We start from the raw sequence: 57,671 nt of genomic DNA, 5'->3' as shown, positions 1-57,671 counted from the left end.
ATAAAGTTGGTATTATGCACGGCTGTGGTCACGATATTCACATGACCAGTTTGATTGGTACTGCAGAGCAATTAGTTAAACATAAAGCCGATTGGCAAGGGACCTTAATGATGGTTGCCCAACCAGCAGAAGAAGTGGGCGGCGGGGCCAAAGCGATGCTTAAACAAGGCTTGTTTAGCAAATTCCCAACACCCGACAGTATTATTGGTTTGCATGTGAGCGCGTCAATTCCTGCGGGTAAAGTGGGCACGGTAAGCGGTTATGCTTTGGCGAACGTTGATTCTGTCGATATTACCATAAAGGGTAAGGGTGGCCACGGGGCTTATCCGCATTCAACTATCGATCCTGTGGTACTTGCTGCACGCACTGTACTTGCACTGCAAACCATAGTTAGCCGTGAAGTGTCACCGTTAGAGCCTAATGTTGTCACTGTGGGGTCTATTCATGGCGGATCGAAACACAATATTATTTCAGATGAAGTGAAGTTGCAGCTGACATTACGCTCGTATAATCCTAAGGTTCGTGAACAACAAATAGCGGCGATTAAACGTATTACTACAGGTATTGCGATCAGTGCTGGTTTGCCAGATGATTTCATGCCTGTGGTGTATGTGCATGACGATGAAACGATCCCTTCAACCTACAACGACCCAACATTAGCCGCTAAAGTGAAAGCCAGTATTGAGGCTGAATTGGGCAGTGATAATGTGTTGGTGGCACCACCGGTAATGGCGGGTGAAGATTTTGGTTTATATGGACTCACACCAGAGAAACGTCCTATTACCTTATTTTGGCTCGGCGCTGTTGATCCTAAACAGTATCAAGCAAGTGTTGCATCTGGCGATACATTGCCGTCTTTACACTCTAGCCAGTTTGCGCCAGATTATCAGTTAACTATCCGTACTGGGGTTAGAGCTATGACAAAATCCGCGATGGATTTATTTAATCAAACAGCGCAATAAACTTGAACGTTTACATTCAAATCAGTTTGCACCCGTTTATCTATGCCGTTAACTATCCTTACTGGGGTTAGGGCAATGACAAAATCCGCGATGGATTTATTTAATCAACCAGCGCAATAAACTTGAACGTTTACATTCAAGTCAGTTTGCACCCGGTTATCTATGCAGTTAACTATCCGTACTGGGGTTAGGGCTATGACAAAATCCGCGATGGATTTATTTAATCAAACAGCGCAATAACAAAAAATGTATAGAAGGGCGTTATTTCGTTATCAATAAGTGTAATAGTCGTATAATGGTGGTTATTGTTACTTTTGGAACTCCTTACTTTTTGGAACATGGGCATTATATGATTATCTTTAGCACTAACCTTGGCGATTTTACTGTAGAGCTTGATATGGAACATGCGCCAGTCACGTCAAAAAACTTTTTAAAATACTGCCAAGATGGTTTTTATGAAGGGACTATTTTTCATCGGGTCATTAAAGGTTTTATGGTGCAGGGTGGTGGCTTAACAGCCAAAATGAAAGAAAAGCCAACTCGCGATCCTATCACTAATGAAGCCAATAAAGGCTTAAAAAATGTAGTGGGTACTTTGTCTATGGCGCGTACTGATGCGCCGCATTCGGCTACAGGGCAGTTTTTTATTAATGTTGCCGACAATGATTTTCTAGATCATACAGCAACGACCAATTCAGGCTGGGGTTATGCGGTGTTTGCAAAAGTCACTGCGGGTATGGATGTTATTCAGCAAATGGAGCGAGTCAAAACCACTACAATAGCCGGACATGATGATGTGCCGCGTGAGCCTATTGTGATTGAGAAAGTGACTATTATTGATGAGCCGACTATTGCATAGAGCTAGCTTAAAACTAGCGCAGATTTGCGGGTTAATGAGTTGCGTTTCGTTACCCTTTGCTACCTTTACTAATCAAGTCAAAGTCAGCGCAATAAAAAAGGTTCGACAGTAATGTCGAACCTTTTTTGATCAGCAATTAAACTGGATTAAAGCGAATAACGAATACCAAAGGCAACGCCGTCATCTTCAGACAGTTCCATTCTGGCTTGTTGGTCTTTGTCGCTGCTAGTGAAGTCACTGTAATCTCGGCGAGCTTCTAAATAAACAACGGTTTCAGGGTTAAACACATAATGTAAACCCATGACCACAAATTGGCGTTTAAACACATCATTTGGATCGGCATTGTAGTTAGGCTGAATAACATAATCACTGCCAGCATCAAGGATGTTATATGACACAAACGTACGGATGTTGTTGTCAAACATATACGAGAACAAGGATTCAACACCGACGGCTTCATCAATTAAACGGCCAATATTGTCGGTGTCATGATTTTCGTTTTTGTTCACGTTGGCGGCGGCATAAAAGCCATTTTGATCAAAGTTACCCCAAGTGATACCCATACCGTAAATGAGATCAATGGCAGTGGATGCGCGACCGTTACCAAAGGTCACATCAAACTCACCACGGTTAATACCCGCCGTTAGGACTAATTCTTCAGTCGCTTGGTAAGTTACTGCACCACCATAGGTATAGTTATATTCAACTTGCTGAGCTTCTGCTGAACCTGTTGTCCATAAATCTTCACAAGCTTCTTGAGTAATGTCTTCAATATCACAGGTATAGAACTCACTGTTTTTTAGCTGAACTTGTACAGCGAAGCTAACATCGCCAAAACTATTACGATACTGGACGGTTTTGTCACCACGACCGACACCGTTTACCGCGCCATCATCTTTGTTGTAAGTGTAAACACCTGCCGTGTTACCGTCCCATACAAAACCATAGTTTGTGCTGTAGACCACGTCATACCAAGCACCCCACTGCTTGCCAATTGTGATACTACCGTAAGTGTCATGTGCAAGACCGACATAACCTAAACGGTTGTAAAAAAACTCATCTTGAATTGACTCAAAGCGGTTGTTATAAACAATGTCTGTGCTGCCCACAGGGTTTACACCCCATTCTAATTTTGCATACGCTTTCCAACCATCTTGTAATTGACGATCAAAACCAAAATTAATGCGTGACGCGCCGTTAACGACTTCAGTTTCACCTTGAGTATTGATCACTCGCGCATCGACAAAACCGCCAATGCTAACTGCGTTCACATCATCTTTAAAAATTTCGGTGGCTAATGCCGAAGGTGTTACCAGAACAGTTGAAATCAACGCTGCAACTAAAGTTTTATTCATTTTAATCTCTTGTCTTGTTGTTTGGATAAGCACAGCTTAGTTCATTTAACATTCTTTCTATTGAGTCGACGGAGAGTAGCAAACCCTCCATCCACTCATAAAGTGAAATATGTTCACAAAAGGCGATATATATCATAAATTTCATCGTTCAATGGTTTAGCAAACTTTTTTGTTAATAATTAGTTTGTATTTTGTTGGTTATTGTAAGGAAATGTTGATTTGTGGTTTCTTATGCACTTAAAGTGATTTTTTATTGTGCCTTAAAAAACAAATCATTTTTAGTGGTTTACTTGATGTAGATCGTTACATTATTTCACCAATGTCCTACGCTTAATTTAGGGCCTGTTATTGATTTTATCGAGGGTGACATTATGAACATGACTTTGCAGTTTCACGGCGCAACTCAAGAGGTTACTGGATCTTGCCATTTACTCACAGTCAATGGGCAGCAAGTGTTGCTTGATTGTGGATTAATTCAAGGGAGTAAAGCTGACTCGTTACGTAATCACGATCCCTTTCCATTCGACGCGTCAAAAATTCATGCAGTGGTGTTAAGCCACGCACATATTGATCATTCCGGTCGTCTGCCTTATTTAATTAATCAGGGGTTTACTGGCCCCATTTATACTCAAAAAGCCACCGCGGAGTTATGTGATGTCATGTTACGTGATGCGGCCATGTTGCAAGAGAGAGATACCGACAGACAAAATAAAAAGCGTGCAAAAAATGATTTAGAGCTGCTTGAACCGTTATTTACTGAGAAAGATGTCGATCTCGTGATGGCGCAATTTGAGGTGGTTGATTACGGCCAACGCGTGCAGGTTGCCGATGGAGTAGAGGTTTGTTTATCCGATGCAGGACATATTTTAGGCTCTGCTGTGGTTGAGTTATGGTTAGGCAATAAACCCGAACAGAAAAAACTGGTTTTTAGTGGTGACTTAGGTCGTGCAGGTATGCCGATTTTGGGGGACCCAACATTTATCGAACAAGCTGATTTGGTGCTAATGGAAAGTACTTATGGTGATAGGTTACACCGAAGCTGGCAAGACACATTGGTTGAACTGAAATCAATTTTTAAAAGCACTATTCATGAAGGCCGCGGTAATATATTGATCCCCGCATTTTCTGTCGGCCGCTCACAAGAGCTACTTTATCTGTTTCATTTGTATGCAAAAGAGTGGGATTTATCGCGTTGGCGTATTTGTTTAGACAGCCCAATGGCGATAAAAGCGACAGAAGTTTATGTTAATAATTACCCATTAATGGATGAAGACTTTAAACGTTTTACCCGTCAATCTCCGGGACAACATCCGTTATTATCTTGTGCTGAATTCATTAACAGTACTGAAGAATCGATTGAGCTAAACGATATTCATGAAGGGCTGATTGTGATTGCCGGTAGTGGTATGTGTAATGGGGGTCGTATTCGTAATCATTTTGTACATAACTTATGGCGCAAAGAAACTGACATTATTATTTGTGGCTTCCAAGCGATGGGCACACCCGGACGATTATTAGTCGACGGTGCAGAAGAGCTGACCATTCATGGTCAAAGTATTAAGGTTGCTGCAAGTATTCATACTGTAGGTGGTTTATCTGCCCATGCAGACCAAGCCGAATTATTGTCTTGGTATCGTCATTTTGAGCAATCACCCGCGGTGATATTGGTACATGGTGAACCAGAAGCACAGCAAGTATTGATTGAAGCACTGAATAAAGACCCCGCGACTAAACCGAAACATAGCGCTATTGCCAAACGAGGAGATTGCTTAGACTTAAATGCTTTACCTCAGTTGGTGTGGCTTACTACGGCAAGTGAATCCAATGAGCCATCAGAACGTTGATTCAAGTGAACGTGGGACTAGTGGAATAATAATTAGCTGCGGGCTAAGCATCAATTTCGTCTTGCAGCTTTTCAATATCATCTAAAATACGCATAAACTTTTGCCCAAATTCAGTTACCTCGTATTCCACTCTAGGGGGGATCTCGGGATAGTTGATTTTATGTAAAATGCCGAATTCAATATTTTTCTTCAAGCATTGATTCAACACTTTGGTGCTGAGACCTTCAACGGATTTGACCATTTCACCAGGACGATTAATCTTGTTCGCCAATAGCTGATACACAGTTAAGGACCATTTACAGCCGTAAATGGTTTCGACCATGCGGGCACTTTTTTCTGGGGCCGATTTTCGCGCAAATAATTTTTCGTTTGTATTCATTAATATGTACCTAAAAGTACCTATGCAACCGATTTGTACTTACTATTCAATCGGATAGTTTGCCAATAAGCTTACCACACTTACTCTTATATTAGGTGTGAACAAATGACGAAGTTAACTCAAGAAACAGCGCTTATTATTGGCGGTACAAGTGGTATTGGTTTTGAAACTGCCAAGCAATTAGTTGCTCAAGGTATTGATACCATTATTGTTGGTAATAAAGCGGATAAGCTCAACGAAGCTGTGATACAACTGTCAGCACTAGGCCGTGTAAGTGGATTTCAAACTAACTTATACGACAGCCAAGATCTTGCGCGTTTGATCAATATGATCGACTCAACCGATAACAAGATTACGTATTTAGTTAATGCTGCTGGGTACTTTAGTCCCAAGCCATTTTTAGACCATCAAGTGAGTGATTACGATATTTACATGGAGCTTAACAAAGCTATTTTTGTTATTTCTCAAGCTGTTGCCAGAAACATGGTTAAACATCAAGGTGGCAGTATTGTGAATATTGGTTCTATGTGGGCTAAACAAGCCATTAAAGCTACGCCATCAAGTGCGTATTCTATGGCTAAGGCCGGTTTGCATGCACTGACACAACACATGGCAATGGAATTGGCTGCACATAATATTCGTGTCAATGCAGTATCGCCAGCCGTGGTCAGTACGCCAATTTATCAAGCCTTTATTGAACCTCAAGATATGGCTAGCGTACTTGAAAGCTTCAATGAATTTCATCCTATCGGACGAATTGGAAATGCTACCGATGTGGCAAACAGCATAGTGTTTTTATTATCAGATAAAGCATCTTGGGTGACGGGTGCAATATGGGATGTTGATGGTGGCGTGATGGCTGGCCGTAATTAATAGAGGCATCTATTTTTTTGAAGTATGAATGTTTGGGGAGCGATCTTCATCGCTCCTTATTATCAGCTAACTTACCCCCAGTAGACTTAATCACACTTAATAAGCGTTAATATTTCATTCTATAAATCGCTATGACGCGTTAAACTATATGCAAATAAGCGATATGAGCTGCGTGATGAAGTTAGTTAAAATAGATAAAACCCGATACCGTTCGAATAATAACCAGATGCAGATAGGCTTGGTCGCTATATTGATTATTTTGTCACTAGTGTTTGGCCAATTGATGATTTATTTTTTGGGCGTAAAACCGATAGCGGGCGCTGAATCGACGGGTAATTTTCATTTGAATTTTGGTGGGGTTATTTTAGCCGTAATGGTGTGTAGTTTATTGGTGCGCAACTTTCGTCACAAACCCAAGTTTTACGAAGTGTATTATGTATGGCAACTCAAGCAATTGCAGAACAAAATCTACCGCAAACTAAAAGCGATTCAACAAGCCGCCAAAAATAATGATCGCGATGCGTTAGTGATATTGAGTTTTTATTATCAAAGCTTGGCGTTAGTATATGACTTAGATAACAACACCTTAACCATGTCGAACGTAAATAATGAGTTAGATAAACTGCAACAGCGCATCGATGCAGCAGGGTTTACGATTGATGTGGATGAGTTTTCTCCCGAGATGCTACAAGCCTTTTAGTACAACCTATTCATACCTTAAATAAGGAGCCATGATGTCAATACTGGCAGATATTCCTTTTTCATTACTCGAACTCGCGCCGATGCGTGAAGATTCAACCGTATCAGAAACCCTACAAGACAGTTTACGTTATGCTCAACATGCCGAAAGCCTTGGAGTAAATCGTTTTTGGTTAGCCGAACACCACAATATGCCGGGCATTATTTGTTCTGCTACATCCATTTTAATTGGTTACATTGCTGGTGGCACAGCGCGAATGCGTGTTGGTGCTGGGGGAATTATGTTACCCAATCATCCACCGCTAGTGGTGGCAGAGCAATTTGGCACGTTAGCCTGCTTGTATCCTAATCGAATTGATTTAGGTTTAGGCCGTGCTCCGGGGAGCGATCCGGTGACCAGCTTAGCACTCAACCGTGATAATAAACGGGCGGAACATTTTCCTGATGAGGTAAGCGAGTTGCAATCGTTACTTGGCCCACGTGAACAGCGCCAAGATACTAACTATAAAGCGGTGCGAGCGATCCCTGGCGAAGATACTAATGTGCCAATTTGGTTATTAGGTTCTAGCTTGTTCAGTGCACAGTTAGCAGCAGAACGTGGCTTGCCATATGTGTTTGCAGGCCATTTTGCACCGCGTTTTCTGTCAGAAGCTATCGCACTTTATCGTCGTGAATTTACCCCTTCTGCAGTGTTAGCTAAACCTTATGTCATGGTCGGCTTACCTTTAGTTGCTGCACCAACAGATGAAGAAGCTGAGCATCTTAGTACTACCTCTAAACAGCGTATTTTAGCGTTAATTCGTGGTCAAGAAATGTGGCTTAAACCGCCAATCGCTAGCATGAATGGTTTGTGGAGCGAGCAAGAAAAGAACTATGTTGATAGCTTTTTAAGTTTGTCTATTTGTGGCGGCCCAACAACCATTAAGCATCGATTAGAGATGTTTGTTGAGGAGCTTGGAGTAGACGAATTGATGTTTACTAATGACTTGTATGACAACGAGCATCGTTTACGCGCCTTGGATATTTTAATGAGCGTGAAGTAATAACGAAGCCAAAGTCAGCTAGTTTATTGAGTAAGTGCTAAGTTGCTAGTTACTCAAAACATAAAAAACCAAGACTGATGTCTTGGTTTTTTTATGTTTACATCAGCAGAATTAACTCAAAAAACTTAAATAGCTTGGCCATTTACAGTCAGTTTAACATCGATGTTGCCACGCACTGCATTTGAGTATGGGCAAACTTGATGAGCTGTTTTAACCAGTTTTTCAGCTTCTGCTTGGTCGAGTTCAAGTTCGACAGCTAGTGCAACTGTGAGTGCAAAACCACCATTATCATTAGCGCCGATACCTACAGTCGCTGTAGTTGGAGCCGATTTGATAGCCATCTTAGTTTGACTTGCTACATGTAGAATTGCGTTAGAAAAACACGCAGCATACCCTGCAGCAAATAACTGTTCTGGATTAGTAAACTCACCGCTGCCACCCATTTCTTTTGGGTAACTTAATTGTAAGTCGACTTTTTTGTCTTCAGTAGAAACTTGGCCATTACGACCTGCTAGTGCTGTAGCTGAAGTGGTGTATAACGCTTTCATAATAGACCTCATAAAGTATGTTAAAGATGTTGGTTGTATCAATTCAGTCGATTGCTATGGCTTATATCTAGATGCAGTAGACTTCATCATCAATCAATTTAAGTTGTGCGCAATCTAATTGTGTTTACTATAACGCTAGATTCTTATTATGGCAACTAAATTGTGTGCAATTTAATTTGTGTGAATTTGTATTTACAGTCACCTGACGGTGTTGAACCTTTATCCGTAGCTCAATATCATTTTGATTAGCTTGTCATTCTTCTGTCACCTTTATGTCATCATTAGCTCTCACAATAGCGTCTCATTAGACCTCTTAGGCTTTGCTAAGCACAGCCATATAAACAATTAATGATAAAAAGGATAGGCTATGAAACGGTTTGTGACTCGTCGTGATTTTCTTGCAATATCAGCCAAAGGTGTAGGTGCTGTAGTCGTGTCGTATGGATTAATGGGCTGCAGTAGTGATGATGACGATTTAGTATCAGGCCAATTTTTACAAGGTGTCGCCAGTGGTGATCCTGCAACTGATGCAGTCATTTTATGGACCCGAGTGACACCCGATGTAGAGGGTGATATTACCGTGTCATGGGAAGTTGCCACCGACAGTGATTTTAGTCAGTTAGTGACTAATGGCGAAACTGTTACGAACCAAAGCCGAGACTATACCGTTAAAGTTGACGCGGTAGGACTTGAAGCTGGTCAACGATATTACTATCGCTTTAAAGCTGGTGACACAGTATCGGAAATGGGCCAGACTCGTACATTACCTGAGGGCAGTGTTGATTCGGTAAAGTTAGCGGTAATGTCATGTGCTAATTTCCCAGCAGGCTATTTTAATGTGTATGAAATGGCTGCGCAGCAAGATGATTTAGATGCTGTGGTGCATTTAGGTGACTATTTATATGAGTATGCTCGTGGTGAATATGCCAGCGAGCATGCCGTTGAGTTAGATCGTGAAGTGTTACCAGAAGGCGAGTTGTTTTTACTTGAAGATTATCGTACTCGTTACAGCCAATATCGTAGCGATTCAAGCTTACAAAAACTGCATGCTAAAGTGCCGTTTATTACCGTATGGGATGACCACGAAGTAGCAAACGATACTTGGAAAGACGGTGCCGAAAATCATAATGACGGCGAAGGCGATTTTGATGAGCGCAAACAAGCTGCACTACAAGCTTACTTTGAATGGCTGCCAATACGCCCTTGGAGTGAAGGTAACCATGAAGAAATTTACAGAAGTTTTAATTACGGTAACTTGGTTGATTTGCACATGCTCGATACTCGAGTATTGGCTCGCGATAAACAGCTAGAGTACGGAAATTATATTGACTCTGCTACAGGATCATTTGACAGCTCGACATTTGCAGCTGATGTGACCGATACCAACCGTACATTACTTGGGCAGACTCAGTTACTGTGGTTACAGCAAACGTTATTGCAGTCTACAGCTAAATGGCAAGTGCTAGGTCAGCAAGTTTTGATGGGTAAAATGTTAATGCCTGCGGCTATTGCTACTCAACAAATGAGTATTCCACAATTTGCTGAGCTTGCCGGGTTAGCTCAACTAGCGGCTCGTGCACAAGCGGGTGACTCAACATTAACGGTTGAAGAGCTTACGTACTTGCAAGCGAATCAAGACAAGTTAACCCCAGAGGTGATAGCGCTATTACAATTGCCTTCAATTCCATACAATCTAGATGCGTGGGACGGCTATGCCTATGAGCGTGAAGTGATTTATGCAACGGCAAAATCGCTAAATCAGAATTTAGTCGTTATTGCTGGTGACACCCATAACGCTTGGGCAAGTGATTTAACCGACATCGATGGTGATGTGGTTGGTGTCGAGTTTGCCACTAGCTCTGTGTCATCACCTGGGCTTGAGTATTACTTAGGCTTAGCTGATGATGAAATGCCAGCAACAGAAGCGGCGATAGTGAGTTTAATTAGCGATCTTAAATACGCAAATTTAAAAGATCGTGGTTATTTATTACTGACATTTACTCAAGATGAAGTGCGCAGTGATTGGCAATATGTCGACACTATTTTAGATAAGACTTTTACTCAGTTAGATGCCCGTGGTTACAGCGCTACGAGTACCGCAGGTAGCCCAAAAGTCACGTCGGTGTCTTAATGCGTTGATGTGAATTCGCCGATACAATTCAGCCACCGTAAAGGTGGCTGAATTGTTTATACACATAATCAAATCATTAACGTTAATCTATAGTCAATACCACGATTTTTAATGGATGATTGTCATCAAATGCGGGAAAGTCTGGATGGCAAGCTAACCATTGAGTTGCGGTCACTTTACGGCCTTGTTTTTCTACGCAGCGTACAAGACTGTCGTACCATGCTTGACGCTCAACTTTAGCGACATTATTACAACAGACAATTTTACCGCCAACTTTTGTTGTTAATACTGCTGGTTTAAACAAGCCTTGGTAATCATTCACTAAGTCGACAATCCCGAATGCACTTTTAGCAAAACGTGGAGGATCTAAAAACACTAAATCGAATTGAGTTGCGCGCAGTTTAGGGTATTTAGGCAGTTTTTGATTACGACGACCACCAATGGGTAAACCCGCTAATTGACGTAATGCCGGAAACGCATCACTTTGCACAAATTCACACACATCGGTGACATTGTTTAGCTCAGCATTTTTTTGCCCAGCAGCTAATGCAAATGATGAAAAGTCGACATTCATGACTCTACGAGCACCGCCCATTGCTGCAGCAGTACCAATACCACAAGTGTATGAAAATAGGTTTAATACCGTCTTGTCTTGGCTATTGTCGCAAACATATTCGCGGCCAATACGCATGTCTAAAAATAGCAGTGGGTCTTGACCTTCATGACGCAGTTTGGAAGTAAAGGCAATGCCATTTTCATGGATAACTTGTTCTGATTGTGAGTAGTCTTGGGCTTCATTTTCGACATTATTTACCACACGAGAATGACTGCCTGAGCGATCGTTGTAAACGATATGGTAGTCTGCGTGGGCGGTAAGTATGCTTGATATGTCTTCAAGTTGTTGCGCCGTTAATGTTTGATGAAAGGTTTGGATTAACCATGCATCACCGTAACGGTCGATATTTAGGCCATTCTCACCTTCAACAGTGCCATGAAATACCCGATAACAATCGGTGTTATTTTGTTTTGCTTGCTCAATAAAACTCGCACGTTTGGCTAGTGCTTCGGTTACAACAGCTTGAATCGACATGGATGCTCGTTAAATGGTGGGGCAATTGGCGCGGATTATAGCAAACATTCTGGCTTAGTGAAGTTGCTACAGAGACTATTAGAGGGGCGCAATTAATCTGGTAGATGCACTTTAAAGGTTTTGTCGGCAATAATTTTGCCATTTAATGTTAGTGTCATGCGCCAATTACCCACTTTATAAATACCAATCCGCATTGAAGTTTGTTCTTTTAGCGAAAATTATTAGCGTGGTATTCGCGGCAGTCTTTTGAAGCCATAGTTGTTCTCGGCAACTGCTCCTGCGTTGCTCTACCTCCTGCATCCATGCAGTCGTACGTTAAGAAAGACTAACAAAGAAGAGCGCACTAATAAATTCGCCCTTCGGGGCGGTGTCACAATACCAATTACTGCCTCAAATGCCCTCGATGGAGATGACTACACCATCAGTCATTTGAATTGTACTTGGCACTGTGACGACGCCTAAAATAGACCATACTTCAATAAGGATTGGTATATTGGTCCCCAAATACAATCGCCCAGATAAAAGCGCCAATCATTTTCTTTGATATAAACTTCGCCATCAAATGGTGGGCGGATATGGCCGTTGTCATCTGGTATATCGGGATGATAAATACAGTAACTGAGTACTTGGTTTTTGGCTTTTTTGATCCGAGTAATAAAGCCAAATTCGGTGTCGATAATCGCGGGCACATGAACGGTTGCCTGTAACAAACGCGGCAAGTCATCACTTTGAGTGTCCCATTGACTGAATATGCCGCTGTAAATAATACTTACATCAGCTTTTAACTTACTCAAATCTTATCCTTTAGCATTCTCTTTTAGGTATTTAATTGCCGCTTGCAGCGCAAAGTCATACCCTTGCGCACCGAGGCCACTGATAACACCTTGGGCTTTATCAGAAAAATACGAATGATGCCTAAATGGCTCACGGGCATGTACGTTAGATAAATGCACTTCAATAAACGGAATAGCTACGCCGAGTATCGCATCACGCAAGGCTACACTCGTGTGGGTAAACGCGGCAGGATTGATAATAATAAACTGTGCATCGGTAGCATGAATCGCATCAATAAGCTGGTGTTCAGCATTTGACTGAATGTGTTCTAAGGTTACGCCAACTTTACTAGCCGTTTCAGTGAGATCGCTCACTATGGTGGCTAGGGTTTGATGGCCATAATGCCCAGGCTCACGGCGGCCAAGCAAATTAAGATTAGGGCCGTTGATAATTAAAATTTTGGCTATGCTGCTCATGATACTTCCTGTGTGGTGGGCAATAAACTAAACACCTTCATTCTTACTGAAGATAACCGTTTGGTAAACCTCAAAATCTTCAGCTACCAAGGAAAATTAATAGTCTGACTTATTTTGACGCATGGCTTTGGTGGCACCACGTTGTTTTTTTGTTTCAATACGTCGCGTTTGGCTGCCTTTTGTTGCTCGAGTAGGTATACGGGTTTTTTGCACAATACCGACACTTTTTACTAACTCGATAAATTGTTCTAACGCGGTTTGGCGATTAAAATCTTGGCTACGAGATTGCTGACATTTAATGATGACTTTGCCACTTTTAGTAATACGGTGGTCAGCTTTGGCTAATAGCTTTTGTTGATAAAACTCAGGCAAAGACGATGAGGCAATATCAAAACTGAGTTGGGCTGCGGTCGACACTTTATTGACATTTTGACCACCAGCACCACTTGAACGAACAAACTGCCATTCAATTTCATTGTCTTGCAATATGACTCGTTGGGTAATTTGTATCATCTGGTTGTGGTGGTTCCCTTAAATTAGCTATTAATTTTTCTATAGCATGAGAATTTATTCTATCTTTCTAATATTTATTTTACCGTAGTCTCAGAAATTTTTCAGCCTTGTCTTGTGTTGGCATTTTGTCGTGATAGATCCGTGATGCTTGATATAAAAAGTCTGACTAGGATCTGAGATATTAGATATTTAATGAAATGAATAGAATAGTTTTGTTATCATACGACCATTGCTGCTTTACACGATAACATCACCGTATAAAGTCTATTCTATGGCCTGATCACAAGGCTGGAGTTGCCGTTATGTTATGTCAAATACCTGATATTACCAAAGGTGTCATTAGTTTATTTGTCAGTGGCCGTTTATCGGCACACGATTATCGTACTCATTTACAACCCGCCATTAAGAGTTACCGAAAAGACTGGGACCAAGTGTGTCTTTATATTGAAGCCGATGTGTTATTGGAAGGCTGGGAGTTTGGTTCGCTCACTGGCAGTGGTGAAGTACAGTTACCCGAGTTTGATGCTTTAGTATTTGTTGGCGGCCCCGATTGGGTCGGCAATGCAGTTAGGCTTATGGGGCCGTTTATGCAAGGCGAAGTTGCATGGTTTTCATTAGAGCATAAACAAGATGCGGTAGCTTGGATTGCCAAACGCTCTCATCGCTAGAAGCAACTTAATGGCTTATTTACTACGTTATTGCTTATTTGGGTAAAAAACTACCTATTATAAGCTCCACTTTGTAGTAAATTGTCACTAACTACTGCAAAATTCATCTCGAAAGGTCAACTAACTCTAATGTTGATTTTATTATTTTAGGAAAATAGCTTATGTCATTATCAAAATTGTTAGCCGCATCAAGTGCGTTATTGTTAACCCTTAGCTTAACGGCATGTGCACCAGAAGTGGGCAGCGATGCTTGGTGTAAGCAAATGAAAGAAAAAGAGAGTGGTGATTGGACTGCCAATGAAGCAGCTGATTACGCCAAATACTGCGTATTTAAATAATATCATTTTCTCTGTGATGGTTAATATCGCTGCACATCTATTACAGGTTGGCCACTGCAACGAAGAACAAAATAACTATCGACATAAAGCCTACTCGCTAGGTGATACTCAATTTTAAGCCTAATCATCCGATTAGGCTTTTTCATTTTAATTAGTAAATTGCTTAAAAATAATACTTGCTTATTTAAGATTACAACTGTAATTTAAATGAATAGATTACATCTGTAATCCATTTTTAGCCTAACAAGTTCTAACAACAAATGAGCGGTATAGCATGAAAGAAATCAGCAATAGTGAATTAGTCGTGTTGCAACAGCTTTGGCAACATTCACCATTAACCTCGAGTGAAGTGGTTGATGCGTTAGAGAAAAGCCATGACATGCATGAAAAAATGGTTAAAACCTTACTTAATCGTTTAGTCAAAAAACAAGCCGTCAGTTTTGAAAAACAAGGTCGAGTTTACCATTACTCACCATTAATTGCTGAGCAAGACTATACCGTTAAAGAATCGCTTTCTTTTGTGGATCGCATGTTTGCTGGCAAGTTAACCCCATTGGTTGCCGGTTTTGCGCAGAAGAACAAGCTGTCGGCAGAAGATGTCGCCGAACTGCAAACCTTACTTGATGATTGGCAAAAGGAACAAAAGTGACGATTAATTGGTTTATGGAACAAACCATCTCATTGAGCGTGGTGTGTTTAACCTTGCTGGCAATGCACAGGTTGTTATTGTCTAGATTTGGAGCGCACTATACCTACTTTATGTGGATATCAGTGCCACTATTAATCATTGCAGATTTACTGCAAATGATATTGCCTCACCACGTTAACTGGTTTGGCACCAATAACGCAGCCTCAATCATCCAGCAGTATTATGTGTTTGCTAGCGATACCGCTGCGTTGTCGGCAAGCTTACTTGACCTGTTATACCTGCCTTATCTCTACGGTGCCGTTATCACGTTATTAGTCGCTAATATCGTGATGGAATACAGCTACTTGCAACGATTAATCCAGCGTGGGCGTCAGCTAGATATTCCCTCTGTAAAGCTTAAGGTATTAGTCCATCCAGACATTGAATCACCTATGCTCGCAGGGTTTATTACTCCCAGTATTTTGGTGCCAACGAGCTTTATACAACTAGATGAAAGTCAGCAGCAAGCCATTATTCAGCACGAGGTTTATCATTATCAACGTGGTGATTTATGGGCAAATGCCTTGGCTTATGGATTAACCGTTTTGTTTTGGTTCAATCCGTTGATGTGGTTGAGCTACCGCCGATTTAGACAAGATCAAGAATTGTCATGCGATGCGCAAGTCACTGCCGACATGAAAGCCCAAGCTAAAATTGCCTATAGCAGAACACTATTGGCCTATTCACAGCATGCGCCGTTGAGCATGTTACACACCCATTATGGGGATAAAACCATCTTAAAAGAGAGGATCTTACAGATGAAAAAGCAACATGGGAAAAGCACCTTAGCATTGATTGGAATGACACTTGCTATTGGTGTTGGTGCCTTTATGTTTAATCAGCAAGTATTTGCAGGCAATAATCTTAGCGTTGAAAACAAAGCCGATGCTATGGCAATGCCTGTGATAAGAATTGAGCCTAGTTATCCAATTGATGCCGCTAAAGAAGGGCTTAATGGTTATGTTCAAATGTCATTTGATATCAGTCAAAATGGAAGTGTGAACAATGTTAGGGTGACTAAGTCGTCGCCGAAACAAGTGTTTGATGCATCGGCTGTTGAGGCGCTTGAACAATGGAAGTATCAACCCTCTGCGAATGGGTTTAAAGACCTACAAGTACAGTTAGACTATGTTATCCATCAGCCTGAGAAATCAGTTGAGAGAATCACTGTAAAATAACGAATATTAAAGATGCTGAAAATGATTCAATGCCTCATTGCTATGGGGCATTGAATCATTTTTATAGATCAGGCTTTTTGGGTTGCAGTTTTAGCCCTAGTTTATTGGCGAGCGGCTCAATTGCGGTACCTTGGATGATGACCGAGAACAACACGATGAAAAATACCATGTGGATCATTTCACGGGATCCCTCTACACCAGCCGCTGCGGGAATAAGCGCAAATACAATTGGGGTTGCACCTTTTAATCCGATCATAGAAACAAACAAACGCTTGCGCCAATTGGCTTGTCTAAATGGCAAGTAGCACAGCTGCACAGCTAATGGGCGTGCGACGACAATAAGTAATATGGCAGGTAGCAGCGATGCTATAAATACAGGCAATAATTGCTGCGGGAATATCTGTAAACCTAAAATGATAAACATTAATGACTGAGCTAACCACGATAAGCCATTAAAGAAATGCTTACTGACTTCGGCGCCCTTCTTTAAATAGTTACCGATTATCACCCCTGCAATATAAACCGCAATAAGTTCGTTACCACCTAATATTTCGGTGCTTGATACTGTGATGGCAAAGCTGGCTAAAATAAAAACGGGGATAAGTCCAAATTCAGGCAGTTTAATGTGATTAAGTGCCCAAACGGCCATTTTACCCATTAATAATCCAATAATTGTACCTACACCAATTTGTTGTCCTAGAGTAGAAAGTACCGACAGAACCGTGGGTGTGGTATTGGCACTATTGATAATATAGTCGGTTAGCATGACTACCATTACTAATGCGATGGGATCGTTGGTAGCCGATTCGAATTCTAAAATAGTGCCAGTACCGTGTTTTAATTTGAGTTTTTTTGACTCTAAAATAGAGAATACTGCCGCCGCATCGGTAGATGACACTACCGCGGCAAACAACATGCAAGTAATGAGGTTAAAGTCGAGTAACGCATTCAAGATAAAACCAAAAATAATGGTAGTAAGGATAACGCCTGCAGTAGACAACATTCCGCCTTCTTTCCAGGCAAAACGAATGTGTGTCATTGGGGTGTTCAGACCACCAACAAATACTATGGTGTTTAACGCGAGGGTACCAATGAGTGAGGTAAGTTGAAGATCATCATATACAAAACCAAATTCACCATTGCCAAAAGCAAGGCCTACGGCCATGAAAATCAATAATGAAGGTAAACCCAATGTTTTAGACGGGTGATGGAGTAAAATGCCAATCGCAATAAGTATGGAGATCCCTAAAATAATGATATCTGGTGGCATATGGGCACTCCTTGTGTGATGAAGATTGTACTTAATGGCTATTTTAGCATTAAATTAGCCCAACTACGTTTTATAAGCATTTTTTAATTATTAATCTCTAAAAAGTTAAGAAATGAGATAAGTAAGCAGAAATCAAAATATTTGGCTTATTTGCTCTCTCGGTTAGTTATTGGGTCGGCATTGTTATTTGATACCGATAATGCTTAATACAACATTGGTGTTTGAAGTATAAGGTAAATTGTTGTTAGCTGTTGTTAGTAGTTGCCGTGATTTGGTTTGTGCACGGTATACCAAATACCAGTTAACTGCTCTGTGCTATTTGCTCTGTGTGAATCATCCTGTTTTGTTATATAAACAATGATAACGTTATTTTTTTGTCTATTTTGTTAAAATATTAAGCCTACCAAAACGCCTTCTAAGCCGCAGCCGCATTAAGTTTGCATATTTCTGCAATGTAAATGAAATGTGAGTGTCACATAAGCGCAGTCTTTTTGTCATTTTCGCAGGTTAGTTTGTCATCCAGCCAACTAACTCACACGCTTAAATCCGTCTTCGGAGATGACAATGGAACTGAAAAACATTTTTAAACTTACTGCGCTTTCTACTGCCCTTGCTGCAACATTAGGGCTTGCTGGTTGTGGTGGTGATATTAATATCAATGCGGGTAGCGATACTGTTACACCTACTACGCCAACCACTCCAACTACACCAACTCAGACAGATCAAGAAAAATCATACAGTGGCTTTGCAACTAAAAGCACTGCGATTACTGCTGTGGATGGAAAAGAAGTTTGGATCTTAGAGGGTACGTTAGCACCTTCTACTGAATCATCAACGATTACCACCGGTGGCCAAGATGGCGACAAAATTGTATTGGGTAATGACGTTGTATGGCAACTTGATGGCGCAGTAATAGCGGGTGGCGACAATGCCGATGCTGTTGAGTTATCTATTTTACCAGGCACCAAAATTTTAGGCGGCAGTGATTCATACTTAGTGGTTAGTCGTGGTTCAAAAATCATGGCTGAAGGTACTGAAGCTGCTCCAATCGTATTTACTTCTGTTGAAACCGCTCTAGGTGAAGAAGGTAAAGCTGGCCAGTGGGGTGGTTTAGTGTTGCTGGGGAATGCGCCAGTCAATACATGTCCTGATTTAACCAATTGTTCAGCGTCTTTTGAAGTGGGTAACCACAGCTACGGCGGAAACGATACTGAAGACAGTTCAGGTTCAATTAAGTATGTACGGGTTGAGTTTGGTGGTTTCAAAATCAATGACACCCAAGAAATGAACGGCATCAGTTTTGCCGGTGTGGGTGCGGGTACTGAAGTTGACCACGTACAAGTTCACATGAATAACGATGACGGTTTTGAATTCTGGGGTGGCAATGTTTCAGTATCAAACATCGTATTGACTGAAAACTTTGATGATTCGTTAGATTGGACAAACGGTTGGCAAGGTAGTGCACAGCACGTTTATATTCGTCTGGCTGATAATGCTTCTAACCGTGGTATTGAAGCCGACAGTAACAGTGATGCCAGCGCAGTGCCTATGTCAAAACCGACGTTAGCTAACGTTACTGTTCAAGTGGCTAACGGTACGAATAGTGGTGGTGACGATGCAGAAGGTATTTTATTCCGTAAAGGCACGGGCGTTAATGCTTATAACATCCTAGTTAAAGGTGATGTTGATTCTGGCGAATGTTTAGAAGTTAACGATGACAATACTGTTAACAACGCCAACACTGCTGAATTAACGATGCAAAACAGTTTAATTGATTGTGTTGAGCCATTTAAAAATGCCTCGGCTGATGCTGCTGAAGGCCGTACTTTAGCACTAGATGTAGAGGCTTGGTACAAGGGGCAAGACGGTAACTTAGTTGCGGCTGCTGATTTAACTGATTACATGCCTAACTCATCTTCAGTTGCATTAACAGGTGGTAAAGCAGATTTAGCTAACTTAGATGATCGCCTAGTTGATGCCGAATATATTGGCGCATTTGACGGTACTAACGATTGGACCACAGGTTGGACTACGGCTATTCACGATGACGTAGACCCAGTGGCGACAGAATTACCAGTATTGACGTCTTGCCCTGTAGGCACTACAGCTTCAGCGGCTACTGATGGTTTATACAAAGACTCATCTGTTACGCTAATTTGTATCCTTGAAGGTAATGTGTTGAGCAACACTACCTTGCTTGCTGGTCAAAACGTAATGTACAAAATTGATGGTGGCGCAGTGCTTGTCGGTGCTGACAAAACTACATCTGCAACATTAGCTATTCAAGCGGGTACTAAATTATTTGCTACATCTAACAGCTATATTGCCGTTAGCCGTGGTTCTAAAATTATGGCTCAAGGCAGCGCTGAACATCCAATCGTAATGACTTCTGAAGAAGACATTATTACTGGTGCAGAAGGTGAACGCGGTCAGTGGGGTGGATTGGTCATTCTGGGTAATGGTTTAACCAATACATGTCCTGATCATAATGCCTGTTCAGCGTCGTTTGAAGTCGGTGACTTCCCATATGGCGGTAATGACAACGCAGATAACAGCGGTCAAATCAGCTACGTAGTGATTAAGTATGCTGGCTTTAAAGTGAATGATACTCAAGAAATGAACGGTATCTCATTTGCTGCAGTAGGTAGCGGTACCCAAGTTGACCATATCCAAGTACATGCTAACGGCGATGATGGCGTTGAGTTCTGGGGTGGTGCAGTTAACTTGAAATATGTCTACCTAACTGAAAACTTTGATGACAGCTTAGATTGGACTAACGGTTGGACAGGTAAAGCACAGTTTGTGTACATCACCCATGAAGATGGCAATGCAAACCGTGGTATTGAAGGCGACAGCCATAAAGGTGCCACAGATACGCCAGTATCAGCACCTATGTTAGCTAACTTCACTATTTTACCTGGTACAGACACGGCTAACGGCAGTGGCGATAAAGGTGAAGGTATCTTGCTTCGTGTTGCTACAGCAGGTGAGTTATACAACGTGCTAGTTCAAGGCCGTAAAGGCACTACTGCTGAAACAGAGTCTGGCGAGTGTTTAGAGCTAGATGGGACTTATGAAGGCTTGGTTGATAACGTAAACAACAGCACCCTGACTATGTCTCACTCAATTATCGACTGTAACGAGCCATTTAAATACAGCTCAGATAATGCCGCTACAGCAGATGCTGTAAATGTAGAAACTTGGTTCTTAGGCCAAGATGGTAACTCTACAACAGCAGTGACTATTACTGACGGTATGCCAGCAGCAACGGATACAACGCTACTGGGTAATGGTAAAGACTTAAGCACAGAAGATAGCTTCTTCGAATCAACCAACTTTATTGGTGCATTCGATGGCCAGACTGACTGGCGTCAAGGTTGGGCTTACGAGCCAGAGTAATCACCTCGATAACGTAAATCTGTGACCTATTAATAGCCGCTCGAAAGGGCGGCTATCTCTGAACCGCATACAGGATAGTATAAGTATGAAAACCAAGCCGAGTTTTACCGTTAATAAGTTAAGCCTTGCCATTCTCTCTGTTATTTCTGCGGCGACATTATTAACAGCTACCCCCGTATACTCGCAAGAACCAGAACCTGCACGTGACCCAGGTGAAGTGATTCCAATTGAACCGATTGAAGTGATATCAGTCACAGGACGTTTACGTAGCTCAGCTTCAGAAGCTACCGAAGAGCGTCGTGAACAAATTGCTGTAGCCGATATTATGGGCTCAGAACAAATTTCAAGAACCGGTGACGGTGACGCAGCCGCAGCGCTTCGTCGTGTTACGGGTTTGACCTTAAAAGATGGCAAATTCATTTATGTTCGTGGTCTTGGTGAGCGTTATTCAAGTACCTCGCTTAATGGCGCGACAGTGCCATCACCGGATCCAACCCGTAATGTTGTACCACTAGATATGTTCCCTGCATCGATTATTGAATCGTTATCGGTGCAAAAGTCAGCGTCTGCCAATTCGCCAGCGGCCTTTGGTGGCGGACACGTTGATATTCGTACTAAATCTATACCTGCGGACTTCTTTTTTAAAGCGTCAGTGGGCGGTCGTTATAACACCAATGACTCAAATGACAGCTACACCTATAACGGTGGTGGCGATGATTGGACTGGCCAAGATGATGGCACTCGCAGTATACCGAGTAGTATTAACAACACCATCAACCAATATGGTGGTATCAGCCCAATCGACATGGTAAGTGGTTCAAATGGCGGTTTAGATTATTCCGCAGCACAACAAGTTAACCGTGAGTTGGCGTTAGATATGTATCGCGACATGACGATACATAGCCAAAGTACAGACCCTGCAATGCGCGGTGATATCGCCATTGGTGATCGTTGGGACATTACCGACGACATTATTTTTGGTGCGTTATCAGCTGTGTCATATAAAAAACAAGCTGAAAACTATACCAAACGTGAAGTTGAACTTGACGGCGACAGTAGCCAAGTACAAGTTGAAAACCAGAAAGACATCGTGGGTACAGACTCAATTGTACAAGTGTCTGGCATGCTTAACTTGGGTTTAGAGATTGGTTACAACCATAAAATTGAAACCTTTACCACCTACTTGCAAGACACCTCTGATGATGTCTCGATAGGACTTGAAGAAACCATTGATACATTGGGTGAGCCTAATGCATTGCAAGTTTATTCAATTGACTATGAAGAGCGCACTTTAATCAGTAATCAGATTAAAGGTCATCACTTTATTGAGTTGTTAAACGACGCTGAATTTAATTGGAAGTTTTCTGATGCACGTTCAGAACGTTATGCGCCTAATGAAGTGTCATATACTTATAACGTGATTTTAGATGATAACAACCAGTTATTATCACGTAATCTTAATACTCAAGATGCACCCAAGTATGTCTACAGTCGCTTAGAAGATGACAGCCAAAACTATGGTTGGGACTTTATGTACCCGATTAATTTAGACGGCGCAGTGGTTAAACTGACTACCGGCTATGAATACTTTGAGCGCACTCGTGAAAGTTATGCCACTCGTTTAGGTTTTGATGTCGATTTAAGCCCTACTGATACCAATGGCGCTATTTTATCCGGTGATTTTAATGATATTTTCTCTGATGAAAACATTAGCAATAACACCTTAGGGCTAGAGCTTAAAGACGCATCAACTGACACGGAAGACTACATCGCCGCAGAGAAAAACGATGCTGCGTTTGTGAGCATGGATATCGATTTCGACGATGTTTGGCGAGTCTATGCCGGTATTCGTTATGAAGACTTCCGTCGTGTGACATTACCGATTGACCCAGAAGGTGAAATATCTGATGAAGGCGGTCGTTATGATCTTACTGACTATGTGATCGCTGAAGATGGTTGGTTCCCATCGCTGTCATTAACCTGGAAACAAACCGATACCACTCAATGGCGTTTTGGGGCGAGTAAAACTATCGTTCGTCCAGATCTTCGTGAAGTATCACCGGTTCGCTTCCAAGATCCGGTTACTGGTTTTGACTTCTTCGGTAATCCAGAACTTGAAAGCTCAGACATTCTCAATCTTGATTTACGTTGGGAATACTACTCTGATACTGGCAACAACTTCAGCATGGGCGCATTCTATAAAGATGTAGATGCACCGATTGAACCGATTCAACGTATTTCAGAAGCGGGTCGTCAGCTTAAGTTTTATAACGCCGAGTCTGGTTATGTGTACGGTCTGGAAACCGAGTTTCTACAAGAGCTTGAGTTTTTAGGCGGCGAAGACAGCATTTGGCAAGACTTCTTTATAGCGGGTAACCTAACGGTTGGCGACTCAGAAATTGATATTGCTGCCAATGGTGAAATTGACCCGACTAATAACACTCGTCGTATGACTGGCCATTCACAATGGGTAGCCAACTTACAGTTAAGTTACGATTCGTCAGACAGTTATCACAGTGCCACATTGGTGTATAACGTGTTTGGTGAACGTATTGCTTATGGCGGACGAGGTGGTTTGGATGATGTATTTGAAAAACCGTTCCATAGCCTTGATTTTACCTATACTTTATTCCCGAGCACTAGCACCACAGTGAAGTTAAAAGCGAAGAATATTTTAGGTGAAACCACTGAGTATCAACAACAAGATATTGAAGTTTATGCCAAAGACCCAGGTACAGAGTTCACCTTGCAGTTTAGTTATGAGTATTAATACACTTAAACAACAAGGTTGAAAAACGTACCTTTTTAACGGTATGACTCATTATACCAATAGCTAAAAACTGATAAGGCCACTTTCTTCGCAACAAAGAAAGTGGTCTTTTGGTGTGTAACTTCAGTCATCCCATAGTTTGTGAGTCTTTTAGTTAAATCAATCTTTTTGAAAACATTGTTGTTAGAATACGCCTACTTTTTTGTAAACAGCAGTCCGAGTTAATAACCATTATGTTTAAACGTTCTTACCTGTTTTTATACTTAATATTGGCTATCTCAACCAGTGCATGTGCTATGCCGATAGGCATGACCCAAGCGGGTAGCATTACTGCTCCGTCTATTGACGAAGCCAGCGGATTAGCTGTGTCGCGTATTAATGATCAAATATTGTGGCTGCATAACGACAGTGGTGACACCGCAAGAATTTTTGCCATTGATACCCAAGGTAATCAACTGGCGATAGTTAACATTACAGGCGTTAAGAATAACGATTGGGAAGACATCGCCTCGTTTGTTTACCAAGGTGAATCGTACTTATTGATCGCCGATGTGGGTGATAACCAAGCGAAACGATCGAAGTATCAATTACACCTAATCAAAGAACCCGATTTAAGCCAACTGAATGGACCAAAAATACTGTCGGTTAAACCCAGTTGGAGCATGACATTTACTTATCCAGATGGCGCCCACGATTGTGAATCTGTAGCTGTTGATCTAGCTAAGCAAAAAATACTGTTACTGACTAAGCGCGATAAACTGCCAATATTATTTGAGCTGCCATTAATGGCTCCGTCAGGGCAAAACGCTTCAAATAATTCATCGGTTGAAATGGTTAACAAGCAAGCCAAAAGGGTGGGTGAAATCGCGCCATTACCCACGGCTATGCTCGATTACGCCAGTATTTATACTTGGATTGGTTTTGCCGGCAAGCCCACAGCAATGGATATATCAGCTGATGGTTTATCGGCTGTGGTATTAACTTACACCCACGCGTTCTATTTTACTCAACCACAGCCCAGCGATTGGTTAAGCTTGTTTGCTACACAGCCGCAACAGATAATGTTGCCAAGCATAAAGCAAGCCGAGGCTGTGGGTTTTAGCCAAGATGGTCACAGTATTTATATCACCTCTGAACGACTGCCAGCACCATTGTATAAAATGGATTTAACGCCTTATCGTAATCAGTAATAGAATCGCTTTATTTACACAAACCCAGTAAAGCTATCATTCTTGAGTGCTTTATCGGGGGGGCAGATCTTGCTTTTAAGATATAGCTGATTGCAGTAAAGCTAATGTAAAAGCACATTTAGGCTAAGAAGATTGGGATATTTACAGTACAGCTATTGAGTTTGATATTGCTGTTTTGCGTCTTCAATCAGTTTTTGCCACTGAGGATATTCAGCAAAGCTTTGTTGTAAGTCGCCCCAAGGTGTTAGTGCTTCTGCCATCGTCGGCGCGTTGTTTTGGCGAGTTTGGTATAAATAATAAAAGGCTGAGGCACGATAATTAGCCGCGCAATGCACAAGCACTGGTGCGTCGCCATTTTGCTCCATCAGGCTGTAAAATTGCGCTAGATTTTCTTGTGTAGGGTGCTGCCAGTCCACACTAATATTGTGATAATTCATACCGAGCTGAGTGACGATTTGCTGCTCATTTTGTAATGCATGCGGGTTGTCATTAGGAATAAGATTAATCACTGTTTTGATACCTGCTTGAGCGAGTTGTGCAAATTGCAGCTCTGTGGGTAAGCCTGCGGTAATGACTTGCTGGTTATTAAATTTAATCGCTTTTATGTCGCCAAGTTTACTGGTGTCGATATTAGCCGTACTCTGCGTACTGAACGCTCCCGCACTAAAAAAGACACAACACATTAATATGCTGGTGGACAGTAGGTTATAACGTTGCAGTATATTCATGTGATTCCTTGGCTTGATGTGATACGTGATAACGCGTGCTGAGTTTTTTACTCTGTTCAAGTTAACGGCGCCATTAATGATAGTCAAATGTGATGAAAATTTTGGATTGGCTGCTAACCAGTAAAGTTTATTCTGACTCCATTAATTTCAAACGAAAATGAACACAAAGCGCTTTGTTGCGTACCACTGGAAGCACGCCGTTCGTTTGCTAGAAACATAAAAATTACTCAATGTGTGTGGGTAAAATCGCTTCTATATATACCCCTACCGTCATCACATCCCCCTTTATGTTATCCATACTGTTTTTATATACAGTTATAATGAGTTTTGATTGAATAACAACAAAACGTAATTGAAAATCGAACTAAAGTAGTACGGTGAGAAAAATAGAATAATTCTAATTTATTGATATTGTTTAATTTAATTTTTTAGCATTTAAATTCGACACTTTTAACGCGCAAACGAAGTTTTATATTGGAGGTTCAGAGTCATTAAATTGCTTTACATCAATGAGATAGAGAATGTAGGATGATATAAATCAATAACTTAAACGGTCGGCTTTATTGTGCGAGCCGTTCAATAAGCTGTTAGGAGCAAAGGACGTGAGGCGTATCCATTATGAATCGTAAATTGATTCCAATAGTTATTCTTTTTATTTGGCTCTGCCAAGCGGGTTCGAGTAGTTTAAAGAACATCGAATATGCAGAGGTAATCTCTGGACTATCGCGCACCTCTGAGCTTGGCGAATGCAACATAGCTGTCGATATCACGAGATCTTGGCCGTTCTCTTGGACAGCACGTTCAGCGAGAATAAATGTAAAAAATCAGAATGTGGCTTTAACTTCTTTTACAAGTAAATTTAATGTGCCTGATAGAACATTCCTAAAATCACACAATACCAATTATCACTTTACTTGGAGCCGTCAATTAGAAGACCAGCTTGTTGCGTCTTTTGTCGATGTCGAGATGAAACCAAATGGTAGCGTCCATGCTGTTAATATTGGTAATTGCCCTAACTATTCAGATAATAACGAATTAATAGGGAACTTAGAGCATTGTAATTCACCTGTACAGATAATAAAGTGCACCTAACAAGCGCCTAAACTCCGACAATGTTTCGTTGTCATGGTTTTGGCAAACAACGCAAAAAGCCACGCCAACACATTGCGTGTTAGGCGGGCGTTATATGCCAAGGAGAGAGTGGTGCTCTCAAATAATATATTTTTTGTAATCTTATGTTTTATATTTATTACTATAAGCACTCTGTCTGGTTGCGTTAGCATTGATAATCGATTTCTAGATATAAATAAAAATCATTACTATCGAAATTGGCTAATAACAGTTAAAGAATCTTATGGTGAGGGAACATATTTTGTTTTTGAAGCTGTTGATTTCTCAGTGACAGGTGAAAGTACTCCAAGCTTGGAAAGGTTAAAAAAACTAATCCGTTTAAACAAAAATAAACCTTTAGGGTGTAAAAAGTACATGAAGATTATTGATGAATCAAGAAACCTTTATGAAGGTGGTGGAGAGTCAATTTATATACGGTGCGGAAATTAACATATAAGGTACTCGTTGTAATTTAAGTAATAAAAAACTTAAATTGGCAACTATGAAAAGGCATATAACGAATAAGGATAGGCCGCGCGAAGCCGCGTCCTATCCCAAGTGTTGAACAAGCCCGAACACGTGAGATGTGACTCTTTATTATGTAATTAACAGTTCGAGAAAACGCGCTGTTTGATGTGATTGTTAGCTAGCTACTTTTCAGTAGGCAGCAAGTTTCCTTAGCCTCTTTGCTAATTAGTTAACTCGCTATATTTCAGTATCTTAAATTAACCCTCCACGGTATTCAGTTAAGCCATTATCCTTATTATCATTTTCAACATTAGGTTCAGGGTATTAAGTTTGTCGGTCGTTTCACTATGCCCATAAAGTGCATTGGTTGCTGACAACAGGGGCAACGGCGTGTTGCTAATCTGCGCTTTATCTCGGGAATGATTGGAAATACAGCCCCAGCAACCGCCAGCATCAGTTGTATTTGTAGCCTGAGTTTTTTGGCATTGCCTCTGAGTAATCCATAGTCTCTCACTCGTCGTAACCCTTTCGGTAATACGTGTTGCAGTATTAACCAGAGAAATTCAGTAGCGGGTAAGGTTCGTACTTTTGTAGACTGAGTTTGACTGTCTTTATACTCAAAACTAACAAGCCCATCGACATCACTTTTGATGCTTTTATCTGGCAGTACGCCGCGATAAAGATAGCGTGATAGATATTGCAGTGCAGGCAAACCTTTACCCATATGCTGGCAATCAGCCACCCACTTTTTCGGCAGTGAGGTTGGCAGTTTGAGATTCAGTTTTGCCAACTGTTCCAGTAAACGTGCGCGCCACACTTTAGCCAAATTGAAAGCGTTGAACAGGTATTTGCCCTTATTCTTTTTCCAGTGTTGTTGGGTTTTGTTGAAACTGCCCGCTGGAATAATAAAGTGAATATGCGGATGTAAATCTCGCCGCCGGCTGTGAGTATGCAGCACGCCAGTGAAACCAATATCACCGGCAAGTTTTGGTGAGTTAAGTGCAAAGTCTTTGAGCACACTGGCAGCCACTGAAAACATGGCTGGATAGAGTGCTTCCGGTTGATATTTAGCCACCACACGCAGCTCATATGGCAAAGTAAATGTCACCATAAAGTAATCGACAGATAACAATTTAGCCTGTTGCTTAGCTAACCAATCCGCTGTGGTGTTGTACTGGCATTGGGGACAACTGCGATGACCACATGACAGCGGGAAATCTGCTGTATGAGTGCAACCCTGACAAACCCAGTGGCTAGCTCTTTGGGTGTGAACGCGACAGCTCAGCATGGCATTAATGGCATGGCGCATTGATGTTGTTATTTGGCCATCATAAGCTTGATTAAACGCATCAAGATGGTCACGTAAAATATCGATAAACTTCATATGTCACACTCCCACTTCAACACCAAATTATTAGTGAGCTGGTTAACCGACAAGGCCGTGTTTTTACGGGTAATATGAGTGAGACGTGTATACCTTGCTGTGGTGTTGAGGCTGTTGTGACCGAGCAAGTGTTGTACTGAGCGTAAATCTAATCCTTGCTCTAGCAAATGAGTCGCATAGCTGTGACGTAAATTATGTGGACTGATAGATTTGTGAATGTTGCACTCAGAAATCACTTTTTTCATGGCCTTTTGAATACCACCGCGGTCCATCAGCGAGTCTGGCTTGCCATCTTTACCGGGAAATACATGCCGAGGATGGCGATGGGTTTGCCAGTAATACCGAAGCGCTAACAATGTGCGTTGTGGTAAAGGTACTAGCCTATCCTTGCCGCCTTTGGCGTCACGAACATGCACCTGCATCAACGCTGAATCGATATCGCCAACCTGTAATGAAATTGCTTCACCGAGGCGCAACCCCATACTGTATAAGGTTAAAAAGCACACTTGATATCGCAGCTTATGGGTGAGGCTAATGACGATTGAGACTTCGGCAGGGGTTAGAATATCCGGTAGGCGTTTGACCTGCGGCGGCTTAACAATGTTGAGCCACTCCCAAGATTGATTAAGGACATACCGGTAGAAAAACTGTAATCCATTGCGGTCGAGTTTTACGGTACTCCAGGAGTGAGAGGCAATTAAATCAGCAAAATAACGCTTCAAATCATCGGTTGAAAGGTTATCAGGGCAACAGTCAAAATAAGCACTAATGCGCCTAACTGCGCGACTGTACGCATCGATGGTAGCAGGCCGCTTGCCTTGCAGAGTTAAATTGGTAAGATGTTGTTCATAAAGAAAATCAAAGCGTTGTTGTTCATGAGTGTCCATGGTGATACTCCTAGGTAATGCCAAGGTAGGCAGGGTCTAGTAAGTATTTATGATGGTGAGAAAGATGGGCTTTTATCTTTTCTGCCGCAGAGCGGCTTCGTTCAACAAGCTGTTTAAACAGGACAAAATTCAGTTGGCTGTTTTCGTCCCTCAACATTTTAGCCAACTAAATTTCGCCTCTTAACAGGGCGTTAGGATTACATAGAAAATGAAAATAAAGATATTGTTCACCGTATTCTTGATTATTTCCTCTCTCCCCATAGTGGCACAGGACAATATCTTAACTGCGGGAACTGATTTTCAAATATCAATACCATCCGACTGGGTAGAAATTCCAAGAGATGTACTTGACCAATATGAGAAATCTGTAAAAAATGCTACTGGTCAGGCTCAAACGTTCGAATACGGATATCAATCAACTAGTGCTGTAAATTGGTTCGAGCACCCTTATGCTTTAGTTCAGGTTAAACGAACTGGACGAGTCCCTGAAGGACAGCTAAAGCAATATAAAAAAATCGAAAATGGCTTTGAAAAAGGTATCAAGAAGGTCGAAGAGTCTGCTGGTGACTTATTAAGTAATGTGAGCATGGGAGAAACTTTATATGACCAAGATAAGCATATTCTATGGTCCGCGATGTCGATGGAAGTAGCTGATATTGGGAAAGTCAAAGGGCTGATCGCGATCAAACTTACTGAATATGGAATTGTTCAATTTATGGGCTATGGAAAAGAGGACGGGTTTTCTAAACTTAAACCAACATATAATAATATGATACATAGCATCACCGTTGATCCATCTGATGTCTATAAGCCCCGCATTACTGACAACGCACCAACTCTATTTGGTATTAATTTGGGGCAAACCTTAATTGCTTCGATTATTGGCGGCCTAATTGGTGGAGTTTTTGGATTGTTTAAATATTTAACGAGAAAAAAATCCTAACAAATAAGGATAGGCCGCGCGAAGCCGCGTCCTTATCCCAAGTGTTGAACAAGCCCGAACACGTGAGATGTGACTCTTTATTATGTAATTAAAAGTTCGAGAAAACGCGCTGTTTGATGTGATTGTTAGCTAGCTACTTTTCAGTAGGCAGCAAGTTTCCTTAGCCTCTTTGCTAATTAGTTAGTCTAATTAATATGGCCACCCAAGATTGTTAAAAAATGGGTGGCATAGTCAACAATTTGCGAGGCGACCGTCCGCCCCATTATCGGAACGACGGTGAAAAAGTAGGGTTAATCTACTTGCATCCAATCGACTTGAACACCAGCTTGCTCAAACATATCTTGGCTGACTTTAATCTTATCGCCCCAGCGCGAGAGGAAATCGTCGTTGGGTTGTGGGCTATGAACGGCACGTATAAAAAACATGGCCACCCAAGATAGTTGGCGAATATTTAAGCATTGGTCTAGTCTTTAATTATCTTTATTTACTTGTAGGTAATGAATGATGGCCAGACCAAGACAAACTATCGTTAGCTTAGAAGACACTCCTTATTATCACTGTTGTTCACGTGTGGTGCGTAAAGCCTTTTTGTGTGGTATCGATAACTCGACAGGCGAGAATTTTGAACATCGGCGTGAATGGGTTGATTCTCGTATACTTGAACTTGCTACCATTTTTGCTATTGATATTTGTGCTTATGCAGTGATGAGCAATCACTTACATGTCGTTGTTAAAGTCGATGCAGATAAAGCAAAACACTGGTCAGATAAAGATGTGCTGATACAGTGGCATAAAGGTTTTAAAGGTACCTTACTGACACATAAATTTGTAAAAGGTGAAGACCTGAATGAATTTGAGTTAGAGACGGTAAATGACTCTATCAACCAATACCGACAACGCTTAGTCGATATCAGTTGGTTTATGCGCTCCTTGAGTGAACCGATTGCCAGACAGGCCAATAAAGAAGATAAATGCACCGGAAGATTCTGGGAAGGCAGGTTTAAATCTCAAGCTTTGCTTGATGAAGCCGCAGTGTTAGCTTGTATGGCCTATGTCGATTTAAATCCTATTCGTGCCAGGATGGCTACCACCCCTGAAAACTCAGGCTACACCAGTATTCAACGACGTATAAATTCAGCGATTAAAGGTGAGCAACCTGCAGAGTTATTACCTTTTGTTGGGAATGAGCGTTTAAACATGCCTAACGGGCTAATGTTCAGTGTGAAAGATTACATAGTACTAGTCGAAGATACCGGTCGGATTATTCGAGAAGATAAGCGAGGCGCTATTAGCTCAAGCAGCCAAGACATACTGAATAGATTAAATATTCCTGCTGAAAACTGGTTGAAAATCACCACAGAGTTTGGTGCATTATTCAAAGGTGCGGTAGGGGCTTTACCTGCATTAACACAATATTGTGAACATCTAGAGCGAAAGCGGCGACAAGGCGCATCAAACTGCCAGCGTTGGCTGTGTGCGTAAGCATTAATTCCTCAAAACCATAATTCAACTTATCCTTGATTGCTATCAAGATTTTCTGCTGTGCTTAATTCCGCGAATGTCGGATAAATAACTCATTTAGCGTTAATGTTTTAGCCATATCGATTGAAATTGATCTGTTGAGTAAATCAAGCAGAGCTCTCGCCAAAGAAATGAAAACGAGCTATGTTACTTGTTCAAAAAATGGGTGGCATGATTAATTGCATAAAGCAGCAAGGAAGCGTTATGAAACACCAAGAAAACTTTTTTAACTGGCTTTGGTTAAGCATCTTTTCAATTGCAACAGCAGCGGGTATTTTTCAGTTAGGTCACTTAATAGGTGTTGTTGCCTATTCAAACGATTTTAGCTTCAATTCAGTTAATATTTTGCAAGTGGGACTAATTTGTTCAGGTATTTGCGGAGTATCTGGGTTAGTTAGAACCATCAAAAAATTGAAAGTTTCATATCAGTATAACGAACGAGTATTTTAACAAAGTGATTATCAACTCCTCAAATGGGACCAAGTAGGGACCAAGTATCGAGGATTAATGTGTTATTTCAAGACAGAGTAAAACTGTATGGCCGTTTAATGAGTGACAAAGGTATTTCCCATAATGCCTATGCACCGCTGTTTTATAGGTATTTATGGAAGTGTGGTATAAAAATAAAACCACCTCATGTCACCAAATTTAGTCATAACGTTATATTACAGACAATATTGTTTTTCACTGTATTCGCAGTTTTTTTATCTGGGGTGTTAGTTTTTGCAAATAGTCTTGGGTTAAATGAACCGGCTAGTTCACAAATCATCATGCTTTATTTTACATCGTTTCTAGTTTCAGTTGCTTATGGGGTGATGGTTTCGCTCTATATTCTGCAAATACGGAAATAAATAGTATCCCAAATTGGTCAGAACTAAATTGACAACCTTGCTATCAGATCTTGTTTCTAGAATAGGTGTGGGCGAAACGCCACGACGTTAATTTAGTCAGAGAACTCTGACTATTCTGACTTAATCTACTTGCATCCAATCGACTTGAACGCCTGCTTGCTCAAACATATCTTGGCTGACTTTAATCTTATCTCCCCAGCGCGATAAAAAATCTTCGTTGGGTTGCGGGCTGTGCACAGTGCGCAATCCAGTTTGGATAATCTTGGCGGCGCAGTTTGGGCAAGGAAAGTGGGTTACCCAAATCTCACAGCTACTGAGATCTCGTTTGGCATGCAATATGGCGTTTTCTTCTGCATGGAGCGTTTTTAGCAGCTTCATTTCACGGTTATCGGTTTCCGCACTATCAGATATTCCGTGAGGATAACCATTAAAGCCTAAAGAGACGATGCGGTTGTTTTCGGTGATCACCGCACCAACTCGGGTGGAGGGATCTTTACTCCAAGATGCTACGAGCTCGGCCATCTGTAAAAAGCGTTTCGCCCATTTTGTCATCATCTTATTGCCGTTCCTATGCTTTATGTAACATGTTAACTATCACTTCTACTAGGCGCTATTCTCTATGCAGAACAGTGATAAATCAACCTTCAATATTCTAATCTTAAACTCACTTACCCTTTGTTATATAAGTAGGGTCGTAGTGCGCCTGTATAGCAGAATTTGACTGCCCATTTTTTAGGTTGCGTTTACTTATTCCAATGAGATAGCCCAGGTTATTCGTTATTACCTACTCTTCATTACTAAGAATAAAGTTGCTAATCGCTTTTGAAATTAGGTCTTTTTTCATTGAAGTGCGGGTAACGGGTTCGTTGAACCAGAAACTCATGGGCTGATCGAAGCCGATACCGTGCATGTAGTTGTAGATTGCTTTACGCAAGCCTTCTCCAAGCATTTCATGATTTGTTCCGGTTGGGTCGGTGAAGTCGACATCGTTTTCAGCAAATAAAATCTCAGGGCGTTCAGCAAGGGTGATACCAAATTGCTCTGGGTTTATGCCAATCGGGCTGTGAATTGTGGCGACAAAACGGTGCCAGTAGGCTGACTGGAAACAACCTTGCTCCATCATCTGCCGCACCATTTCTAGCGAGTCGATGGTTTCTTGCTCGGTTTGTGTTGGGAAGCCATACATCAAATAGGCGTGAACCATAATACCGGCATCACTAAAGGCTTTGGTAACATGGGCGACTCGCTCAACACTCACGCCTTTTTTCATCAGTTTTAATAGACGATCAGATGCCACTTCAAGGCCGCCGCTAACCGCGATACAACCAGAGTCTGCAAGTAATTGGCAGCGCGCCGGGCTAAAGGTACGTTCAAAACGAATATTGCCCCACCAGCTGATCACTACGCCGCGTTCAATGAGGCGTTTTGCAAACGCAAATAAGGTTTTTGGCGGTAAGGCTTCATCGACAAAATGGAAGCCAGTTTGTCCGGTTTCTTCAACCAGCTCTACAATGCGGTCAACCAAGGCATCGGCGCCAGCGGTATCGTAGCGGTCGATATAGTCCAAGCTCACGTCGCAGAAGCTGCATTTACGCCAGTAACAGCCATGGGCTATGGTCAGTTTGTTCCAGCGTCCGTCACTCCAAATGCGATGCATCGGGTTAAGCATTTCACATAAAGACAGATAATCGTTCAGTGGCAGGCCATCGTAAATGGGTGCGCCAACTTCACTTTGTGGAATATCGTGTAGCTCGGTATTTTGATTGAGGTGAACATAAGGTTGGCCATTTTCATCTTCTGCGAGGAAATAGGTTCGCACTAAATCGTCAATCTCACGCTTGCCTTCAAAGTATTCCAGCAGAGTGATGAGTGGGCGTTCGCCGTCGTCCAGGCAGATAAAATCTATAAACTCAAATACGCGAGGATCTTTTAATGCGCGTAGCTCGGTATTAACAAACCCGCCGCCGATGACGATAGGAATGTCTGGATTAATGGCTTTACAGGTTTGCGCAATACGTAAAGCGCCCAACATATTACCGGGAAACGGCACAGTTAATGCGACGACGCTAGGTTGCGTGTCTTCCAGATACATTTCGACCAACTGCTCCAAAATTTCAGAGCTGAAACTCGGTTCACCCATTAGGGTGTCGTAAAGGTTGTCAAAGCTTGGATTAGCCGCCGCTAGCTTCTCGCCATAACGGCTGACTTCAAAATAGGGATCAACACCTTGAGTAATAACGTTCGACAGATCATTAATAAACAGGGTGGCCAGATATTTGGCTTTATCTTGTACGCCTAAGTTGCCAAAGGCCGCTTGCAATACGTCACCAGACACAGCTTCCATCTCAGCAATAGCATCAAACGCTGGGCCTTCGGGTAAAAAACGGCGGGTGTTAATGCGCATTGCAAGGCTGGGGTCTTTGCCCTGTAAAAAGCGAATGGCAGGTTCTACAGTGAGGTGATAACGCTCAAATTCAGCCAGAAAATTAAAGATAACATCTGGTAGTTCGTCGTCTTCAAAGTGTTCGAAGTTTTCTTCTACGTGCTGACGAATAATGTCCAGCGCAGGTGCTGTCATCATCTCAAGGAAAAGCTCAATCGCAGGATCTCGCTGAACCGCCTCATAGCCGCGTGAGCGTAAAAAACCGGTTAAATACGCTGTTGCTGGATACGGTGTATTCAGCTGGGTCATCGGTGGAGTCATTAGAAGAACGGTCATAGCCTGCCTTGATCGTAAAAGCGGATAAAAATGAGGTCGTATTCTAACAGTAAAAACGCTTCAAATCCCTTTAATTCCGGCTTTCATCAGGCTTACTGCTTGGCATCATGTCTTTCGGTGTGTGATGACTATTGCAGGGAGAATGTATTTTTTGAGCAATATAAGAGGCTAATTGCTTAACAATGAGCAATGTTATTCTCATGTCATTATGGGGTTTAGCTCGAGTAGTTATTGCCCTTGGGATAATGGCGATAACTACTAGTATGACATTGCCGTTAATTGGCCAGAATAGACTTTAGATAGCCAGAGCCAAGTTGGCGCATTTGCTTTTCACCCCAAGCCACTCTTTGGCGCAGGTATGGGGTTAAATTGTTAGGGTTTCGGTTGCGTGGACTCGGCAATAATACCGCTAACCGCGCAGCTTCGTTGTTGGATAAATAACGGGCCGATTTATTAAAATAATGTTGGCTAGCCGCCTCTACACCATAAATACCTTTACCAAATTCAGCGACGTTTAAATACACCTCTAAGATACGTTTTTTACCCCAAATAGCTTCGAGGCTCACGGCCAACACGGCTTCTAATCCTTTGCGAACAAAGCTTCTCCCCGGCCAAAGTAACAGGTTTTTCGCGGTTTGTTGGGTGATGGTACTGGCGCCACGAAGGCCCTCGCCATCGTCGTATTGGTTAAGAGCTTTACTGATGGAGTTAACATCGACCCCGAAGTGTTCGGGAAACAACTGATCTTCTGCGGCAACCACGGCTAATGGCATGTGTGCTGGCAGTTCATCAATGCTTATCCAGTGCTGACTCACCGGATAATCACTTTGCAGCATAAATGACGTCGTTGGTGGTGGCACAAATCTCAGCAGCAGTATCAATAGCGCCAGTAATAGCAAGAAACGCCACATGACAAACCATGCCCAACCGAAAAATCCTCGTTTACGATTTGTCATTCACTGCCTCGTGTTTAGTTTGCTTTTGGGGTTTTGTTGGCAAGAGTATAGGATATTGGGCGTTAAGGCCAAAGGCTAATCAATGGATGAACAAAGTCTCAGTTGATATAGCCTTTTTTGTGGATTCTTTATGAAGAATTAGTGTTCAGACAACACGGCCTGAATATCTGCCATGCTGGTTTGCCATTGATGATAGTCAAGCGTGATGGGGTACGCACGATTATCAACCACTAATACTAATGATGGAAATCCTTGGATTGGCAGTTGACGGGTAAAGGCTATTTCTTGTTGTAACTGTTGATCAATATCTTCACTGAGTAGTTGCTGTTTAAACATTGCTGCATTCATATCCAAGGATTCAGCTAATGTACACAATACCTCAATATCAGATGGGTTTTGTGCCTGTAGGTAATAGGCCTGTTGAATGGCACTGATCATTGCACGTTCTTGACCAAATTGGCGAGCAATAATACTGGCTCGGCAAGCTGGGTAAGTCGAACGTTTTGGCTGACAACGTTGCCAAAAGTCATGGTTAAATTCAGTTCCCAGTTGTTGTGTAATATTTTTCCAGGTTTGTTGTAACATTTGCTGCATCGGTTCTGGCATAGGTTCAGTAGAATCAGGAGCTAAACCACCGACCAAATACTGTAGGCTCAATTGCTGGCCAAACTGTTGTTGTAGCTGAACTTGTAAGGCATTCCAAGTGGGGCCATATCCCCAGCACCAACTGCACATTGGATCATGAACATAATACAGTGTCGGATTAAGCATAGTTGTTTGAGTTGATTCAATTGTCATATAAATTCGCTATTTCATTCATATTCAGTCCGTAGACTATGCCATATAAACAACAAGTTATCATTCTTGACTAACATCAAATCATTAGCATAATAATATGGAGCAATAACATGACAGGGAATACTAGGGCTTTACTGAGCGTGGCGTCGGTAATAACGTGCCTAATATGTTTATCAGCCTGTAATAGTAACGATAGCGATAATACAACGTCGGTAGATATTGATAAAAGTATTAGTGCTCAAGTTGGGCCTAGACCATTGTTTTTAATTGATCAAATGCAAGATAGTGAGTTAAAAAATCAATTAGCTCAATGTGCTTCAAATTCATTCTATCGTACTGACTTTTCAATTGGCCATCGTGGTGCGTCAATGCAATTTCCTGAACATACCAAAGAAGCTTATCAAGCTGCTATCGATTCGGGCGCAGGTATTGTGGAATGTGACGTGACGTTTACCGCAGATAAAGAGTTAGTTTGCCGTCACTCGCAGTGTGATTTAGCGACTACCACTAATATTTTAGCTATTCCTGAACTTGCCAATAAATGTTCAGTGCCTTTTTCACCAGCGGATGCCGCCAATGGCGTTAGCGCGACAGCAACCTGTTGTACGAGTGATATCAGCTTAGCTGAATTTAAAACCTTAAAAGGTAAAATGGATGGCTTTAATCCCAATGCCACCACAGTAGAAGAGTTTATGGATGGCACGCCAAATTGGCGCACCGATTTGTATGCAGGTAATGGCACCTTAATGACTCATGCTGAAAGTATTGCCTTGTTTAAAGCTGCTGGAGTAAAGATGACCCCAGAGCTTAAGTCGGCCAGTGTCAGCATGCCATATGATGGATTGACCCAACAAGATTATGCGCAAAAAATGTTAGATGAATATGCTGCGGCAGGTGTGGATGCATCGCAGGTATTTCCGCAATCGTTTAATTTAGACGACGTAAAATATTGGATCGCCAATGCGCCAGAATTTGCAGAGCAGGCGGTATACCTTGATGATCGTTATGATCTGAGTGGTTTTGATCCGCAAAATAGTACAACCTGGTCACCAAGCATGGATACTTTAGCCGCTGATGGAGTAAAGATTATCGCGCCACCGTTATGGATGCTGGTGACCTTAGATGCTAACAAGGCCATCGTGCCTTCTGAATATGCTAAAGCGGCCAGTGCTGCAGGGTTAAAAATTATTGCGTGGTCATTAGAGCGTTCGGGTCCACTTAGCGAAGGCGGTGGCGGTTGGTATTATCAAAGTATTGCAGATGCCATAGACAATGAGGGTGATACTTTTGAACTGCTAGATGTACTGGCAAAAGATGTTGGGGTAATGGGTGTGTTTTCTGACTGGCCAGCTACAGTGACTTATTACGCTAACTGCATGGATATGTAACGGCCAACAGTATTCTTGTCTATTATCTGACAAGGAACCAGTCAAATACTTAAAGAAGGTGCCGACATTGTTGGCACCTTTTTTATGCTAATCACTATACTCAAGAATGAGGCGTATTTATTGTTCACTCAATCAAGTTATAAATTAAGTTTATGAGGGTGTTGGTGATGATAAAAGCTAAGGATGCTTTTGAGGGAATTAGCGAAGTTACTGAAATAGTTTGGAAAAAGATATTTTAACGCTGTTATTAGCCTTTAGTCTATATAGATTGCCTAGGATGTCAGTGGTAGTGTAACAACACAATAAAATTCATAATCATATAAAAAATAAGGATATTGTAAATGAAATTAACCAAACGATTTTGCATGATCGGCGCAGCAGCTGTGTTATCTATCAGTACCGCAGTGATGGCAGCACCGACCTTTATTAATATTCTCACTGGTGGCACTAGTGGCGTTTACTATCCTATTGGTGTGGCTTTATCTCAACTTTACAGCAATGGCATTGAGGGCTCTAAAACCTCTGTGCAAGCAACCAAAGCATCTGTCGAAAACCTTAACTTATTACAAGCTGGTCGCGGTGAGTTAGCGCTTGCGTTAGGTGATTCTGTATCGGCTGCATGGAAAGGTGACACAGAGGCTGGTTTTAAAAAGCCGTTAGACAAATTACGTGTTATTGCGGCAACTTATTCTAACTATATCCAAATTGTCGCCAATAAAGATGCTGGTATTAACAGCCTTGCAGATTTAAAAGGCAAACGTATTTCTGTCGGGGCGCCTAAGTCAGGTACTGAACTCAACGCACGTGCCATTTTTGCAGCCGCAGGGTTGAGTTACGACGATATGGGTAACGTGGAATTTCTACCTTATGCCGAATCTGTTGAGCTGATTAAAAATCGCCAACTGGATGCAACTTTACAATCATCTGGTTTAGGTATGGCAGCCATTCGTGATTTAGCCGCAACAATGGATATCAACTTTGTGGCTATCCCTGCAGATGTTGTGGCTAAAATTAATAATCCTGCTTATCAAGTTGGGGTGATTACGGCTAATACCTACGAAGGCCAAACAGAAGATATCAGTACGGTAGCAATTCAGAATTTGCTTGTAAGTCACAGTGGTGTATCGGACGAGATTGCGTATCAAATGACTAAGTTGATGTTTGAGAACCTAGACCGTTTAGGTACTGCACACTCGGCTGCGAAGGCTATCAGTTTAGCCACGGCGGCCAAAGATCTGCCTATTCCATTACACCCTGGTGCAGAACGTTATTATAAAGAAGTGAATGCGCTATAGAATATGAGTCCTTTGATTGGCGCTTGTTTGGTAACCCAGCAAGCGCTTTTTGTATTGGTTGTATTTTTTATTCTTTAACTTAGGATAATAAATAGCGTTGCTCAATTAAGGCCATTATTAATCGTTTACTTATTTTTTCCCAAAGTTGAGATTATTTAGTGATATAAGTGTAGAGGCATTTCATGAACGATCAAACCAATAACCTGACAAACGAGCATGAGCAAGGCCTTAGCGCCGACACTCGTAATTGGCCAAAAGCCTTGTTTGCTGTAGCACTTATTTTTTCTATTTTTCAAATTACCACAGCGGCATTTCATCCTGTTTCGACCCAAGTATTACGCGCCGTGCACGTGGGTTTTTTATTATTAGTGGTGTTTATTAGTTATCCAGGCATCGGCAAGAGTCAGCCATGGCAACCATTGGCGTGGGTGCTCGGTTTAGCGGGGATGACAACCGCTGTATATCAATGGGTATTTGAAGCAGACTTAATTCAACGTTCTGGTGACTTAACTCAAAATGACATGATAATAGGTGTCGTATTGGTCGTGTTATTGTTTGAAGCAGCAAGACGGGTGATGGGGATTGCACTGCCGATCATTTGCGGTTTGTTTTTGGCTTATGGGTTGTTTGGTGAGTATTTGCCTGGTGAATTGATGCACCGAGGCTATGGTTTTGACCAAATTATTAACCAGTTGGCCTTTGGTACAGAAGGCTTATATGGTACACCAACCTATGTATCTGCGACCTATATTTTCTTGTTTATTCTGTTTGGTGCCTTTTTAGAGCAGGCTGGAATGATCCGCTTATTTACCGACTTTGCTATGGGCTTATTTGGCCATAAAGTAGGAGGGCCTGCAAAAGTGTCGGTGGTGTCATCGGCACTCATGGGTACCATTACGGGTTCGGGGGTGGCCAATGTGGTGACAACTGGCCAGTTTACGATTCCATTAATGAAGCGTTTTGGTTATCGCTCTGCTTTTGCGGGTGGAGTAGAAGCCACATCCAGTATGGGCAGCCAAATTATGCCGCCGATTATGGGTGCCGTAGCCTTTATTATGGCTGAAACCATTAACGTTCAATTTATTGAAATTGCTAAAGCGGCGATGATCCCCGCAGTATTGTATTTTTGTTCGGTGTTCTGGATGGTGCATTTAGAAGCTAAACGCGCCAATTTATCTGGCTTACCCAAAGATCAATGTCCTGATCCGTGGGCGGCAATTAAGTTGCGTTGGTACTTACTCATTCCGCTATTTATTTTGATTGGTTTGTTATTTTCCGGTCGTACACCGCTGTTTTCTGGCATGGTTGGTTTAGCACTCACTGCGATTGTGATTTTAGGTTCAGCGATTATCCTTAATCTATCATCAGCCGCAATGCGGTTTGCTTTTTGGATAGCGCTAGGGGTGTTATGTGCTGGCTTTTTCCAGTTAGGCATTGGGGTAATGTTTGGCGTTATCGCTATGCTGGTGGTGATTTGTTGGTTTGTTAAAGGTGGTAAAGAAACCCTAACCTTATGTTTGCACGCGTTAGTTGAAGGTGCTCGTCACGCTGTGCCTGTTGGTATTGCGTGTGCATTGGTTGGGGTGATTATTGGGATTGTGTCACTTACGGGTATAGCATCTACGTTTGCAGGTTATATTTTAGCCGTCGGGCAAGATAATTTATTTTTGTCTTTATTGCTGACGATGGTGACGTGTTTGGTATTAGGCATGGGGATCCCAACCATCCCTAATTATATTATTACCAGCTCCATTGCCGCCCCAGCATTATTAGATTTAGGTGTGCCGTTGATCGTGTCGCACATGTTTGTGTTTTATTTTGGCATTATGGCTGACCTTACACCACCGGTTGCATTAGCGTGTTTTGCGGCGGCACCTATTGCGAAAGAAAAGGGTTTAAAAATAAGTTTATGGGCTATTCGAATTGCTATAGCAGGGTTTATTATTCCGTTTATGGCGGTATATGATCCGGCATTAATGCTTCAAGGTGGCGGCATACTGGATACCATTTTTGTGGTACTTAAAGCGGCGGTTGCGATTGGCATTTGGGGTGTGATATTTACAGGGTATTTATTACAAAACCTTTATTGGTGGGAGCGTGTTTTAGGTTTTATTGCTGGTGGTTGTTTGATTATGGCGACACCGTTAAGTGATGAGTTAGGCTTTGGTTTGGTCGTGGCATTTATTTTACAACATTTATGGCGTGCTCGTAAGTTACAACGTTTAGCACAGGATAAATAATGTTAGGTTTATGCCTAGGGCTAGCAGGTTCAATATGGGCTCAAGTGCCTGCAGAGCAAATGACATTGTCGTGGACTCATACTATTGAAAAAATTCGTTGGGCGGAAGATTATCGCTTAATTAATGAGGGGTTTATTTTAGAGCAAGCAAGGGTTAAAGGCAGTGGTGCCGGGATGGAAATTCCTGCCGATGCGGTGTTAAAAGACGGCAGCTGGCATTACAAACCGCATTTACCCGTGTTGCCAATACTAAAGTTAGGTCGCACCCCAGAAGCAGGCGATTATCAGTTATGTGTGTCATCGACTCAGACCGAGCAACAGTGTCATCCAATGAGTTATTGGATTGGCGAGCCAACGGCAAAGCAACCATCAATAGAGCTATGGGGTTGTGATATACCTGAATAATGAACGGTAATGAGACAGATTAATGATTGGCATTAGAGCATAAAAAAGCTGAATCAATTGATTCAGCTTTTTCTTTTTTTCAAGACGTTCACAACGATTTACTTTGCAAACACATCTTGTAGTGCTGGCACCACTTGTTTTTTACGGCTTAGTACGCCGTCTAGCCAAACACGACCGTTGACGGTAGGTTTACCATAAGCACGCTCAGTCAAGTCTGGTAAATCAGAAACCACTAACATTTCTGAACCTTCTTTCATGATGTCGGTTAGCAGTAATAATACGCTGTGGCGATGACCTTCGACTTTTAATTTAGCAATATCTGCTTCTAAGTCAGCTTTGATATCGTCAAATACAGACAAATCGATAACTTCTAATTGGCCAATACCGACTAAGTTTCCGTTCATGTTGAAGTCTTTAAAGTCACGCATTACTAGGTCACGCGCAGGCGTGCCTTCAACTGCTGATTTTACTTTAAACATCTCCATACCAAGTGCTTTAAAGTCTTCAATACCAGCAATTTTAGCTAAGGCTTCAACACAGCGAATGTCAGCTGTGGTGCAGGTGGGTGATTTGAAAATAACGGTATCACTTAAAATGGCACACATCATGATACCAGCGATGTTCGCAGGGATTTTTACTTGGTAAAAATCGTACATCATTTTGATGACTGTGTTACTGCAACCTACTGGACGGATCCAACATTCTAGCGGAGTAGAAGTGGTTAAATCGCCTAGTTTATGGTGGTCAACAATGCCCACGATAGTTGCTTGAGCGATATCATCTGGCGCTTGAGTAATTTCTGAATGGTCAACAATATAGACTTCTTCACCCGCGTAACTGGTTTTGTATTCTGGCGCTTCAAAACCAAATTTCTCTAAAATAAATGCGGTTTCTGGTGATAATTCGCCTAAACGGGCCGCTATTGCTGGCTCACCGATTTGGTTTTTTAAATATGCTAATGCTATAGCACCACAAATTGAATCTGAATCAGGGATCTTGTGACCCACTACATACATTGCCATTGAAAGACTCTCCTATAAAGTTGCCCTGATTTTAACAAGGATTGATCTTCATCGCATTAAAAAATACCACTTCAAAGGTTCAACTTACCATATGAGTGTTATCAATGATGATATGTGTCTGTAATTGACAAAAAAAGCCCCGAGCGGAGAGTCTCGGGGCTTTTTCTATTTTACACAGGGTAAGTGTATATTTGTCTTTAGCTTGGGGGCTACAACGCTATTGAATTATCTATTCAGTAGTCTATTGAGTCCATCTTAAACGCTCTATCTTAAGTGCTAATAGCTCTGTATAGGTGTTTATTGTGCTTGAATACCGTGCTCGAATTAACTTTAGTAGGTTTCATTCAAATAGCGATTTTATTGCTCATGAATATTGTTAATGACTTATTGCTAGTGGTTTAGCCTTAGTACTGAATATTTGTCATTGATTAAAATGGCATCGCTATACCCGTACTTTTATCACCACTTTACGAACTTGCTGAGTTTTAGCACTAGTGCCCGGCATATGGATGTCACCAGGAAAAAATAAAGCAAACATGCCCGCTTTTAGAGGAATAAACGCCGCATCATGCCGGTTAGATTCATAGTCGTATTCTGCATAGTCATGCTTGTCAAAATAGGGCTTAGAAGGCGTTTGATTAGCTAAGGGCAGATAGCCAAACTCTTCTTCGCCACTCACCACATATTGCACATCAATATATTGTTGATGCACTTCGAATGGCTCTATTTCTTTAGGTTTAGTCTCATAATCATTAACGATAACGAAAATATCTTTACCTTCAAGTGAGTAACTTCCGACTTCAAGCTGGCTAAAGTCTGTGCTCGCGAGATGGGCTAGAGCTTTGGCTAGTCTCGGGCTCAGTTGAGTGTATAAGTGACGATTTGCAAGAGTATCAACAATCATAAAAATTCCGTAAGATAAAAATCATAAAAGCATGCTAGCGTATTAACCCTAAAGCATACCGTTTTACCAAGATAACAGCATTACAAATATAATAAGGATTGTACATTGCCTGCATTACGTTTACTTGCTGGACCAACAGCTTACGAACAACTCGAAGCGAATGGCTTAGACCAATCATTATTTACGCAAATTTTTGCGGCCTCTGGTGGCCCTAAGTGGCTGGCCATCGCAGGCTTAGATAAGTATTTATTCAGTGAATTTTTTCAGGGACGCGAAGACCCACTCTATACCATGGGTGCATCATCGGGTGCGTGGCGTTTGGCCTGTATGGCGCAACAAGATCCACTCGCGGCTTATGCAAGGTTAGAGCATTTTTATATTCATCAGCGCTACGATAAAAAGCCTTCCCGAGAGCAGGTTAGTGCCCAAGTATTGCAAATTGTGGATGGTATTTTAGGTGAGCAACAAGGTGCGGATATTATTGCTAACCCATTAATTCGTCATCATATGGTGGCTTGTCGTGCTCGCCATTTAAATCGCATTCATGCCAAGTTTGCTTTAATGATGGGCTTGTCGATGGCGGCGATAAGCAATGTGGTAAACCGTAAAAGTTTAGGCTGGCATTTTGAGCGGGTGATATTAAGTCATAAAGACGATGCGTCACCTTTTAGGCGATTGAAAGATTTACCCACTAAACAGGTTAAGTTGACCCAAGACAATATCCGCCATGGTTTATTGGCTAGCGGATCGATCCCGTTATTGCTCGACCCAGTTAATGATCTGCAAGGATCGCCCAAAGGTCAATATTACGATGGGGGAATAACCGATTATCATTTTGATATGCCATTACCTGCAGCAACTGGGCTAAGTTTATATCCGCACTTTTATCCTTATATGAGCCCTGGCTGGTTCGATAAATCCTTGTTGTGGCGTAAAGCGAAAGCCAATTACCACAATGGATTAATTTTAGCGCCGAGTAAGCAATTTATTGCCAGCTTACCCTTTGGTAAAATTCCTGATCGTGAAGACTTTAAGCATTTAGATACCGAAAGCCGGATTGCTTATTGGCAGCAAAGTGTACAACAAAGCCAAGTATTAGCCGACGAATTTGCCAATATTGTCGCTTCTGGCACGATAATGGACCGTATTGAACGTTTATAAATTAGCGTAGTAATTGTATGTTTTTTGCTCTTTTTTGAAATGTAGTCGTATAAAATAAGGTCTATTAAATAGAACCTAGTGTAAACAGGCCCTAGTGTAAACAGTATCTAGTGTAAGCAGTGGTGATGTCGGCAATCTGTGTTATTTACATTTTCTCAAGTTGTTGAATTATTAACCACTGCTACACTTGTTTTATTGATTTGACTTTAGCTCAGTAACTTCACCTTTGGTGTCGGAGGCTGTTATGCGAACAAAAGAAGTGGCATTATTTATTCAAGATGCAGTGCTATTACCGGGTGGACGACTTGAAATTAGTGTCGTGACTCCCAGTGATTTGTGCGTGGTTGCCGATGTGCTAAAAGGTTACTATGAGTTAGCATTTGCCCCTTTAAAAGTGAATAGTGATTTACCTTGTTATATTGCGGCGACTCAATGCAATATCATTGATTTTAATCAGTTAGATAACGGTTGTTTAAGTATTATTATCGAAGGGTCACAACGCCTTAAAATCTTATCGGCGGCAAAAAAACGTAATGGTTGCTGGATAGCTCGCGCACTACCTTGTCCTAATTGGACCCAAGAACCCATAGTGGGTGAGTTTGAAATAATTAGCGCCGCACTGGAGCAATTTTATCAAGTGAATCCTAATTTACTGGAGTTATATTCACAAACTCATTTAGAAGATGCTGCGTGGGTCAGCCAACGTTGGTTAGAGGTTTTACCTATGTATAATCGTGATAAGCTGATTCTAGTTGAACAACCTAACTGTCATAAAACCATGGATTTTGTGTTGCACTTACTTAAATCCTATGTGGATGTGTAGGTTTTTTTATAAAGAATGCTACCTACCGATACACGCTAATGCAGATACATTTATAGGCTAGCCTGATAACATAGTGCTATTGTTTTTTGCATCTCATTTCCTTAATAGCCCTTTTATGCCGAATTTATCAAATCCGCACGATCAATCATTGTCTTCAACTACCGCTATTGCAGCGCAACCATCGTATGTCGTGTTGCCGCGCGTGAGTGAGTTAGCGGGTAAGCAATACCACACGGTACTTGAATTTTTGATAGAGCATTTTAAGCAAATTGATGCCAGTGTTTGGTTGCAACGGATTGAAGCTGGCAAGGTGCATTGGCAAAATGGTGAGTTAATTACTGCAGACAGCATCTATCAAGCCACTGCGCGGGTATATTATTATCGTGAAGTGCTGGCCGAAACGAAAGTACCGTTTGCTGAGCAAGTGTTATATCAAGACAATGACACCATTGTTGTTTATAAACCGCATTTTTTACCTGTAACCCCTGGTGGTAATTATGTTAATGAATGCTTAGTGCATCGATTACGTATCGCAACTCAAATTGATACCGTTGCACCAGCCCATCGGCTCGACAAAGATACTGCTGGGGTAATGTTAATGACATTAAACCCGCAAACTAGGCATGCCTATCATCAGCTTTTTTTAGATGACAAGATCACCAAGGATTATCAGGCTATTGCTACATTAACGCCGCAGTTGTTGGCTCAATTAGCGGATAACACAGTGATACTGCCAGTGCATTGGACGGTTAAAAATCGGATTGTTGCAGCAAATCCCAGCTTTACTATGCAGGTAGTTGAAGGTGAGGCCAATAGCCATTCAGAAATCAGTTTAGTGGCGGTAAAAGACGGCTTTGGTTTGTTTGAGTTAAGCCCGATTACGGGTAAAACTCATCAATTAAGAGTGCATATGCAAAGTTTAGGTATGCCGATTTTACATGACCGATTTTATCCAGTTTTACAGCCTAAAGGGCCGGATAATTTTGATAAGCCATTACAGCTATTGGCTAAACGATTACGTTTTACCGACCCTATTAGTGGTATTTCGCAAGATTTTCAATGCCAGGGGTTAAATTTTTAGTTTGTTATTTATCCCGAATTCAGAACATTTAGTTAATAAAAAACCGCCATCGTAAAAGTTGATGGCGGTTTTTTTGTTTTACGCTAGTCGTTTACACTAGTTGCTTATAGCATTGTTATTTAGCTTTAGTGTGTTTAACACCTTTGCGATTTTTCATTGGATCACCGTCATAACCTAGGGCTTTCCAGTCTAAACGCTCACCTTTATTGTGGCAGTCATTACACTGTAACGCCTTGTCTTTTGGTGACACCATGTGGTTGATACGCCACCACATCTCAGTTTCAACAAAACCATGCTTACCACTGTATTTGAGTCCTTTTTCTACCATGGTTGGGTTAGCTTCCATTCCCAATTTGGCTGCTAAGTCCCAATCAAATTCAGTCCAGTAACCACCTTCACCATAAACTTTAGGTGTTAGTAAGATATTGAGTTCGGTGTCATAGATTTGCTTACCTGTATGCACTTTAAAAGGATAAATCTTAGCTTTAGGGTCGCGAATATCTCCGAGTGGGAAGGCAAGTTTAAGCACTTTAGTCGGGTCCATTTTGTCGCCAGGCATGTAAGCATCGGCGCGGCCATTAAACCAAGTGTATTGTGGTATAACGTCTTTTTCCCAAATAAAGCTACCTTTCTTTTTATTGAAAGTGTGCTTGCCGTATTTATCTGTCGTGTCAGGTAGATCTTGTCCGGCTTGTGACCAATCCCAACGCATTTTTGTTGGTTCAACTTTAGAAAATGTTGGTATGTGACAAGTTTGGCACGCTACTGTTTGTGAGTGTGTATTGAGCGTTTTATTTTTGTGAGGTGCTGCGTCATGGCAGTTTTCACAACCAATATTGTTTTCTCCTCCAGGTGATACGCCCATCGCATTACCAGTAATCTGGTGATTTTCGGTGACATGACACGTTTGGCACTGGAAGTCATTACCGTCTGCGTCCATATGGACATCGGTAGCTTTGTCTGGATAAGACATTGATGAGTCTAAGTCGCCATGTTTAACTGCATCACCACCGCCACCATAAAAGTGGCAAGTACCACAGTTATCACGTACGGGAGTACCCACATTCTGTGCTACGTTGGCTAAGTTGACTGTGGCAAATACTTCGCCCGCAGCAACAGGATCTTTAATGTAAGTTCCTGTTGTGTCGTGGCAGACTAAGCAATCCACTTTGGTCATGTCTTTAAAATCAAATGTAGAATCTTTCCAGCCATAACCTGCATGGCAACTAGTACAACGTGGTTCGTTACCCGCTATTGCAACACAAAAGTTATTGATACTGTTCTTTTTACCGCGCATAACTGTGCGGCCAGGTAATTTTTGCTCTAATTCCCAAGTCCAGTGTGAAGATTTCATAAACTCTTCGGCATGTTCCTTGTGGCATGTTAAGCATTGTGTCGTCACTTCAGGGCCATTAGCAAAAGGCCCTGGCAACGCCTCTTTGTGGTTAAAGGCAGCCTGTGCGCTACTGCTTAATATCAATAATACAGCCAGTGCTGATGATATTTTCATGATAATTATCCTCACCCCTGAGCTTGCACTCAGGGGCACTAAATTAGAAGTTCAAGTTAGAAGTTAACTGTTATTGATGCATTGACGTCATAGGCTGTGTCGATCACTGGTAACATTGAGTATGCAGTACCGGCAATTACATCATCAACTTTCTGTGGTGCACCTACTGGTGAGCCACTTCCGGTATATTCGTAGTCGTAATACAAACCTGCTAACTTGATGAACATCTTAGGATTGATATCAAAGATATAATACGCTTCGGCAACATGACCGCGAGTAGCTAACTTACTGCCAATAGGGTCGTCTTGCGCTTGGGTGAAAGGACTCCAGTATTTTGAACCGTAGTTATATTCCAAGCCGAATTTTCCGTATGGAGCAGGTACTTGTATACCCATATACACGCCGTAACCATTTTTAGTGTCATTATCAACTGTTTCTTTTGGCACCATAATGATTTCAGTAGCAGTGCTATTCAACTCTGCTTCAAATACTGCATCGCTTAACATACCACCGAACAAACCTGCATTACCGCTAGGTTCAGCACGAGTCCAACCAAGTGAAGCAAACATTTTTAAATCGTCATCAGTTTCATAGGCATAACCTAATCCACCTAAGTACATATCACCAATTACACCACTTGGTTGTACACGAGTAACGAAGTTAAAGTTTTCAAACTTTTGCATGTCTTGATACATTGTTGGGGCAAAGATACTCGCGAGTTGAGTAGGGAATGCCATGGTGCCTGTAAAGCCATCATTAACATCTTTAGCACCGAACAAAGTTAATTGTAGGAAGTGGTTACCGTCATTGATGACGTCGATATTAAACCCGCCTAGGTGAGTGTCTTTGGTGATAATGTCACCGAACAATTCGCCATTTCCGTATTGAGATTCAAAGCCTTGACCATAGCAGAAGCGTACCGTTTGGCCTTCAATACCCGTGATATCACCCAAATTGTAACCTAGGGTTAAACCGTCGAAGTTGAAATTGACTAAGTGACCTGATGGTGTGCCGCCTCGTAGCTCATTTTCACGATAATGACTTGGTGGACCATATGTTGAAGGGCGACGTCCGATAGAAAGGTAAGTGCCGCTGCCGTTAATGTCTTTCCAGTTAAAATAGGCACGCTCTACTTTTAACTCATCACCACTGGTGCTGCCACTACTTGTGCCGTCCATTGTGAATGAGTTCCATGAATCAAATACTTTAACTCCAGTAGAGTCTCCCCAGCTCTTAAACATGGTTAAGCGTCCGGCAAAGCTGACGTTGTCCCATACTTTTGCATCAATATTTAGGCGTAATCGAGTGGTGTAAAAAATATCATTATCAATATCTTGTTGAGTTTTTTGACCTAACACCATTGGCATCACGCCCTGTAGCTGGCCGCTTTGAAATGCGGTGGCTAGATCAGGGTTGGCCATCATCATTTGGCCTAATAACGAGGTAGAACTACTCGGGTCACCAAATACACCTGACATGGCTTTTGTAGCGAAGTCAGTAAAATTGACATTCATGGCCGGGTTCCAAGTGACATTTTGGTAATGTAATGAATGTGCTTTGGTTCTAAAATCACCAGTAATGGATATTCTGTCTAACGCAGTGTGACGCTCGGTTTTGTCAACTCGCGAATTTAAATCATCAAGATCTTCGTTAATAGTCGCGAGTTGTTGTTTTAGATCGGCAATCTTTTGTGCATCAGTGTCTGCCGCTAGGCTAGCACCACTCATAAAGAGTGCATTTGCAACGAGTATTGATATGAGAGTTCTCATAGTCTTGCTCCCCCAATTTGCCAAATGAATTAACTCAATCTGGCAAATTTTTGTTGTAAAAATCCCTGAGGCGAAGCCCCAATTTTTTGGATTGTTTATTTGCTTATGTTTTGCTTAGAGCGAAAGGCTCTCAGCTTTTATGATTTAGCCACAAGTTGCTGGCTGATCAGAATCGGCTGCGTGGTCATATAAAAACTGTTGAATGTCTTTCAAGTCTTTTTCTGATAGAGCCTCAAAAACGGCAGGTTTAGCTTTATGTTTATCTCGAGAGAAAAAGCGATCCCATTGACTCATAGTTTTAGCCATCGGAGTAAGTTCTGGGCCTTCACTATCGGCGCTGTGGCAAGCTTTACATTCTTTTTTGTAAAGATGTTTGCCTTTTTTAGGGTTACCACCTTCGGCTGCCATTGCTTGGCTACCTAGTGATAATGCAATAGCGAGTGCGATACCAACTTTAACGTATGTGTTCATCATTTTATCCTCTATAGGGCTTCTTATTAGTGGTGCGTTTGCAATTTATGTTTATTTCTTTGCTGTGAATAATGTTACCTAAAAGTGAGTAGTGTTAATTTGAAGTAGATCATGTTCATGAGAAAAATCTAATTGAAAAAAAGTTAATTGAATCAAATCTAATGGACTTATGTGATGTGGATCTCTTTCGTGACAATATTCAATTTGCTATAGAGATAAAAAATTTCGCAGTGGATTTGGAACAACAATTATGGATAGGGAAAAATAATTTAGTGTATTATTTTGGTGGAAGCCTTTAGGGGAAAATTTTTTTGGGTAAGGTTTAATTACTCATAATGAGAGAATAGTTAGCTCATTATGAGTTACTAGGTTGATTAGTTGATTAGTTGATTAGTGCGCTGGTCGATTTAACCACTAACAAAGTCGCACTGATACTACATAATATTAAGGTCACAATGCGGGTTTTATTTTTATCGACATGGTTAATTAACAATCCAGAGACCAAGTAACCGGTAACAACGGAAGGGAATAACATTAGCGACAACCACAAATGTTTCATCTCAACCAAGCCGACTATGGCTAGAATAGCTAAAGCAATCAGTGAACTGAGTACGAAGAATGCAGACAGTGCAGCTCTAAATTTACTAGGATCTTGGCCTGCAAGTAAAATCGCCATAGGTGGACCACCAATGGCGGCGATGTTGCCAAATATGCCCGAAAATACCCCCGCGATAAATAAACTGATGCGATTGATGGGGGCTGTAATGCGATAAACACTTAATATCACAGCAATAAATACAATAGCGGCAATCACTAAACCTAATATGGCTTGTGGTGCAAACAGTAATAACCCAGCGCCTAAAAATCCGCCGGGGATCCGCCCGAGCAAAGCATATTGTAAACCATTAAATTGCAGGTGGTTGCGTTCTCTAAATAAGGTCATTGCAGAAATGGCAAATCCCATTGCAATAATTGGTACTGGCACTAGTTGAGGGTTAACAATATACAGCAGGGGACTAGCAACAACGGCTAACCCAAAACCAATTAAGCTCTGGGTTAACGCGCCTAAAAAAACGATAATTGATGCCAGTATCAAGGTTGTAGGATCGATAAACGACATCATATGTTCTCTTTTAAAACAAGACTACTTCGTATTAGGGTAGTTTCCAAGTCGATGACGTTGTCACTAACCTGTGGATTATTCCAGCTCTTCCCATTCGATGCCCATATCATCCATTATCTTTTTAGCTTCACTTGGAATGCTGTCCGGTTCATCTTTTGATAAATCACCGTCATAAGGTAATGGTTGACCTGTATATGCATGCAAAAATGCTTCACATAGCAGTTCACTGTTAGTTGCATGACGCAGATTATTGATCTGACGTCTAGTGCGTTCATCTGTTAGTATTTTTAATACTTTTAGCGGTATCGAAACTGTAATCTTTTTTACTTGTTCATTTTTTTTGCCATGTTCGGCATATGGGCTAATATATTCGCCATTCCATTCAGTCATTAACTTACCCTTAACGATAAATACGGTGCGGATTTTAAACCGTTACAAGCTCTAGTCAAATTATTGCGACTATTTAACCTCGATGCAAATAGATTTCTTGATGTTTAGACGTCTACGCGTCTATTTTGTTGACGGATGCAGAACTTTTCGGTAAATTTGGACGTCTAGACATCTACTTGTGTGTTTGTGACATTTTAGGAATCAATTATGACAAAACATAAAAGCGCCACATTGGCCGTTCGCCAAGGTATTGAAACAGACACACAACATGGTGCAATTGTACCGCCTATTTATTTATCGACTAATTATTCATTCGATGGTCATAATAATCCTCGTGAGTTTGATTATAGTCGTTCAGGTAATCCTACTCGGTGTATTTTAGGGGAGGCGCTCGCCAAACTTGAACAAGGTGCTACTGGTGTGGTGACCTGTACTGGTATGGCGGCGATTACTTTAGTCACCAGCTTACTTGGCCCTGATGATTTATTGGTTGTACCGCACGATTGTTATGGTGGCAGTTATCGTTTATTTACTAATTTGGCGAAAAAAGGCCAATTTAAGTTGTTAGTTGTTGATCAAACAGATAGCCAAGCATTGAGTAAAGCCATTGCCCAGAAACCTAAAATGGTGTGGTTAGAAACCCCCTCAAATCCTTTACTTAGAGTGATTGATATCGAAGCCGTCAGTCATGCTTGCCATGACGTTGGCGCGTTGGTGTCGGTAGATAACACCTTTTTATCACCGATATTACAGCAACCTTTATTATTAGGTGCTGACATAGTGATCCATTCAACCACTAAATACATCAACGGTCACAGCGATGTCGTCGGTGGCGCGGTTGTGGCTAAAGATCCTGAATTAGGTGAATTATTGCATTGGTGGTCAAACACCCTTGGGCTGACGGGGTCTGCGTTTGACAGTTACTTAACACTGCGTGGCCTACGAACGCTTGCTGTGCGAATTCGTGAGCATCAACGTAACGCGCAAAAGATTGTTGAGCTACTCAGCGCTAGTGATGTGGTTACCAAGGTTCACTACCCGGGTTTAAAAGATCATCCAGGTCACGACATTGCGGCAAAACAACAACAAGGCTTTGGCGCTATGTTAAGTTTTGAATTGCAGGGCGGTGAAGCCGAAGTGGTTGCCTTTTTACAGGCATTGTCTTTGTTCAGTATTGCTGAAAGTTTAGGCGGAGTGGAAAGTTTAGTCGCCGTTCCGGCCACTATGACCCATAGAGCAATGGACCCACAAGCAAGGCAAGAGGCTGGTATTAAAGAGACTTTATTGAGACTATCAGTCGGTATTGAAGACGCTGAAGATCTACTTGCCGATCTGAAAGCTGGTTTAGCTGCCGTAGCGGCAATTAAATAAGCTTAATTTGAGTTTATGTTAGCTGTGGTTTGAGTAAAATAACAAAATATGCATTTGTGGCATGATTAAAATGCAAAAAAGAGTTCATTGCACCACTATTTATTGCATAAAGCGTTAATTGCAACAAGAAGCCGTCGCAATAAAAGTCGTAGTTGTTTAAGGAGTCAGTAATGGCGCGAAGTCATTTACATAAGTTTGGTGGTTCTAGTTTAGCGGATGCAGACTGCTATCGCCGTGTTGCACATATTTTGCTTACCCACGGTCAAAGTGATGATCTTGTGGTGGTATCCGCCGCCGGTAAAACGACTAACTTCTTATACAAATTACTGAGCCTTCGTGACAGTGGTCAATTGTGGCAAGAAGAGCTACAAGTACTGATTAGTTATCAGCAGACGTTAATTGAGCAATTACTGTCAAATGAACAAGCACGTGATTTACGTGAACGTTTGTCGACTGATAAATCTCAGTTAGTCAGTTTGTTGTCCTTAGAACAACATAATGATTACCAATTAAACCATGTGGTGAGTTTTGGTGAACGTTGGTCCGCTCGCCTCATGGCTGCATTGTTACGAGAAATGGGCGTAGCAGCCAGTAATGTTGATGCATGTTCTATTTTAGTTGCTGATGAAGGTGCTATTCCTAATATTTTAGTGGCGCAATCGCGTGAGAAAGTGCAAACCTTATTAGCTCGACATCCACAAGAGCGTTTAGTGATAACGGGCTTTATTTGCGCAAATAGTCATGGTGATACTTTATTACTGGGCCGCAATGGTTCAGATTTTAGTGCCACATTAATTGCCAGTTTAGCGGACATTGAACGTGTGACGATTTGGACCGATGTTGAAGGGGTCTTTAATGCCGATCCGAATAAAATCAATGACGCTAAGTTGCTCAAGAGTATGTCTCTAGCAGAAGCCGACCGTTTAGCGCGTTTAGGCTCACCCGTATTACATTCTCGTACATTACAACCATTATTTAATACCCACGTTAGCCTTGCTGTGCGCTCAAGTTATGCCTCGCATACCGATTTTACGCTTATTGCGCCGCAGAGTTCATCGGCCAGTGCTCCTGTTGTGACTAATTTAAACGAAGTGGTATTGATTGGTTTTAAAATGGGCTCTGCTCTTGCACCTTTACTGACTATATTTAATGAGGCAGGGCTAACGCCATTAGCCTATTGGGAATTAGCTCAACATAAATTTGAATTAGCATTTACCCTCGAAAGCCAAAAGCAACTGTTGGCATTATTGGCTCTGCATGGCAATGAACTATTGATTGACGACGTCACAGTGCAAACCGACTTAGGCTTAGTGGCATTAGTCAGTGCCGATGCGCATCACTTTAGGCGCAGTTTTGCCCGCTTATTAAGTCGTGATGCTAAGCCGGTTTATCAGGATGCACTCAGCTTAGTGACTTTGGTCCCACAAGCACAGGTCAGCTTACTGACTCAAAAGGTTCATCGTCGTTGTGCAGGACCTAGAATGCGTATCGGCGTGTTACTTTTGGGTGTCGGTAATATTGGAGAAGCATGGATAGAGTTATTTAAGCGTGCACGACCAACTTTAGATCTTGAATTAGAAGCCTCAGTTGAACTAATCGGTGTGGTAGGTTCGCAAAAAGCATTGATTTCAAATGATGCGATTGACCTTGATAACTGGCAACAAGATTATCAAGCCAACGCCATAGAGTGGAATTATGATCAGTTATTTGAACAGCTGGCACAATTGTCTTGTGACGAAATTGTCGCGTTAGATATCAGCGCTAGCGCCACATTAACACTGCAATACCCACAATTATTTGCTCGTGGTATTCACGTGGTTAGCGCCAATAAATTAGCAGGCTCTGGGCCGCTCCCTTTTTACCGAGAACTAAAACAACAGTTGAGTAATCGTCGCTTATTTTGGCGTTATAATGCCAGTTGTGGTGCTGGGTTACCGATACAACATGCGTTAAATGATTTGCGAAACAGTGGTGACACTATTGAAGCTGTCGGTGGTATTTTTTCTGGCACCTTATGTTGGTTGTTTGAAAACTATGATGGTACGAAACCCTTTTCTGAATTGGTATTAGAGGCTAGGAGCTTAGGGATAACGGAACCCGATCCTCGTGATGATTTGTCCGGCCGAGATATGCAGCGTAAGTTACTTATTTTAGCCCGAGAGATAGGTTTGTCGGTTGAGTTAAACGATATTGGTCTTAACTCGTTAGTACCTAAAGCGTTAGCCGAGCTATCATTAGAAGACTTTTTGCCTCGTATTAGCGAGTTAGATGATGATTTATTACAGCAGTATGTTGCAGCTGCCGAGCAAAACAAAGTGCTGCGCTATGTGGCTTCATTAGATAAAATCGAGGGAAAAATGCAAGCTGAAGTGAGTTTGCAGTGGGTTGATAACAATCATCCTTATGCTAATTTAACCCCGGGCGATAATGTGTTTGTTATTCGCAGTGCGTTTTATCAAGGCAACCCATTGATTATTCGTGGCCCTGGCGCTGGGCGTGAGGTGACTGCAGCTGCGGTGCAGTCGGATTTAGTGCATATTTGTAAAGACTTACTTCAAGAGTAGTTTTGTTGAAAAAGGCCATTAATAATGGCCTTTTTATTGTTTAGGCTTTATGGCCTGCGGCCACTAACGTCGTGGCGCTTCATCCACACCAGACCAATAGAAAACCAACGGCTGTCTCTCTTGATTCTTGGTTAATAAATTAACTCAGTCACCCGCAACATTTTCCTTATTTGCGTAAACAACAGAAGGGAAAGGGTCGCTATGGGGATTTATTCAGCTTTTAACTTCATTTTTTCCTATCTGATTTTCATCAAGTTTTTTGGATTCTGAGCTTGTTCTATTGATTAAGGTGCAACTATTCCTTGATAACTGTTTCCTCTAGGGTTAGCAATGGTCATAAGTATAAATAAGAATTATTAATTTAATAAATTATGATAATTTTTATTTATATTTTGTTCGCCGTAAGATGGCTCCATCGAAACAAATGACGAATCAGTCAATAGTATTTTTGGAGTTAGTTATGAAAATGAATCACGTAGGTTTAATGGTTGGCGATATGGATACAGCGGTTGAGTTTTACACTAAAGCGCTGGGTTTAAGAGTTGTAATGGGTAACACTAAGGTTCAAGAAGAGCGTGAGACTGCTATTGGCAGAATGTGTGTGGCTGTATTTGGTGAAGGTTTTAAAGGCTTTAACATTGCCCACCTAGTGACGAGTGACGGCATTGGTGTTGAAATGTTTGAAATGGTCGATCGCCAAGAACGTCATGAAGTTGATTTCACACGTCTTGGTATCTTCCACT

Annotated in this window: 54 protein-coding genes and 1 pseudogene (2 of these 55 running past the window's edge); 31 read left to right on the top strand and 24 right to left on the bottom strand. The window is 41.7% G+C overall.

What is annotated here, in order from left to right; all coding sequences use genetic code 11:
• Together FH971_RS18135 and FH971_RS18130 are read left to right on the top strand one after the other, a co-directional pair.
• A protein-coding gene (locus FH971_RS18135) for a M20 metallopeptidase family protein (protein ID WP_140235220.1) crosses the window boundary here: on the top strand, positions 1-962 show its 3' portion. The gene continues 385 nt to the left of window position 1, outside the view; 962 of the gene's 1,347 nt are visible here — the last part of the coding sequence; its start codon lies off the left edge, out of view; its stop codon occupies positions 960-962.
• Between the two features lie 349 nt (positions 963-1,311).
• Positions 1,312-1,821, top strand: a complete 510-nt coding sequence (locus FH971_RS18130) for a peptidylprolyl isomerase (protein ID WP_137225017.1) — start codon at positions 1,312-1,314, stop codon at positions 1,819-1,821.
• A gap of 146 nt (positions 1,822-1,967) precedes the next feature.
• On the opposite strand, the gene FH971_RS18125 is transcribed toward FH971_RS18130, so the two are convergent.
• Positions 1,968-3,176 (bottom strand): porin, encoded by a 1,209-nt coding sequence (locus FH971_RS18125; RefSeq protein ID WP_140235219.1) that lies wholly within the window; start codon positions 3,174-3,176, stop codon positions 1,968-1,970.
• A gap of 371 nt (positions 3,177-3,547) precedes the next feature.
• Here FH971_RS18125 and FH971_RS18120 point away from each other — a divergent pair, with 371 nt between their 5' ends.
• Positions 3,548-5,020 (top strand): MBL fold metallo-hydrolase RNA specificity domain-containing protein, encoded by a 1,473-nt coding sequence (locus tag FH971_RS18120; RefSeq protein ID WP_137225020.1) that lies wholly within the window; start codon positions 3,548-3,550, stop codon positions 5,018-5,020.
• 43 nt (positions 5,021-5,063) lie between these two features.
• Here the strand turns inward: FH971_RS18120 and FH971_RS18115 are convergent, their stop codons facing one another.
• Positions 5,064-5,399 (bottom strand): winged helix-turn-helix transcriptional regulator, encoded by a 336-nt coding sequence (locus tag FH971_RS18115; RefSeq protein WP_137225022.1) that lies wholly within the window; start codon positions 5,397-5,399, stop codon positions 5,064-5,066.
• A gap of 105 nt (positions 5,400-5,504) precedes the next feature.
• Here FH971_RS18115 and FH971_RS18110 point away from each other — a divergent pair, with 105 nt between their 5' ends.
• The 3 genes from FH971_RS18110 to FH971_RS18100 all read left to right on the top strand — a co-directional run bounded on the left by FH971_RS18110 (position 5,505) and on the right by FH971_RS18100 (position 8,014).
• Positions 5,505-6,272 carry an SDR family NAD(P)-dependent oxidoreductase gene (locus FH971_RS18110; protein ID WP_140235218.1) on the top strand — a complete coding sequence of 256 codons (768 nt, stop codon included), beginning with the start codon at positions 5,505-5,507 and terminating at the stop codon, positions 6,270-6,272.
• A gap of 175 nt (positions 6,273-6,447) precedes the next feature.
• Complete coding sequence (locus FH971_RS18105) at positions 6,448-6,972, top strand: DUF3087 domain-containing protein (RefSeq protein WP_137225026.1); 525 nt, start codon at positions 6,448-6,450, stop codon at positions 6,970-6,972.
• 34 nt (positions 6,973-7,006) lie between these two features.
• Positions 7,007-8,014 carry an LLM class flavin-dependent oxidoreductase gene (locus FH971_RS18100; RefSeq protein ID WP_140235645.1) on the top strand — a complete coding sequence of 336 codons (1,008 nt, stop codon included), beginning with the start codon at positions 7,007-7,009 and terminating at the stop codon, positions 8,012-8,014.
• A gap of 125 nt (positions 8,015-8,139) precedes the next feature.
• On the opposite strand, the gene ohr is transcribed toward FH971_RS18100, so the two are convergent.
• Positions 8,140-8,562, bottom strand: coding sequence for an organic hydroperoxide reductase Ohr (ohr, locus tag FH971_RS18095; protein ID WP_140235217.1), 423 nt, complete (start codon positions 8,560-8,562; stop codon positions 8,140-8,142).
• 367 nt (positions 8,563-8,929) lie between these two features.
• Here ohr and FH971_RS18090 point away from each other — a divergent pair, with 367 nt between their 5' ends.
• Positions 8,930-10,693, top strand: a complete 1,764-nt coding sequence (locus tag FH971_RS18090; RefSeq protein WP_140235216.1) for an alkaline phosphatase D family protein — start codon at positions 8,930-8,932, stop codon at positions 10,691-10,693.
• Between the two features lie 82 nt (positions 10,694-10,775).
• Here the strand turns inward: FH971_RS18090 and FH971_RS18085 are convergent, their stop codons facing one another.
• From FH971_RS18085 to arfB, 5 genes are all read right to left on the bottom strand, one after another.
• A complete protein-coding gene (locus tag FH971_RS18085; protein ID WP_137225033.1) occupies positions 10,776-11,783 on the bottom strand; it encodes a class I SAM-dependent rRNA methyltransferase in 1,008 nt (335 codons plus the stop codon).
• Positions 11,784-11,875: 92 nt separating this feature from the next.
• Positions 11,876-11,977, bottom strand: a complete 102-nt coding sequence (locus FH971_RS18080) for a DUF3859 domain-containing protein (RefSeq protein ID WP_240778393.1) — start codon at positions 11,975-11,977, stop codon at positions 11,876-11,878.
• A gap of 264 nt (positions 11,978-12,241) precedes the next feature.
• Positions 12,242-12,577: a DUF3859 domain-containing protein gene (locus FH971_RS18075; protein WP_140235215.1), complete on the bottom strand. Its 336-nt coding sequence runs from the start codon at positions 12,575-12,577 to the stop codon at positions 12,242-12,244.
• Positions 12,578-12,580: 3 nt separating this feature from the next.
• The gene (aroQ, locus tag FH971_RS18070; protein WP_140235214.1) at positions 12,581-13,033 is read right to left on the bottom strand and encodes a type II 3-dehydroquinate dehydratase; all 453 of its coding nucleotides are present in this window, start codon (positions 13,031-13,033) and stop codon (positions 12,581-12,583) included.
• Positions 13,034-13,129: 96 nt separating this feature from the next.
• Complete coding sequence (gene arfB / locus FH971_RS18065) at positions 13,130-13,546, bottom strand: alternative ribosome rescue aminoacyl-tRNA hydrolase ArfB (protein WP_137225039.1); 417 nt, start codon at positions 13,544-13,546, stop codon at positions 13,130-13,132.
• 302 nt (positions 13,547-13,848) lie between these two features.
• On the opposite strand from arfB, the gene FH971_RS18060 reads away from it, so the two are divergent.
• The 5 genes from FH971_RS18060 to FH971_RS18045 all read left to right on the top strand — a co-directional run bounded on the left by FH971_RS18060 (position 13,849) and on the right by FH971_RS18045 (position 16,418).
• Positions 13,849-14,214, top strand: a complete 366-nt coding sequence (locus FH971_RS18060; protein ID WP_137225041.1) for a SpoIIAA family protein — start codon at positions 13,849-13,851, stop codon at positions 14,212-14,214.
• A gap of 161 nt (positions 14,215-14,375) precedes the next feature.
• Positions 14,376-14,552 (top strand): DUF3012 domain-containing protein, encoded by a 177-nt coding sequence (locus FH971_RS18055; RefSeq protein ID WP_140235213.1) that lies wholly within the window; start codon positions 14,376-14,378, stop codon positions 14,550-14,552.
• A complete protein-coding gene (locus FH971_RS20440) occupies positions 14,512-14,670 on the top strand; it encodes a hypothetical protein (protein ID WP_167495964.1) in 159 nt (52 codons plus the stop codon). Before FH971_RS18055 ends, FH971_RS20440 begins: the two co-directional genes overlap by 41 nt.
• Before the next feature lie 156 nt (positions 14,671-14,826).
• Positions 14,827-15,201 carry a BlaI/MecI/CopY family transcriptional regulator gene (locus tag FH971_RS18050; RefSeq protein WP_137225045.1) on the top strand — a complete coding sequence of 125 codons (375 nt, stop codon included), beginning with the start codon at positions 14,827-14,829 and terminating at the stop codon, positions 15,199-15,201.
• Positions 15,198-16,418, top strand: a complete 1,221-nt coding sequence (locus tag FH971_RS18045) for a M56 family metallopeptidase (protein WP_240778391.1) — start codon at positions 15,198-15,200, stop codon at positions 16,416-16,418. Before FH971_RS18050 ends, FH971_RS18045 begins: the two co-directional genes overlap by 4 nt.
• A gap of 61 nt (positions 16,419-16,479) precedes the next feature.
• On the opposite strand, the gene FH971_RS18040 is transcribed toward FH971_RS18045, so the two are convergent.
• Positions 16,480-17,688, bottom strand: a complete 1,209-nt coding sequence (locus FH971_RS18040; protein WP_137225049.1) for a potassium/proton antiporter — start codon at positions 17,686-17,688, stop codon at positions 16,480-16,482.
• A 564-nt stretch (positions 17,689-18,252) separates the two neighbouring features.
• On the opposite strand from FH971_RS18040, the gene FH971_RS18035 reads away from it, so the two are divergent.
• The 3 genes from FH971_RS18035 to FH971_RS18025 all read left to right on the top strand — a co-directional run bounded on the left by FH971_RS18035 (position 18,253) and on the right by FH971_RS18025 (position 25,047).
• Entirely contained in the window at positions 18,253-21,087 is a 2,835-nt protein-coding gene (locus FH971_RS18035; RefSeq protein WP_140235212.1) for a hypothetical protein, read from the top strand.
• 85 nt (positions 21,088-21,172) lie between these two features.
• Positions 21,173-23,857, top strand: coding sequence for a TonB-dependent receptor domain-containing protein (locus FH971_RS18030; protein WP_140235211.1), 2,685 nt, complete (start codon positions 21,173-21,175; stop codon positions 23,855-23,857).
• Between the two features lie 233 nt (positions 23,858-24,090).
• The gene (locus tag FH971_RS18025; RefSeq protein WP_140235210.1) at positions 24,091-25,047 is read left to right on the top strand and encodes a hypothetical protein; all 957 of its coding nucleotides are present in this window, start codon (positions 24,091-24,093) and stop codon (positions 25,045-25,047) included.
• A gap of 152 nt (positions 25,048-25,199) precedes the next feature.
• Here FH971_RS18025 and FH971_RS18020 read toward each other — a convergent pair whose 3' ends face one another.
• A complete protein-coding gene (locus FH971_RS18020) occupies positions 25,200-25,775 on the bottom strand; it encodes a protein tyrosine phosphatase family protein (RefSeq protein ID WP_140235209.1) in 576 nt (191 codons plus the stop codon).
• Positions 25,776-26,393: 618 nt separating this feature from the next.
• Here FH971_RS18020 and FH971_RS18015 point away from each other — a divergent pair.
• Together FH971_RS18015 and FH971_RS18010 are read left to right on the top strand one after the other, a co-directional pair.
• Positions 26,394-26,867 (top strand): hypothetical protein, encoded by a 474-nt coding sequence (locus tag FH971_RS18015; protein WP_140235208.1) that lies wholly within the window; start codon positions 26,394-26,396, stop codon positions 26,865-26,867.
• A 111-nt stretch (positions 26,868-26,978) separates the two neighbouring features.
• On the top strand, positions 26,979-27,335 hold the full coding sequence (locus tag FH971_RS18010; protein WP_140235207.1) for a hypothetical protein: 357 nt from the start codon (positions 26,979-26,981) through the stop codon (positions 27,333-27,335).
• Positions 27,336-27,669: 334 nt separating this feature from the next.
• On the opposite strand, the gene FH971_RS18005 is transcribed toward FH971_RS18010, so the two are convergent.
• Together FH971_RS18005 and FH971_RS18000 are read right to left on the bottom strand one after the other, a co-directional pair.
• Positions 27,670-28,737: an IS91 family transposase gene (locus FH971_RS18005; protein ID WP_140234435.1), complete on the bottom strand. Its 1,068-nt coding sequence runs from the start codon at positions 28,735-28,737 to the stop codon at positions 27,670-27,672.
• Positions 28,734-29,624, bottom strand: coding sequence for a tyrosine-type recombinase/integrase (locus FH971_RS18000; RefSeq protein WP_140234434.1), 891 nt, complete (start codon positions 29,622-29,624; stop codon positions 28,734-28,736). Before FH971_RS18000 ends, FH971_RS18005 begins: the two co-directional genes overlap by 4 nt.
• Before the next feature lie 208 nt (positions 29,625-29,832).
• Here FH971_RS18000 and FH971_RS17995 point away from each other — a divergent pair, with 208 nt between their 5' ends.
• Positions 29,833-30,567: a hypothetical protein gene (locus tag FH971_RS17995; protein ID WP_140235206.1), complete on the top strand. Its 735-nt coding sequence runs from the start codon at positions 29,833-29,835 to the stop codon at positions 30,565-30,567.
• Positions 30,568-30,857: 290 nt separating this feature from the next.
• Here FH971_RS17995 and FH971_RS17990 read toward each other — a convergent pair.
• Positions 30,858-30,983 (bottom strand): annotated as a pseudogene (locus tag FH971_RS17990) (dCMP deaminase family protein); the annotation flags it as partial.
• An 88-nt stretch (positions 30,984-31,071) separates the two neighbouring features.
• On the opposite strand from FH971_RS17990, the gene FH971_RS17985 reads away from it, so the two are divergent.
• The 3 genes from FH971_RS17985 to FH971_RS20720 all read left to right on the top strand — a co-directional run bounded on the left by FH971_RS17985 (position 31,072) and on the right by FH971_RS20720 (position 32,939).
• Positions 31,072-32,049 carry a transposase gene (locus FH971_RS17985; protein WP_167496123.1) on the top strand — a complete coding sequence of 326 codons (978 nt, stop codon included), beginning with the start codon at positions 31,072-31,074 and terminating at the stop codon, positions 32,047-32,049.
• Positions 32,050-32,292: 243 nt separating this feature from the next.
• Positions 32,293-32,538 carry a hypothetical protein gene (locus tag FH971_RS17980; protein ID WP_140235204.1) on the top strand — a complete coding sequence of 82 codons (246 nt, stop codon included), beginning with the start codon at positions 32,293-32,295 and terminating at the stop codon, positions 32,536-32,538.
• 23 nt (positions 32,539-32,561) lie between these two features.
• Positions 32,562-32,939 carry a DUF6404 family protein gene (locus FH971_RS20720; protein ID WP_420853444.1) on the top strand — a complete coding sequence of 126 codons (378 nt, stop codon included), beginning with the start codon at positions 32,562-32,564 and terminating at the stop codon, positions 32,937-32,939.
• Positions 32,940-33,059: 120 nt separating this feature from the next.
• On the opposite strand, the gene FH971_RS17975 is transcribed toward FH971_RS20720, so the two are convergent.
• From FH971_RS17975 to FH971_RS17960, 4 genes are all read right to left on the bottom strand, one after another.
• Positions 33,060-33,494, bottom strand: coding sequence for a dCMP deaminase family protein (locus FH971_RS17975; RefSeq protein ID WP_137225069.1), 435 nt, complete (start codon positions 33,492-33,494; stop codon positions 33,060-33,062).
• A gap of 229 nt (positions 33,495-33,723) precedes the next feature.
• The gene (locus tag FH971_RS17970; RefSeq protein ID WP_140235203.1) at positions 33,724-35,658 is read right to left on the bottom strand and encodes a B12-binding domain-containing radical SAM protein; all 1,935 of its coding nucleotides are present in this window, start codon (positions 35,656-35,658) and stop codon (positions 33,724-33,726) included.
• 275 nt (positions 35,659-35,933) lie between these two features.
• Positions 35,934-36,614, bottom strand: a complete 681-nt coding sequence (mtgA, locus tag FH971_RS17965; RefSeq protein WP_140235202.1) for a monofunctional biosynthetic peptidoglycan transglycosylase — start codon at positions 36,612-36,614, stop codon at positions 35,934-35,936.
• Between the two features lie 138 nt (positions 36,615-36,752).
• Positions 36,753-37,385: a DsbA family protein gene (locus tag FH971_RS17960; protein WP_140235643.1), complete on the bottom strand. Its 633-nt coding sequence runs from the start codon at positions 37,383-37,385 to the stop codon at positions 36,753-36,755.
• A gap of 137 nt (positions 37,386-37,522) precedes the next feature.
• On the opposite strand from FH971_RS17960, the gene FH971_RS17955 reads away from it, so the two are divergent.
• From FH971_RS17955 to FH971_RS17940, 4 genes are all read left to right on the top strand, one after another.
• Entirely contained in the window at positions 37,523-38,800 is a 1,278-nt protein-coding gene (locus FH971_RS17955) for a glycerophosphodiester phosphodiesterase family protein (RefSeq protein ID WP_140235201.1), read from the top strand.
• A gap of 341 nt (positions 38,801-39,141) precedes the next feature.
• A complete protein-coding gene (locus tag FH971_RS17950; RefSeq protein ID WP_137225077.1) occupies positions 39,142-40,095 on the top strand; it encodes a TAXI family TRAP transporter solute-binding subunit in 954 nt (317 codons plus the stop codon).
• A gap of 182 nt (positions 40,096-40,277) precedes the next feature.
• On the top strand, positions 40,278-42,335 hold the full coding sequence (locus FH971_RS17945) for a TRAP transporter permease (RefSeq protein WP_140235200.1): 2,058 nt from the start codon (positions 40,278-40,280) through the stop codon (positions 42,333-42,335).
• On the top strand, positions 42,335-42,739 hold the full coding sequence (locus FH971_RS17940) for a DUF1850 domain-containing protein (RefSeq protein WP_140235199.1): 405 nt from the start codon (positions 42,335-42,337) through the stop codon (positions 42,737-42,739). The genes FH971_RS17945 and FH971_RS17940 overlap by 1 nt, the downstream gene beginning before the upstream one ends.
• A gap of 98 nt (positions 42,740-42,837) precedes the next feature.
• Here FH971_RS17940 and FH971_RS17935 read toward each other — a convergent pair whose 3' ends face one another.
• Both FH971_RS17935 and FH971_RS17930 read right to left on the bottom strand, forming a co-directional pair.
• Positions 42,838-43,761 (bottom strand): manganese-dependent inorganic pyrophosphatase, encoded by a 924-nt coding sequence (locus FH971_RS17935; protein ID WP_140235198.1) that lies wholly within the window; start codon positions 43,759-43,761, stop codon positions 42,838-42,840.
• Positions 43,762-44,203: 442 nt separating this feature from the next.
• A complete protein-coding gene (locus FH971_RS17930) occupies positions 44,204-44,665 on the bottom strand; it encodes a NanQ anomerase/TabA/YiaL family protein (protein ID WP_140235197.1) in 462 nt (153 codons plus the stop codon).
• A gap of 105 nt (positions 44,666-44,770) precedes the next feature.
• Between FH971_RS17930 and FH971_RS17925 the strand changes: the two genes are divergently transcribed.
• The 3 genes from FH971_RS17925 (at position 44,771) to FH971_RS17915 (ending at position 47,730) form a co-directional block, all read left to right on the top strand.
• Positions 44,771-45,826: an alpha/beta hydrolase gene (locus tag FH971_RS17925; RefSeq protein WP_140235196.1), complete on the top strand. Its 1,056-nt coding sequence runs from the start codon at positions 44,771-44,773 to the stop codon at positions 45,824-45,826.
• Between the two features lie 244 nt (positions 45,827-46,070).
• Entirely contained in the window at positions 46,071-46,649 is a 579-nt protein-coding gene (locus tag FH971_RS17920) for an LON peptidase substrate-binding domain-containing protein (RefSeq protein WP_137225089.1), read from the top strand.
• A gap of 115 nt (positions 46,650-46,764) precedes the next feature.
• Positions 46,765-47,730 (top strand): pseudouridine synthase, encoded by a 966-nt coding sequence (locus tag FH971_RS17915; RefSeq protein WP_140235195.1) that lies wholly within the window; start codon positions 46,765-46,767, stop codon positions 47,728-47,730.
• A 115-nt stretch (positions 47,731-47,845) separates the two neighbouring features.
• Here FH971_RS17915 and FH971_RS17910 read toward each other — a convergent pair whose 3' ends face one another.
• From FH971_RS17910 to metJ, 5 genes are all read right to left on the bottom strand, one after another.
• Entirely contained in the window at positions 47,846-49,240 is a 1,395-nt protein-coding gene (locus FH971_RS17910; RefSeq protein ID WP_137225100.1) for a tetrathionate reductase family octaheme c-type cytochrome, read from the bottom strand.
• A gap of 56 nt (positions 49,241-49,296) precedes the next feature.
• Positions 49,297-51,009: a DUF3373 domain-containing protein gene (locus tag FH971_RS17905; RefSeq protein WP_137225102.1), complete on the bottom strand. Its 1,713-nt coding sequence runs from the start codon at positions 51,007-51,009 to the stop codon at positions 49,297-49,299.
• Positions 51,010-51,153: 144 nt separating this feature from the next.
• A complete protein-coding gene (locus FH971_RS17900; protein ID WP_137225104.1) occupies positions 51,154-51,483 on the bottom strand; it encodes a c-type cytochrome in 330 nt (109 codons plus the stop codon).
• A gap of 379 nt (positions 51,484-51,862) precedes the next feature.
• Positions 51,863-52,603, bottom strand: a complete 741-nt coding sequence (locus FH971_RS17895; protein ID WP_140235194.1) for a sulfite exporter TauE/SafE family protein — start codon at positions 52,601-52,603, stop codon at positions 51,863-51,865.
• Positions 52,604-52,678: 75 nt separating this feature from the next.
• Entirely contained in the window at positions 52,679-52,993 is a 315-nt protein-coding gene (metJ, locus tag FH971_RS17890; protein ID WP_137225108.1) for a met regulon transcriptional regulator MetJ, read from the bottom strand.
• 207 nt (positions 52,994-53,200) lie between these two features.
• Between metJ and metB the strand changes: the two genes are divergently transcribed.
• From metB to FH971_RS17875, 3 genes are all read left to right on the top strand, one after another.
• A complete protein-coding gene (metB, locus tag FH971_RS17885; protein ID WP_140235193.1) occupies positions 53,201-54,364 on the top strand; it encodes a cystathionine gamma-synthase in 1,164 nt (387 codons plus the stop codon).
• 170 nt (positions 54,365-54,534) lie between these two features.
• Positions 54,535-56,928: a bifunctional aspartate kinase/homoserine dehydrogenase II gene (locus FH971_RS17880; RefSeq protein WP_137225112.1), complete on the top strand. Its 2,394-nt coding sequence runs from the start codon at positions 54,535-54,537 to the stop codon at positions 56,926-56,928.
• A 460-nt stretch (positions 56,929-57,388) separates the two neighbouring features.
• On the top strand, positions 57,389-57,671 hold the 5' portion of the coding sequence (locus FH971_RS17875; RefSeq protein WP_140235192.1) for a VOC family protein. The gene runs 203 nt beyond the window's last position; the window shows 283 of its 486 coding nt (coding positions 1-283); the start codon lies at positions 57,389-57,391; the stop codon falls past the right edge of the window.

The sequence above is a fragment of the Shewanella polaris genome, assembly GCF_006385555.1.
In the GTDB taxonomy this organism is placed as follows: Bacteria; Pseudomonadota; Gammaproteobacteria; order Enterobacterales; family Shewanellaceae; genus Shewanella; species Shewanella polaris.
Note: the sequence above shows the minus strand (reverse complement) of the source record. Positions and strands in the feature narration are given on the sequence as shown.

Coding starts and splice junctions, on each gene's coding strand:
- FH971_RS17995 (WP_140235206.1), top strand. CDS start 29,833: ATGAAAATAAAGATATTGTTCACCGTATTCTTGATTATTTCCTCTCTC.
- FH971_RS17980 (WP_140235204.1), top strand. CDS start 32,293: ATGAAACACCAAGAAAACTTTTTTAACTGGCTTTGGTTAAGCATCTTT.
- FH971_RS18005 (WP_140234435.1), bottom strand. CDS start 28,737: ATGAAGTTTATCGATATTTTACGTGACCATCTTGATGCGTTTAATCAA.
- FH971_RS17940 (WP_140235199.1), top strand. CDS start 42,335: ATGTTAGGTTTATGCCTAGGGCTAGCAGGTTCAATATGGGCTCAAGTG.
- FH971_RS17900 (WP_137225104.1), bottom strand. CDS start 51,483: ATGATGAACACATACGTTAAAGTTGGTATCGCACTCGCTATTGCATTA.
- FH971_RS17880 (WP_137225112.1), top strand. CDS start 54,535: ATGGCGCGAAGTCATTTACATAAGTTTGGTGGTTCTAGTTTAGCGGAT.
- mtgA (WP_140235202.1), bottom strand. CDS start 36,614: ATGACAAATCGTAAACGAGGATTTTTCGGTTGGGCATGGTTTGTCATG.
- FH971_RS18080 (WP_240778393.1), bottom strand. CDS start 11,977: ATGCGGATTGGTATTTATAAAGTGGGTAATTGGCGCATGACACTAACA.
- FH971_RS20720 (WP_420853444.1), top strand. CDS start 32,562: ATGGGACCAAGTAGGGACCAAGTATCGAGGATTAATGTGTTATTTCAA.
- FH971_RS17945 (WP_140235200.1), top strand. CDS start 40,278: ATGAACGATCAAACCAATAACCTGACAAACGAGCATGAGCAAGGCCTT.
- FH971_RS18090 (WP_140235216.1), top strand. CDS start 8,930: ATGAAACGGTTTGTGACTCGTCGTGATTTTCTTGCAATATCAGCCAAA.
- FH971_RS18105 (WP_137225026.1), top strand. CDS start 6,448: ATGAAGTTAGTTAAAATAGATAAAACCCGATACCGTTCGAATAATAAC.
- FH971_RS18000 (WP_140234434.1), bottom strand. CDS start 29,624: ATGGACACTCATGAACAACAACGCTTTGATTTTCTTTATGAACAACAT.
- ohr (WP_140235217.1), bottom strand. CDS start 8,562: ATGAAAGCGTTATACACCACTTCAGCTACAGCACTAGCAGGTCGTAAT.
- FH971_RS17895 (WP_140235194.1), bottom strand. CDS start 52,603: ATGATGTCGTTTATCGATCCTACAACCTTGATACTGGCATCAATTATC.
- FH971_RS20440 (WP_167495964.1), top strand. CDS start 14,512: ATGAAGCAGCTGATTACGCCAAATACTGCGTATTTAAATAATATCATT.
- metJ (WP_137225108.1), bottom strand. CDS start 52,993: ATGACTGAATGGAATGGCGAATATATTAGCCCATATGCCGAACATGGC.
- FH971_RS17975 (WP_137225069.1), bottom strand. CDS start 33,494: ATGATGACAAAATGGGCGAAACGCTTTTTACAGATGGCCGAGCTCGTA.
- FH971_RS17950 (WP_137225077.1), top strand. CDS start 39,142: ATGAAATTAACCAAACGATTTTGCATGATCGGCGCAGCAGCTGTGTTA.
- arfB (WP_137225039.1), bottom strand. CDS start 13,546: ATGATACAAATTACCCAACGAGTCATATTGCAAGACAATGAAATTGAA.
- FH971_RS18035 (WP_140235212.1), top strand. CDS start 18,253: ATGGAACTGAAAAACATTTTTAAACTTACTGCGCTTTCTACTGCCCTT.
- FH971_RS18100 (WP_140235645.1), top strand. CDS start 7,007: ATGTCAATACTGGCAGATATTCCTTTTTCATTACTCGAACTCGCGCCG.
- FH971_RS18085 (WP_137225033.1), bottom strand. CDS start 11,783: ATGTCGATTCAAGCTGTTGTAACCGAAGCACTAGCCAAACGTGCGAGT.
- FH971_RS18115 (WP_137225022.1), bottom strand. CDS start 5,399: ATGAATACAAACGAAAAATTATTTGCGCGAAAATCGGCCCCAGAAAAA.
- FH971_RS17955 (WP_140235201.1), top strand. CDS start 37,523: ATGACAGGGAATACTAGGGCTTTACTGAGCGTGGCGTCGGTAATAACG.
- FH971_RS17915 (WP_140235195.1), top strand. CDS start 46,765: ATGCCGAATTTATCAAATCCGCACGATCAATCATTGTCTTCAACTACC.
- FH971_RS18050 (WP_137225045.1), top strand. CDS start 14,827: ATGAAAGAAATCAGCAATAGTGAATTAGTCGTGTTGCAACAGCTTTGG.
- FH971_RS18025 (WP_140235210.1), top strand. CDS start 24,091: ATGTTTAAACGTTCTTACCTGTTTTTATACTTAATATTGGCTATCTCA.
- aroQ (WP_140235214.1), bottom strand. CDS start 13,033: ATGAGCAGCATAGCCAAAATTTTAATTATCAACGGCCCTAATCTTAAT.
- FH971_RS18060 (WP_137225041.1), top strand. CDS start 13,849: ATGTTATGTCAAATACCTGATATTACCAAAGGTGTCATTAGTTTATTT.
- FH971_RS18030 (WP_140235211.1), top strand. CDS start 21,173: ATGAAAACCAAGCCGAGTTTTACCGTTAATAAGTTAAGCCTTGCCATT.
- FH971_RS18055 (WP_140235213.1), top strand. CDS start 14,376: ATGTCATTATCAAAATTGTTAGCCGCATCAAGTGCGTTATTGTTAACC.
- FH971_RS18110 (WP_140235218.1), top strand. CDS start 5,505: ATGACGAAGTTAACTCAAGAAACAGCGCTTATTATTGGCGGTACAAGT.
- FH971_RS17930 (WP_140235197.1), bottom strand. CDS start 44,665: ATGATTGTTGATACTCTTGCAAATCGTCACTTATACACTCAACTGAGC.
- FH971_RS18130 (WP_137225017.1), top strand. CDS start 1,312: ATGATTATCTTTAGCACTAACCTTGGCGATTTTACTGTAGAGCTTGAT.
- FH971_RS17910 (WP_137225100.1), bottom strand. CDS start 49,240: ATGAAAATATCATCAGCACTGGCTGTATTATTGATATTAAGCAGTAGC.
- metB (WP_140235193.1), top strand. CDS start 53,201: ATGACAAAACATAAAAGCGCCACATTGGCCGTTCGCCAAGGTATTGAA.
- FH971_RS17970 (WP_140235203.1), bottom strand. CDS start 35,658: ATGACCGTTCTTCTAATGACTCCACCGATGACCCAGCTGAATACACCG.
- FH971_RS17905 (WP_137225102.1), bottom strand. CDS start 51,009: ATGAGAACTCTCATATCAATACTCGTTGCAAATGCACTCTTTATGAGT.
- FH971_RS18015 (WP_140235208.1), top strand. CDS start 26,394: ATGAATCGTAAATTGATTCCAATAGTTATTCTTTTTATTTGGCTCTGC.
- FH971_RS18040 (WP_137225049.1), bottom strand. CDS start 17,688: ATGCCACCAGATATCATTATTTTAGGGATCTCCATACTTATTGCGATT.
- FH971_RS17960 (WP_140235643.1), bottom strand. CDS start 37,385: ATGCTTAATCCGACACTGTATTATGTTCATGATCCAATGTGCAGTTGG.
- FH971_RS18125 (WP_140235219.1), bottom strand. CDS start 3,176: ATGAATAAAACTTTAGTTGCAGCGTTGATTTCAACTGTTCTGGTAACA.
- FH971_RS18120 (WP_137225020.1), top strand. CDS start 3,548: ATGAACATGACTTTGCAGTTTCACGGCGCAACTCAAGAGGTTACTGGA.
- FH971_RS17935 (WP_140235198.1), bottom strand. CDS start 43,761: ATGGCAATGTATGTAGTGGGTCACAAGATCCCTGATTCAGATTCAATT.
- FH971_RS17920 (WP_137225089.1), top strand. CDS start 46,071: ATGCGAACAAAAGAAGTGGCATTATTTATTCAAGATGCAGTGCTATTA.
- FH971_RS17985 (WP_167496123.1), top strand. CDS start 31,072: ATGGCCAGACCAAGACAAACTATCGTTAGCTTAGAAGACACTCCTTAT.
- FH971_RS18020 (WP_140235209.1), bottom strand. CDS start 25,775: ATGAATATACTGCAACGTTATAACCTACTGTCCACCAGCATATTAATG.